Origin of the sequence: Fusibacillus kribbianus (assembly GCF_030053595.1) — a bacterium.
Classification (GTDB): domain Bacteria; phylum Bacillota; class Clostridia; order Lachnospirales; family Lachnospiraceae; genus Lientehia; species Lientehia kribbiana.
In genome coordinates this window covers 1-53,895 of sequence record NZ_JASGBQ010000021.1, presented here as the reverse complement: position 1 = coordinate 53,895, position 53,895 = coordinate 1, and the positions used below count along the sequence as shown (strand labels likewise).

44 protein-coding genes are annotated in these 53,895 nt (G+C 47.3%); 43 read left to right on the top strand and 1 reads right to left on the bottom strand.

Annotated elements, in window-relative coordinates; genetic code table 11:
- Positions 1–139 precede the first annotated feature (139 nt).
- From QJ036_RS10710 to QJ036_RS10660, 11 genes are all read left to right on the top strand, one after another.
- A complete protein-coding gene (locus tag QJ036_RS10710) occupies positions 140–322 on the top strand; it encodes a hypothetical protein (protein WP_283231378.1) in 183 nt (60 codons plus the stop codon).
- Positions 323–418: 96 nt separating this feature from the next.
- A complete protein-coding gene (locus tag QJ036_RS10705; RefSeq protein WP_283231377.1) occupies positions 419–667 on the top strand; it encodes a hypothetical protein in 249 nt (82 codons plus the stop codon).
- 274 nt (positions 668–941) lie between these two features.
- Positions 942–1,742 carry an ATP-binding protein gene (locus tag QJ036_RS10700; protein WP_283231376.1) on the top strand — a complete coding sequence of 267 codons (801 nt, stop codon included), beginning with the start codon at positions 942–944 and terminating at the stop codon, positions 1,740–1,742.
- A 93-nt stretch (positions 1,743–1,835) separates the two neighbouring features.
- Positions 1,836–2,204 (top strand): hypothetical protein, encoded by a 369-nt coding sequence (locus QJ036_RS10695; protein WP_283231375.1) that lies wholly within the window; start codon positions 1,836–1,838, stop codon positions 2,202–2,204.
- 288 nt (positions 2,205–2,492) lie between these two features.
- Positions 2,493–2,708: a hypothetical protein gene (locus QJ036_RS10690; protein WP_283231374.1), complete on the top strand. Its 216-nt coding sequence runs from the start codon at positions 2,493–2,495 to the stop codon at positions 2,706–2,708.
- A gap of 115 nt (positions 2,709–2,823) precedes the next feature.
- Entirely contained in the window at positions 2,824–3,279 is a 456-nt protein-coding gene (gene bcp, locus QJ036_RS10685; RefSeq protein ID WP_283231373.1) for a thioredoxin-dependent thiol peroxidase, read from the top strand.
- Complete coding sequence (gene yaaA, locus QJ036_RS10680) at positions 3,276–4,025, top strand: peroxide stress protein YaaA (protein ID WP_283231372.1); 750 nt, start codon at positions 3,276–3,278, stop codon at positions 4,023–4,025. The genes bcp and yaaA overlap by 4 nt, the downstream gene beginning before the upstream one ends.
- A 172-nt stretch (positions 4,026–4,197) precedes the next feature.
- On the top strand, positions 4,198–5,322 hold the full coding sequence (locus QJ036_RS10675; RefSeq protein ID WP_283231371.1) for a helix-turn-helix domain-containing protein: 1,125 nt from the start codon (positions 4,198–4,200) through the stop codon (positions 5,320–5,322).
- Entirely contained in the window at positions 5,315–5,518 is a 204-nt protein-coding gene (locus QJ036_RS10670; protein WP_283231370.1) for a PLDc N-terminal domain-containing protein, read from the top strand. The genes QJ036_RS10675 and QJ036_RS10670 overlap by 8 nt, the downstream gene beginning before the upstream one ends.
- Before the next feature lies 1 nt (position 5,519).
- Positions 5,520–6,416, top strand: a complete 897-nt coding sequence (locus QJ036_RS10665; RefSeq protein WP_283231369.1) for an ABC transporter ATP-binding protein — start codon at positions 5,520–5,522, stop codon at positions 6,414–6,416.
- Positions 6,413–7,174 carry an ABC transporter permease gene (locus QJ036_RS10660; RefSeq protein ID WP_283231368.1) on the top strand — a complete coding sequence of 254 codons (762 nt, stop codon included), beginning with the start codon at positions 6,413–6,415 and terminating at the stop codon, positions 7,172–7,174. Before QJ036_RS10665 ends, QJ036_RS10660 begins: the two co-directional genes overlap by 4 nt.
- Here QJ036_RS10660 and QJ036_RS10655 read toward each other — a convergent pair.
- Positions 7,169–7,606, bottom strand: coding sequence for an RrF2 family transcriptional regulator (locus tag QJ036_RS10655; RefSeq protein WP_283231367.1), 438 nt, complete (start codon positions 7,604–7,606; stop codon positions 7,169–7,171). The two genes, QJ036_RS10660 and QJ036_RS10655, sit on opposite strands and share 6 nt — an antisense overlap.
- Positions 7,607–8,079: 473 nt before the next feature.
- On the opposite strand from QJ036_RS10655, the gene QJ036_RS10650 reads away from it, so the two are divergent.
- The 32 genes from QJ036_RS10650 (at position 8,080) to QJ036_RS10495 (ending at position 53,609) form a co-directional block, all read left to right on the top strand.
- Positions 8,080–9,546: an anthranilate synthase component I family protein gene (locus tag QJ036_RS10650; RefSeq protein ID WP_283231366.1), complete on the top strand. Its 1,467-nt coding sequence runs from the start codon at positions 8,080–8,082 to the stop codon at positions 9,544–9,546.
- Positions 9,543–10,112, top strand: a complete 570-nt coding sequence (locus QJ036_RS10645; protein WP_283231365.1) for an anthranilate synthase component II — start codon at positions 9,543–9,545, stop codon at positions 10,110–10,112. Before QJ036_RS10650 ends, QJ036_RS10645 begins: the two co-directional genes overlap by 4 nt.
- Before the next feature lie 12 nt (positions 10,113–10,124).
- Complete coding sequence (trpD, locus tag QJ036_RS10640) at positions 10,125–11,156, top strand: anthranilate phosphoribosyltransferase (protein WP_283231364.1); 1,032 nt, start codon at positions 10,125–10,127, stop codon at positions 11,154–11,156.
- Entirely contained in the window at positions 11,153–11,935 is a 783-nt protein-coding gene (gene trpC / locus QJ036_RS10635; protein WP_283231363.1) for an indole-3-glycerol phosphate synthase TrpC, read from the top strand. Before trpD ends, trpC begins: the two co-directional genes overlap by 4 nt.
- Complete coding sequence (locus tag QJ036_RS10630) at positions 11,932–12,549, top strand: phosphoribosylanthranilate isomerase (RefSeq protein WP_283231362.1); 618 nt, start codon at positions 11,932–11,934, stop codon at positions 12,547–12,549. Before trpC ends, QJ036_RS10630 begins: the two co-directional genes overlap by 4 nt.
- On the top strand, positions 12,546–13,736 hold the full coding sequence (gene trpB, locus QJ036_RS10625; RefSeq protein ID WP_283231361.1) for a tryptophan synthase subunit beta: 1,191 nt from the start codon (positions 12,546–12,548) through the stop codon (positions 13,734–13,736). The genes QJ036_RS10630 and trpB overlap by 4 nt, the downstream gene beginning before the upstream one ends.
- On the top strand, positions 13,729–14,499 hold the full coding sequence (gene trpA, locus QJ036_RS10620) for a tryptophan synthase subunit alpha (RefSeq protein ID WP_283231360.1): 771 nt from the start codon (positions 13,729–13,731) through the stop codon (positions 14,497–14,499). Before trpB ends, trpA begins: the two co-directional genes overlap by 8 nt.
- A 197-nt stretch (positions 14,500–14,696) precedes the next feature.
- Positions 14,697–15,839, top strand: a complete 1,143-nt coding sequence (locus tag QJ036_RS10615) for a YibE/F family protein (protein WP_283231359.1) — start codon at positions 14,697–14,699, stop codon at positions 15,837–15,839.
- Between the two features lie 18 nt (positions 15,840–15,857).
- Positions 15,858–20,051, top strand: a complete 4,194-nt coding sequence (locus QJ036_RS10610) for a choice-of-anchor I family protein (RefSeq protein ID WP_283231358.1) — start codon at positions 15,858–15,860, stop codon at positions 20,049–20,051.
- Between the two features lie 433 nt (positions 20,052–20,484).
- Positions 20,485–20,934, top strand: a complete 450-nt coding sequence (locus tag QJ036_RS10605) for a hypothetical protein (RefSeq protein WP_283231357.1) — start codon at positions 20,485–20,487, stop codon at positions 20,932–20,934.
- A complete protein-coding gene (locus QJ036_RS10600) occupies positions 20,903–22,123 on the top strand; it encodes an ABC transporter permease (protein WP_283231356.1) in 1,221 nt (406 codons plus the stop codon). Before QJ036_RS10605 ends, QJ036_RS10600 begins: the two co-directional genes overlap by 32 nt.
- Positions 22,098–22,988 (top strand): diadenylate cyclase CdaA, encoded by an 891-nt coding sequence (gene cdaA / locus QJ036_RS10595; RefSeq protein ID WP_283231355.1) that lies wholly within the window; start codon positions 22,098–22,100, stop codon positions 22,986–22,988. Before QJ036_RS10600 ends, cdaA begins: the two co-directional genes overlap by 26 nt.
- A complete protein-coding gene (locus tag QJ036_RS10590) occupies positions 22,966–24,300 on the top strand; it encodes a CdaR family protein (protein WP_283231354.1) in 1,335 nt (444 codons plus the stop codon). Before cdaA ends, QJ036_RS10590 begins: the two co-directional genes overlap by 23 nt.
- 24 nt (positions 24,301–24,324) lie before the next feature.
- Positions 24,325–24,588 (top strand): HPr family phosphocarrier protein, encoded by a 264-nt coding sequence (locus tag QJ036_RS10585; protein ID WP_283231353.1) that lies wholly within the window; start codon positions 24,325–24,327, stop codon positions 24,586–24,588.
- A 10-nt stretch (positions 24,589–24,598) separates the two neighbouring features.
- Positions 24,599–26,005 (top strand): O-antigen polymerase, encoded by a 1,407-nt coding sequence (locus QJ036_RS10580; protein WP_283231352.1) that lies wholly within the window; start codon positions 24,599–24,601, stop codon positions 26,003–26,005.
- A gap of 304 nt (positions 26,006–26,309) precedes the next feature.
- Positions 26,310–27,965: a 2-isopropylmalate synthase gene (gene leuA / locus QJ036_RS10575; RefSeq protein ID WP_283231351.1), complete on the top strand. Its 1,656-nt coding sequence runs from the start codon at positions 26,310–26,312 to the stop codon at positions 27,963–27,965.
- Between the two features lie 141 nt (positions 27,966–28,106).
- On the top strand, positions 28,107–29,228 hold the full coding sequence (gene glf / locus QJ036_RS10570) for a UDP-galactopyranose mutase (RefSeq protein WP_283231350.1): 1,122 nt from the start codon (positions 28,107–28,109) through the stop codon (positions 29,226–29,228).
- Positions 29,225–30,514 carry a lipopolysaccharide biosynthesis protein gene (locus QJ036_RS10565; protein WP_283231349.1) on the top strand — a complete coding sequence of 430 codons (1,290 nt, stop codon included), beginning with the start codon at positions 29,225–29,227 and terminating at the stop codon, positions 30,512–30,514. The genes glf and QJ036_RS10565 overlap by 4 nt, the downstream gene beginning before the upstream one ends.
- Positions 30,486–31,499, top strand: coding sequence for a glycosyltransferase family 2 protein (locus QJ036_RS10560; RefSeq protein WP_283231348.1), 1,014 nt, complete (start codon positions 30,486–30,488; stop codon positions 31,497–31,499). Before QJ036_RS10565 ends, QJ036_RS10560 begins: the two co-directional genes overlap by 29 nt.
- The gene (locus QJ036_RS10555; protein ID WP_283231347.1) at positions 31,499–32,224 is read left to right on the top strand and encodes a glycosyltransferase family 2 protein; all 726 of its coding nucleotides are present in this window, start codon (positions 31,499–31,501) and stop codon (positions 32,222–32,224) included. Before QJ036_RS10560 ends, QJ036_RS10555 begins: the two co-directional genes overlap by 1 nt.
- Positions 32,221–32,619: a DUF2304 domain-containing protein gene (locus QJ036_RS10550; protein ID WP_283231346.1), complete on the top strand. Its 399-nt coding sequence runs from the start codon at positions 32,221–32,223 to the stop codon at positions 32,617–32,619. Before QJ036_RS10555 ends, QJ036_RS10550 begins: the two co-directional genes overlap by 4 nt.
- Positions 32,620–32,621: 2 nt before the next feature.
- Complete coding sequence (locus QJ036_RS10545) at positions 32,622–33,470, top strand: glycosyltransferase (protein WP_283231345.1); 849 nt, start codon at positions 32,622–32,624, stop codon at positions 33,468–33,470.
- Between the two features lie 11 nt (positions 33,471–33,481).
- Positions 33,482–35,989, top strand: coding sequence for a DUF7657 domain-containing protein (locus QJ036_RS10540; RefSeq protein ID WP_283231344.1), 2,508 nt, complete (start codon positions 33,482–33,484; stop codon positions 35,987–35,989).
- A gap of 185 nt (positions 35,990–36,174) precedes the next feature.
- The gene (locus QJ036_RS10535) at positions 36,175–38,475 is read left to right on the top strand and encodes a glycosyltransferase family 2 protein (RefSeq protein ID WP_283231343.1); all 2,301 of its coding nucleotides are present in this window, start codon (positions 36,175–36,177) and stop codon (positions 38,473–38,475) included.
- Positions 38,476–38,557: 82 nt separating this feature from the next.
- Positions 38,558–39,112 (top strand): dTDP-4-dehydrorhamnose 3,5-epimerase, encoded by a 555-nt coding sequence (gene rfbC, locus QJ036_RS10530; RefSeq protein WP_283231342.1) that lies wholly within the window; start codon positions 38,558–38,560, stop codon positions 39,110–39,112.
- A 30-nt stretch (positions 39,113–39,142) separates the two neighbouring features.
- Positions 39,143–40,585, top strand: a complete 1,443-nt coding sequence (locus QJ036_RS10525; protein ID WP_283231341.1) for an ABC transporter permease — start codon at positions 39,143–39,145, stop codon at positions 40,583–40,585.
- A 19-nt stretch (positions 40,586–40,604) separates the two neighbouring features.
- Positions 40,605–41,342 carry an ABC transporter ATP-binding protein gene (locus tag QJ036_RS10520; protein ID WP_283231379.1) on the top strand — a complete coding sequence of 246 codons (738 nt, stop codon included), beginning with the start codon at positions 40,605–40,607 and terminating at the stop codon, positions 41,340–41,342.
- A 100-nt stretch (positions 41,343–41,442) separates the two neighbouring features.
- The gene (locus tag QJ036_RS10515) at positions 41,443–42,276 is read left to right on the top strand and encodes an NAD-dependent epimerase/dehydratase family protein (RefSeq protein WP_283231340.1); all 834 of its coding nucleotides are present in this window, start codon (positions 41,443–41,445) and stop codon (positions 42,274–42,276) included.
- Between the two features lie 18 nt (positions 42,277–42,294).
- Complete coding sequence (locus QJ036_RS10510) at positions 42,295–44,514, top strand: rhamnan synthesis F family protein (RefSeq protein ID WP_283231339.1); 2,220 nt, start codon at positions 42,295–42,297, stop codon at positions 44,512–44,514.
- 22 nt (positions 44,515–44,536) lie between these two features.
- On the top strand, positions 44,537–46,723 hold the full coding sequence (locus tag QJ036_RS10505; RefSeq protein WP_283231338.1) for a rhamnan synthesis F family protein: 2,187 nt from the start codon (positions 44,537–44,539) through the stop codon (positions 46,721–46,723).
- Between the two features lie 48 nt (positions 46,724–46,771).
- Complete coding sequence (locus QJ036_RS10500) at positions 46,772–50,845, top strand: GH25 family lysozyme (protein ID WP_283231337.1); 4,074 nt, start codon at positions 46,772–46,774, stop codon at positions 50,843–50,845.
- Positions 50,846–50,864: 19 nt separating this feature from the next.
- Positions 50,865–53,609 (top strand): GBS Bsp-like repeat-containing protein, encoded by a 2,745-nt coding sequence (locus QJ036_RS10495; RefSeq protein WP_283231336.1) that lies wholly within the window; start codon positions 50,865–50,867, stop codon positions 53,607–53,609.
- The last annotated feature ends 286 nt before the right edge of the window (positions 53,610–53,895 follow it).

Here is a 53,895-nt window from a genome sequence, read left to right as displayed (position 1 = left end):
TTCCTTTCTGGCAGACAGATAACCAGCATCATCATGAATCAAATAAAGAGTTTGTGCAAGACTTACTTCCAGTCCAAGAGAAAAAATAATGGTTTGACTGGAAATAAGGAATTCATTCTACAAAATGAACAAATGACAAATGACAAATGACAGAAAAATGGTGGTGTTTTTAAGGGACAGCATTTTGGATAAAGTAGAATTAAGAAAAGGTAATAGAAAGATGAACAACAAAAACATGGGAGTAATCAAATGGGCAGATTTATTTTTTGGCTTAAGAGAAAAAAGAGAATGGAGAAGAAAAAATGTGGTCAGTGTTGTTTGATGTGTCCGTATTATCGAGAGTGCAGAAACGATGGAGAGCTATAAAAGTTTTCTCAAGGATAGAAATATATGATTTTCGGAAAAGGAGGAAGACGATATGAGTGAAGACAGAGGACATTGCCCGGATTGTGGCGGAAGTGACGGATGGCATTATAATGATTGTATATATGACGGAACAGACGGACCAGGAGGTTATTCCTCCGGTTCAAGAGGCAGCTCAGGTGGTTCAGGCGGAAAGGTTTGGCTCTTCTATATCTTTGCTCTTATTATCGGCTATGCTGTCAATGAGTTACTCGGAGTAATCTTATTAATTGGAATGGTATTCTGGCTTATCATATGTAAATAAGGATGAGATGAAGTCGACGGAGGAAGCGGTTATGAATAGAAATTCAAATGGCGTGAGTACAGGAATGGTGTTAGCATCGGGTGATATTAACCATTTTTCATCGGGTTAAAATCGCCAATTGTCATCGGATTAAAATAACCAAAAAGTCATTGCTAAGTGCCTTTTTTGTCCTAAACTGATGTTACCCAACGCATCAAAAAAAGGAGGACAATGAATGAGGAGACCATACGGGACTCCGGCTTTTCCAAGTTTGATTTTGGGGAGGGTCTGTGGGATGAATGATGTATTTTCAAGGATCAGCGCAGACATCGACTCTCTTAAGATCAATGCTTATACCAATGGACTTATGGAACTTCTTGATTCAGAAGCAATGAGTCCGGAACAGCTGGAAGCAGTAGCGCTTGTGTTTGCCCACCTGCGCAATCAAAAGGAAGAGACAATCAGAAATACGCTTCTTAAGATGAGTAGGCTTCCGTTAAAAGAACCGAAGACGTTTGACAGCTTCGATTTTAGTCTTGTCCAGGGAAAGCAGATAGAAGCATTAAGAAACCTGCCCTCTCTGACAGCAGTAAATGCGGGACGAAACCTAGCATTTATCGGACCACAGGGTGTTGGAAAAACTCATCTGGCTATGGCATATGGAAGAGAGTGCTGCATACATGGATTAAAGACTTATTTTTTGAAAGCAACCGAACTGAACCAGCGTCTGACAGATGCAGTAAAATATGGCCGCGAAAGTTCTACGATCAGTGCTTTGGTAAAGCCGTCCTGTCTGATCATCGATGAGATTGGCCGGTGTGTCTTCAACAAAGAATCTACGCGGATGTTTTTCGATATGGTGGACCGACGCTATAACAAAGAAGGTCCTAATACCATGATCTTCACAAGCAACATGAGTCCGAACAAATGGGGCGAATTCTTCGGTGAAGACTCCTCACTTCTGTGTGCCCTTGATCGAATCTTTGACGATGCAACTGTCTTCATGATGAAAGGGAACAGCTACAGAGGAAAACGTCTGGAAACAATAGCAATAGAAACCGGCAGACCCAAGCCGGGCGTAACACGAAAGGATTAAACTAATTGAATCTGATGCGTTGGTTATTTTAATCTGATGAGAATTGGTTAAATTAACCCGATGAAATATGGTTGATTTAGCCCGATGCTAACAATGGCAATTCTTTGCACACTTGGTATTTTACTTTTTATTGGCTGGATGATCGATCTGGGTACACCAAAATGTATTAAGAGCGGGTGCAACAACGATGTAAGGGAAGGAGGCGGTTACTGTTTCTTACATGATAACAGCATTTACAGGTATAAGAGCCGCACCTCGTACAGCGGAAGCTCTAAAAGCTCCGGCAGTAGTACTAAAAGCTCCGGCAGTAGTACTTCAAAGAAGAATTACAGTTCTGTTGATTCTTATGATGATGGTTACAATGCGATTTATGAGGACGATGATTACGACTGGGATCGCTACTGGAGCGATGATGACTATGCGGCAGGTGTGGATGATGCCATGGAAGATGAGGAGTGGTAAAATCCTTTTGGATGGGGTTGTACTCAACAGTCATTAACGAAAAGCTGTGGTCTGAGACACCTCCGGACAGTCAAAGCTGTAGAAACATTGATACAGATCCACAGTGCCTTTTCAAACTTTATGCCAACGGCAGAAATATTATTTGGGTTTCTGCTGACGATTATATCAAAGAGGCAGCGACATAACAGGGCCTGAAAAATGAACACATTAACCTATAAAATTCATCTATCGGCACACACCCGGGCGGCATTATAATTGTCCTATCAAAAACGAACGGGAGTGACGAATATGAAGAAATGGTTTGCTGTCATGGGGATGATTCTGGTGGCTTTTGTTATCGGATGGATGATTTTGGACAGGAACGGAAGCGGAATGCTGCAGGAGCTTTGCCGCGGAATTTCCGGATTTTTCTCATCAGTCGCCAACAGAACAGGAAAAAATTCTCTCTCCTGGCTGTCGGCGGCACTGGAATGTAATGTGGTGAGACTGTGGCAGGCTTTCTGATGGGACAAAACCCGGCTTCATTTTTCGCTTTTTTGTTGTTATACTGGTCATTTTGCATTACAATATTAAAAACAGAAGTTCTGTTTAAAACAAGGCGGACGGGAGGAACAAATTTATGCTGGAAATTGGTACACAGGCACCGGAATTTACTCTTCCGGATCAGGATGGGAAGAATCACAGCTTAAAGGATTACAGGGGGAAAAAGGTAATCTTATACTTTTACCCCAAGGACAATACCCCGGGCTGTACAAAGCAGGCCTGCGGATATTCGGTGCTGCTTCCGCAGATCGAGGAAAAAGGAGCTGTGGTGCTGGGGATCAGCCGGGATTCCGTTGCAAGCCATAAGCGGTTTGAGGAAAAGCAGAACCTGTCCATCACAATACTGTCTGATCCGGAACGCCAGGTGATCGAGGCGTACGATGTCTGGAAGGAAAAGAAAAATTACGGCAAGGTTTCCATGGGCGTCGTGCGCACTACCTATCTGATCGACGAGAACGGCGTGATCGTGATGGCCAATGACAAAGTGAAGGCTGCCGTCGATGCGGAGAATATGCTGGGGGCTCTGGAATGAAGATCATTTTATCTCCGGCGAAGAAAATGAATCGAGAGACAGACCTTCTTCCCACAGAGGGCCTGCCGGAATTTCTGGCTGAAACAGAGATCATTCTGCAGTGGCTGAAGTCTCGGTCCCACGAAGAACTGCAGACGCTGTGGGGATGCAACGACAAAATTGCGGCAGAAAACTTCGCCCGCCTGGAGGACATGGACCTCAGAACGAATCTGACACCGGCCATCCTTACTTATGAAGGGATCGTTTATCAGTATATGGCGCCTTCGGTCTTTGAAGAAAGCCAGCTTTCCTATATTCAGGACCATTTGCGGATTTTGTCAGCATTTTACGGCTGTTTAAAGCCCATGGACGGGGTCACGCCATATCGCCTGGAAATGCAGGCAAAGGCACAGATCGACGGCCATAAAAATCTCTATGAATTCTGGGGAGACCGCCTTTATCAGTCAGTCAGGGATGATGACGGCGTCATTGTCAACCTGGCTTCCAAGGAATACTCGAAATGTATCGAGAAGTATCTGCAACCGGAGGATGTATTCCTCACGGTCAGCTTTTGTGAGAAATTCGGAGGAAAGCTGGTGACGAAGGGCACCTATGCCAAGATGGCCCGGGGAGAAATGGTCCGTTTTATGGCGGAAAAGTCTGTCCGGAATGTGGAGGAACTGAAGAACTTTGACCGTCTGGGATATGTATTCCGGGAAGCACTTTCCACCGATCGGGAATATGTGTTTGAAAAGGCCGGAAAATAGTTGAAATAGAGGAGGGAGAAGTACAGGGACATTCGTTCTTTGTACTTCTCTTTTTTCCTGTTCATCGTTCAGAAAGTTTCCTGACAGTTGATTTTATTTCCTGAAGTATCGAGCCTGTCCATTGCTTTTCAGCCGGTTCTCCTGTTACAATGAAGGCAGAAGGAGGGAGAATATGAACAATCTGAATTTGTCAGAGAATCTGCTGCGCCTGCGGCGGGAACGGAAGATCACCCAGGAGGAGCTGGCCGATTTTATCGGAGTGACGAAGGCTGCCGTATCCAAGTGGGAGAACAGGCAGAGCGTGCCGGACCTGCTTTTACTGCCTCAGCTGGCCTCCTTTTTCGGCGTCACCGTGGATGAGCTTATCGGCTATGAGGCACAGATGTCAAAGGAACAGATCCGGCGCTGTTACGCAGAATTATGCAGAGATTTTGCAGAGTGTCCCTTTCAAGAGGTTCTGGAGAAAACGAGAACCCTTGTCCGCCGCTATTATTCCTGTTATCCCTTTTTGCTCCAGGTCTGCGTGCTGTATCTCAACCATTTTATGCTGGCAGGGTCGGAGGAGGCCTGCAGAGCTCTCCTTAAAGAGACGGAAGATCTGTGTGAGCGGATCATCAGGCGGTGCAGCGATGTGAGTATCTGCAGCGACGCCATTGCATTTCAGGCAATCCTTAAGATCCAGCAGGGGGAGGCGGCAAAGGCCGTGGAGATCCTGGAACCCATCACCGATCCGGGCCGGCTTTCCGATCAGAATGACGACCTTCTCATCCAGGCATATCAGCTGGCGGGAGAAACGGAAAAAGCCAGAAGTCTTGCCCAGATCCGTCTGTATATTCATTTGGTGAGTCTGGTCAGCATTGCGATCCAGTATCTGGAGCTTTTCAAAAACGAGCCGGAGCGGTGTGAGGAGACCATCCGGAGGACGGAGGGGCTCCTGGAGCTGTATCAGGGAGAAGCACTTCATCCGAATCTGGCGAGTCAGTTCCACTATCAGGCGGCTGTTGTGTATGGAGAAAACGGAAAGCAGGAGCTGGCCCTCAGGGAGCTTTCAGCATTTGCGGAAGGGGTAGAGAGGATCCTTCATGGGGATCTGATCCTCCATGGAGACCGGTATTTTGACCGGCTGGAGGAATGGATCGAAAAGCTGCCGCTGGGAGATCAGATGCCGCGGGATAAGTCCTTTATCGGACAGAATGTCCGGGCGGCTCTGGCCCATCCGGCTTTTTCAACTATAAAAGAAACCGAAGAGTATCGGAAAATTTATGAAAGAATCGTGGGAGGAGATTATCATGGCTGAACTGAAAGAAATGTTACCGTTTGTGATTCCGTTGATTGTTCTGGAGCTGGCACTGCTGGCTTACACCATCCATCATATTCTGACGCACAGCACCTATAAAAGAGGAAGCCGGGCGCTCTGGCTGGTAATCGCCATCGTCGGAATGGAATTCATCGGGCCTGTGTTATATTTTCTTCTGGGAAAAGAGGACAGCTGATATGGAGATGCTTGCACTGAACCATGTAAAGAAACGATTTGGGGAAAAACAGGTGCTTCTGGATGTGAGCTTCTGTGTGCCGGAGCATACGGTGTTTGGCTTTGTGGGACAAAACGGCGCCGGAAAGACCACCTCCATGAAGCTGATACTGGGACTTCTGGCCTGTGACGGCGGGGAGATCACCGTCGGCGGCGAGCCGGTCCGCTATGGAAATACAAGGACAAACCGGCTGATCGGTTATCTGCCGGATGTGCCGGAATTTTATCCCTATATGACGCCTGCCGAATATCTGACCTTCTGCGGGGAGATAAACGGGATGGCTTCCGGGGAAATCAAACACAGGACCAGCGAGCTTTTGAGCCTGGTAGGTCTGGAAGGAGAAAGACGGCGGATCAGGGGCTTTTCACGCGGTATGAAGCAGCGGCTCGGTATCGCGCAGGCCCTTTTCAACAGGCCGAAGCTGCTGATCTGTGACGAACCCACTTCCGCGCTGGATCCGGCGGGAAGAAAGGAGCTTCTCGATATTCTGACGGCGGCCAGGGAACAGACCACGGTACTGTTTTCTACACACATTCTTTCGGACGTGGAGCATATCTGCGATGAAATGGCATTCCTTCATGAGGGGAAAATTGCACTGCAGGGTTCTTTGGAGGAGATCCGAAGGATCCGGGAGGAGGCGGCCATGGAGTTGGAACTGGAGCGGCCGGAGGACTGCAAAGAGCTGAAAGCAGCCTTTCCGTTTCTGAAGCCCCTCGGGAGTAACGGACTTTTGCTGGAAAAATCGGAAGCGCTTCCGGAGGTGCTTCGGTTTCTGGCGGACCGGAGGCTTTCTCTGCGCCGGATGGAGCGGAGAGAAATGAGTCTGGAGGAGCTTTTTATGGAGGTGATCGGCAAATGAAGGCATTTCTCAAGAAAGAATGGATGGAGACGATACGGACCGGTCGGGGGTTTCTGCTGCTTCTTATCTTTGGCCTGTTTGGAATCATGAATCCTGCCATCGCCAGGCTGACGCCCTGGATGATGAAGGTGATGTCGGAATCTCTCAGAGACGCAGGTTTTGTCATGACGGCGGTAGAGGTGAACGCCATGACCTCCTGGAGTCAGTTTTATAAGAATATCCCTCTGGCGCTCATTATTTTTGTACTGCTCGTAAGCGGCAGCTTCACCGGAGAATATCAGAAGGGAACCTTGATCCCGGTGGTCACCAGAGGGCTTTCCCGGAGAAAGATCGTGGCCGCAAAGGCCCTGATGATCATGGGCCTGTGGACAGCCGGATATTTTCTGAGTTTTGGAATCACTTTCGCTTACAATGAGTATTTCTGGGGGAATGGAATTGCGTCCCACCTTCTTTTCGGAGCAGTCTGCTTCTGGCTGTTTGGCCTGTGGGTCCTTGGAATTCTTCTGTTCCTTTCCACAGCGGCAAGGACCGGCACCCAGGTCCTTTTCGGGACAGGAGCCGCAGCCCTGGGCATTTATGTACTGGGAATGCTTCCGGCGCCTGGCAGATGGCTTCCGGCCAGGCTTATGGACGGCATGTCCCTGCTGCAGGGACACACCGTGCCGGCGGATTATTTTAAAAACGTGATTATCGCCTGTGCCATGACTGCTCTGTTTCTTCTGTTCTCCGTACTCTGCTTCGACAGAAAACGGCTATAAACCGCAGGCGCCCGGGTCCTGCCCGGCCTGCTGGTCAAGAAGATCCTGCAGAGTGATCCCGTCCAGGTATTCGTTGATCACCCGGGAAAGGCCCTGCCAGACGGGCAGGGTGGAGCATTCGCTGCAGCGTACACATTTGTTGGGCATCTGCTCCAGGCAGGTTACCGGAGAAAGACCGCCCTCCGTCAGCCGGAGGATCTCGCCCACCGTATAGCTGTCAGGGCTTTTGGCCAGCCGGTAGCCGCCCTGAAAGCCGCGGCTTGCCTGCAGGATATCCGCTTTGTTCAGGGTAGGAATGATCTGTTCCAGATATTTTTTAGAAATGTCCTGGCGCCGTGCAATATCCTTGAGGGCGATATAACCGCCGTCCTGATGGGCTGCCAGATCGAGGAGCATACGCAGGGCATAACGTCCTTTTGTTGAAATTTTCATGGAAATCACCTCGCCGATAGATAACTCTATCATACCATGTTTCGGGTGGGGGTTCAATGGAGCAGATTTAACGGAGCGGATTTAACAGAACAGATTTTCTGGAGCTGCGTCTTGACAGGGTAAAAAAATTGTGCTATACTTCGCAGTGGTAAACCGTTGAAGCGGTGGTAACGGCGATGATGCCTTCACAGAGAGTCCGCGATGCTGAGAGTCGGGCAGGAAACAAGTCGTCAAATGGGCCGCTGAGGGTGCAGTCAAAGGCATAAACAGATGTGCCGAGTATTCTGCAACGTGTTGGCATACGTCAGTTGCCGGGGATATGCTGGTATCCTGACAAGGGCATGGCTGTCATGGCCATGAATCAAGGTGGCACCGCGGATAATGAGTTTTTATTCGTCCTTGACAGAAGAGATCATTCTGTCAGGGGCGTTTTTGTTTTTGGCAGAAGCACAATTTCGCAGGAGGAAAAGGTTATGAAGATTTTGCCGGACATAGAAGAGGTCAGAAGGATCGCCGCCTCGGGGCAGTATCGGGTCCTGCCGGTGAGCTGCGAGATCCTGGCCGATATCTGTACTCCTATGGAAGCACTGAAAATACTGAAAAATGTGTCGACCCACTGTTATATGCTGGAGTCGGCCGAACAGAAGGAAAAATGGGGGCGCTACACCTTCCTGGGCTTTGATCCGAAGCTGGAGATCACCTGTATGAATGGGGAGCTGAAGGCAGGAAGCGTCAGAATCAAAACGGAAGATCCGTCGGAGGTCCTCCGTCAGATCCTTGCCGATTACAAGAGCCCCCGTTTTCCGTATCTTCCTCCCTTTACCGGAGGGCTTGTGGGATATTTTTCCTACGATTATCTCACCTACAGCGAGCCGTCGGTCCGGAGAGAGGTACAGGATACGGAGGGATTCCGGGACGTGGATCTGATGCTTTTTGACAAGGTCATCGCCTTTGACAGCCTCAGACAGAAGATCGTCCTCATTGTCAATATGCCTCTGGATGATCCGGAGACGGCATACAACAAGGCGGTGATGGAGCTTACACAGCTTTGCAGCCTTCTGCGGAACGGGGAACAGAAGCATGAGCCTGGCGGCCATCTCACTGGTGAGGTGACACCGTTATTTGACCGGGAAACCTACTGCGCCATGGTGGAAAAGGCGAAGCACTATATCCGGGAAGGAGACATTTTCCAGATCGTCCTTTCCAATCGGCTGGAAGCTCCATTCGAGGGAAGTCTTTTAAACACCTACCGGATTTTGCGGACTGTGAACCCGTCCCCCTATATGTTTTATTTTTTCGGGACCGATGTGGAGGTGGCGGGAGCGTCGCCGGAAACGCTGGTCCGGCTGGAAAACGGAGTGCTCCACACCTTCCCGCTGGCGGGTACAAGGCCGAGGGGCAGCTCCGAGGAGGAGGATCAGGAGCTGGAGCGGGGACTCCTCGCGGACGAAAAAGAGCTAGCCGAGCACAACATGCTGGTGGACCTGGGAAGAAATGATCTGGGAAAGATCAGCCGGTTCGGCACGGTCCAGGTGGAAAAGCTGCATACGGTAGTCCGCTTTTCCCACGTGATGCACATTGGTTCCACCGTAAGAGGCGAGATCCGGGAGGATGCAGATGCCCTGGATGCAGTGGAGGCAGTCCTTCCGGCGGGAACACTTTCCGGAGCGCCGAAGCTCCGGGCCTGCCAGCTCATCGGGGAGCTGGAAAACAACAAGCGGGGAATCTACGGAGGAGCTATCGGATACATTGATTTCACCGGAAATATGGATACCTGCATTGCGATCCGCATTGCCTACAAAAAGGACGGAAAAGTATTTGTCAGGAGCGGGGCGGGCATCGTTGCCGACTCTGTTCCGGAAAAGGAATATGAGGAGTGCATCAACAAGGCGAAGGCTGTTGTCAGCGCGCTGAAGCTTGCAGAGGAGGCGGATTTATGATTTTGCTCATAGATAATTATGACAGCTTTTCCTATAATCTGTATCAGCTCATCGGCGAGCTGGAGCCGGATATCCGGGTCATACGGAACGATGAACTGACGGTGGAGGAGATAAGAAAGCTTGCGCCGGACCGGATCATTCTTTCCCCCGGCCCCGGGCGGCCCGAGGATGCGGGCGTTATCGTGGAGGCAGCAAAAAGCCTGGGAAAGGAAATTCCCATCCTGGGAGTATGCCTGGGCCATCAGGCCATCTGCGCGGCCTTTGGGGCAACGGTTACCTATGCGAAGAGGCTGATGCACGGCAAGCAGTCGCAGGTGCACTTTGACAGGGAATGCCCGCTCTTTCGCGGATGCCCGGAGACAGCCCCGGTGGCCCGGTATCATTCCCTGGCGGCGGATGCGGCTACCATTCCCGACTGTCTGAAGGTAACGGCTTCTACAGAGGACGGCGAGGTGATGGCAGTGCAGCACAGAGAATATCCCATTTACGGCGTCCAGTTCCATCCGGAATCCATCATGACACCGGACGGAAAGCAGATGCTTGCAAATTTTATCAATCTGAAGTGAGGAGATACAGCCATGATTAAGGAAGCAATTGTAAAAATCGTGAATAAACAGGATCTCACCTACGATGAGGCCTACTGTGTGATGAATGAGATCATGAACGGGGAAACCACGCCGACCCAGAACGCAGCCTTTCTTGCGGCTCTTTCCACCAAAAGTGCAAGGGCGGAGACGACAGACGAGATCGCCGGCTGTGCTGCCGCCATGAGAGCCCATGACACAAGGGTGGAGACCGATATGGATCTGTTTGAGATCGTGGGAACGGGCGGCGACAATGCCCGAAGCTTTAACATTTCCACCACCTCAGCCCTTGTCTGTGCCGCAGGCGGCATGAAGGTGGCAAAGCACGGAAACCGGGCGGCTTCCTCCCAGTGCGGTACGGCCGACTGTCTGGAGGCCCTGGGGGTCAACATCCGGCAGAGTCCGGAGAAATGCATCGAGCTTCTGAAGGAGGTGGGCATGTGCTTCTTCTTTGCTCAGGAGTATCACACCTCCATGAAATATGTGGGACCGATCCGGAAGGAGCTGGGCTTCCGCACCGTGTTCAATATCCTCGGGCCGCTCACCAACCCGGGAAGCCCCAGCATGCAGCTCCTCGGCGTCTATGATGATTACCTGGTGGAGCCTCTTGCCCAGGTCCTCATCAATCTGGGGGTGAAGCGGGGCATGGTGGTCTACGGACAGGATAAGCTGGATGAGATCTCTGTGAGCGCGCCCACTACCGTCTGCGAGTTCAAGGACGGCTGGTTTAAATCCTACGTGATCACCCCGGAGGATTTTGGCCTTGAACGGTGCGAAAAGTCAGAGCTTGTCGGCGGAACACCGGAGGAGAATGCGAAGATCACGCTGGCGATCCTGGGCGGAGAACGGGGCCATAAGCGGGACGCAGTGCTTATGAACGCCGGCGCAGCCCTTTACATCGCCGGAAAGGCGGAAACCATGAAGGACGGCGTCGCCCTTGCCGGGGAGCTGATCGATTCGGGAAAAGCCCTTGAAACCCTGAAAAAGCTCATAGAGGTCAGCAACCGCGCGGAGGTACAGGCATGACCATATTGGATCAGCTTGCCGGATACGCAAAGGAGCGGGTCCTGGAGGCAAAAAAGAAGATGTCTTTCGAGGAAATGAGAAGACAGGCCCTGGGTCTTCCGAAGGGAAGCTTTTCCTTTGAGCAGGCGTTAAAAAAGCCGGGCATGTCCTTCATCTGTGAATGCAAGAAGGCATCGCCGTCCAAAGGCCTGATCGCACCGGATTTTCCTTATCTTATCATTGCAGAGGAATACGAGGCGGCGGGGGCGGATGCCATTTCCGTACTGACGGAGCCCAAATGGTTTCTCGGAAAGGATGAATACCTGAAGGAGATCGCAGCCACTGTTTCTATTCCCTGCCTTCGAAAGGATTTTACGGTGGATGAGTATATGATCTACGAGGCAAAATGCCTTGGGGCTTCGGCAGTGCTTCTCATCTGTGCGATTCTGAGCGAAGAGCAGCTTCGGGAATACGGCAATATCTGCGATGAGCTTGGCCTGTCGGCTCTGGTGGAGGCCCACGACGAGGCAGAGGCTTTAAAGGCTCTCCGTGCGGGGGCGCGCATCATCGGCGTCAATAACCGGAACCTGAAGGATTTTACGGTGGATACGGAAAACAGCAGAAGACTCCGGGAGCTGATTCCGCCGGAGGTGCTGTTTGTGTCGGAGAGCGGTGTGAAAACCGGCGAGGATGTGAAACGCCTTCGGGAAATGGGAGCCAATGCAGTCCTCATCGGGGAAACCCTGATGAGAGCCGAAGATAAAAAGAAAAAGCTTGCAGAGCTTAAGGGGAGCCTATGACGGGGATCAAGCTCTGCGGCCTCACGAGGCTCTGTGACATGGAGGCTGCCAATGAGCTGAAACCGGAATACATCGGCTTCGTCTTTGCGGCGAAGAGCCGCCGGTATGTGACACCGGAGCAGGCGGCCGGGCTCAGGCAGGCGCTGGATCCTGCGATCCTGGCAGTCGGCGTATTTGTGAACGAAGACCCGGAGCGGGTTGCAGAGCTTTTAAACGAAGGGATCATTGATCTGGCCCAGCTCCACGGAAACGAAACGGAAACCTATATAAAACGCCTGCGGCAGCTGACCAAAAAGCCGCTTATCCAGGCTTTTTCGGTGGATTCCGCCCAGGCAGTCATGCAGGCTCAGGAAAGCACGGCGGATTATATCCTGTTGGATTCCGGCCGGGGAGGCACCGGGACAGTTTTTGACTGGGATTTTTTAAAACAGATAAAAAGGCCTTATTTCTTTGCAGGCGGACTTGATATCGGAAACGTGGCGGAAGCGGTGGAGCGGTTTCATCCCTACGCGGTGGACGTGAGCTCCGGAATCGAGACCGATGGCGTGAAGGACAGGGAGAAAATGAGGCAGTTTGTAACGATAGTACGAAGCGGGAGGAGAGAGACAAGATGACGAATCCAAAAGGACGTTTTGGCATTCACGGCGGCCAGTACATTCCGGAAACGCTGATGAATGCAGTGATCGAGCTGGAGGAAGCCTACAATCATTTTAAGGAGGACGAGGAGTTCAACCGGGAGCTTACGCAGCTCTTCAACGACTATGCCGGCAGACCCTCCAGACTTTATTATGCGGAGAAGATGACGAAGGATCTGGGCGGAGCAAAAATCTACCTCAAGAGAGAGGATTTAAACCACACCGGCGCCCACAAGATCAACAATGTGCTGGGCCAGGCCCTGCTGGCAAAGAAAATGGGAAAAACCAGGCTCATCGCGGAAACAGGAGCCGGTCAGCACGGGGTGGCCACGGCAACGGCAGCAGCCCTGATGGGCATGGAGTGCGTGGTGTTCATGGGAGAGGAGGATACCATCCGCCAGGCTCTCAATGTTTACCGTATGCGGCTTTTGGGCGCCGAGGTCATTCCGGTGAAAACGGGAACGGCTACGCTTAAGGATGCAGTTTCCGAGGCTATGCGCGAATGGACCTCCCGCATCGACGATACTCATTACTGCCTTGGCTCAGTCATGGGACCCCATCCCTTCCCGACCATTGTGCGGGATTTCCAGTCGGTCATTTCCAAGGAGATCAAGGAGCAGCTTATGGAAAAGGAGGGACGACTGCCTGACGCAGTGATCGCCTGCGTGGGCGGCGGCTCCAACGCCATCGGAAGCTTTTACCATTTTATTGAGGACGAAGGGGTAAGGCTCATCGGCTGCGAGGCTGCAGGACGGGGCATCGACACCTTTGAGACTGCCGCGACCGTCAATACAGGAAGAGTCGGCATTTTCCACGGCATGAAATCCTATTTCTGTCAGGATGAATACGGCCAGATCGCGCCGGTTTATTCTATTTCGGCTGGCCTTGATTACCCCGGCATCGGTCCGGAGCACGCCCATCTCCATGACACGGGAAGGGCGGAATACGTACCGGTCACAGACGAGGAGGCCGTGTGTGCCTTTGAATATCTGGCAAAGACAGAGGGAATCATTCCGGCCATCGAATCAGCCCATGCAGTTGCCCATGCCATGAAGATCGCGCCGAAGATGGACAAGGACCAGATTATTGTGATCACCATTTCTGGCAGAGGCGATAAGGATTGTGCAGCCATTGCCAGATACAGAGGAGGGGATATCCATGAGTAAAATAGGAAAGGCATTTGAGAACGGAAAGGCATTCATCGCCTTTATCACATGCGGAGATCCGGATCTTGAGACCACGGCTTCGGCTGTACGCGCAGCGGTGGAAAACGGTGCGGACCTCATTGAGCTGGGCATTCCCTTTTCCGATCCCACGGCGGAGGGGCCTGTGATCCAGGGGGCCAATCTCCGGGCTTTGCAGGGCGGCGTCACCACGGACAGGATTTTCGCCTTTGTTAAGGAGCTTCGCCGTGACGTGACGGTACCTATGGTCTTTATGACTTACGCCAATGTGGTGTTTTCCTACGGCGCGGAGCGGTTTATAAAAACCTGTCAGGAAATCGGGATCGATGGGCTGATCCTGCCGGATCTGCCCTTTGAGGAAAAGGAAGAATTTCTTCCGCTGTGCCGCAAATACGACGTGGATCTGATCTCCCTCATCGCACCCACCTCCGAAAACAGGATCGCCATGATCGCAAAGGAGGCGGAGGGTTTTCTGTATGTGGTCTCCAGCCTGGGAGTGACGGGAACAAGAAGCGAGATCAAAACGGATCTGGCCTCCATCATGGAGGTGGTCCGCCGGAATACGGATATTCCCTGTGCTATCGGCTTTGGAATCTCCACGCCGGAGCAGGCAAAGAACATGGCAGCCCTTTCCGACGGAGCTATTGTGGGATCGGCCATTGTCAAGCTTCTGGAGAAATACGGAAAGGAAGCTCCGCCATACGTGGGAGCCTATGTGAAATCCATGAAGGACGCCATACGGTGATTTTTTAATGAAAGAGAACGGGAGTGCTGCACAATTGTGCAGCGCTCCTTCTTTTTTTGTCCCAATTTTACAAAAAACTGATTGCAGAAGCCTTTTTCTATATTTTTCTATCTTTAATATTACCCGGATTTTCAAATGCTCTGATAGAAGGGAGGTTTTTCCCATGGTTTAATAGATACGAAAAGGATGGATAACAGATGAAGAAGATTATGGAGGCAGTCTGCACGGCAATGATTCTGTTTGTAACAGGGCTTTTGCTGTGGAGCTTCGGAAGACAGGATTTTCGGTACCAAAGGTATGAGACGGATCCCATACATTATGTGAAAGCCAGAACGGTGGAGGTTTTGGAGCAGGAGCTCACGGCAGGCAGCGCCGGCGGAGAATATGTGACCGGTTATCAGAAGCTGCGTATACAGCTTCTCGAGGGAGACAAAAAAGGGCAGGAGCTGGAGCTGGAGAATTATGTGACGGTGCAGCATCCCGTAATTGCCCGGGAGGGAAGCCGGCTGATCATCTGTGCCGATGAACCGAAAAACGCAGAGCCTTATTATACCGTATATAATTATGACCGAAGTATGGGAATCTGGCTCCTTGTCGGGGGATTTTTGCTGCTGGCAGTGCTTGTGGGAAGGAAACAGGGCCTGTTAAGCTGTGTGGGCCTTCTGTTTACCGCAGCGATGATCGTCTGCTTTCTGCTCCCCGGACTGTATCGGGGCAGCGGGATGGGAGCGGCGGCAGTCACCGTCACAGCCTCCTGTGCCGTCACCTGCTTCTGTATCGGCGGCTTTACAAAAAAGACGGGCTTCAATGTGATCAGCGCCATTCTCGGCAGCCTGTCGGCGGGAGCCGTCTACCGGCTCTGTACTTTTGTTTTAAGGCTCAATGGCTGCAGCATGGATGAGGGAGATGCACTGGTGCTCATTGCCCAGGCAGAAGGCCTCAGGCTCAACAGCGTTCTCTATTCCGGCGTGATCGTTTCGGCCATGGGGGCAGTCATGGACGTGGCTGTATCCATGGGAGCCTCTCTGGGAGAAATCGCCTCATTAAATCCGGGACTTTCCGGACGGGAGCTTTTTCGTTCCGGCATGAGGATCGGAAGGGATATGACGGGAACCATGACAAATACCCTGATTCTTGCTTTTGCAGGCAGCTCCCTTGCCACACTTTTGATCTTTATCTCTTACGGAGTACAGTATCATCAGCTTCTGTCCTCCAATTTTTTGGCACTGGAGCTTTCTCAGGGGCTTTCCGGGAGTGCGGCGGTTATTCTGACTGTACCGATCAGCGCAGCGGTAAACGCGGTCGGCTATGGTTTTTTTATAAAAAAAAGAAACTACTGAAAGAGGAGGAAAAATGACATGAAAAAATTGAAAAAATGCCTGGCGGCATTTTTGGCAATGACCCTGGTCCTCAGCGGTTTTCTGGGAGCACCCGCTTCCCGTCTGGAGGCGAACGCGCAGGGAGAGGGCGAAGAACTGATCAATCTGAATACTGTCTGGAAATATCTGGACAACAATTCGGATCCGGCGGGCACCGGAGAGCGTACCAGCTGGACTCTGGAGGGCTATGATGACAGCACCTGGAAAACCAATGGAAGCACAGTGGCCAGGTTTGGAGCCAAAAATGGAGCCATTGCAGATCTGGGCAATAACAATATACCGACGGTGCTGTTAAACCAGTATATTTCCGGAACCTCAGATATTCCGGCTTTCTTTTTCCGTACCAGCTTCACTCTGGACAGCATTCCGGAGAATATGGAGCTGGCGGGTACCCTGAAATATGATGATGCCGTGATCGTTTATCTGAATGGTACAAGGATCGCAGCCTTTGATGAGCCGGCAGGCGGTTTTGGAAGCAATCTGTCCTACGGAGGCTCCAATGCGGGAACTCCTATTGAAGTGAACTTTACCGCAGAAACGGATGCTTTGAAGGCGGGAGAAAACGTACTGGCAGTGGAGCTTCATCAGGGCAGAGAGTCAAGCTCCGATATTTATTTTGAGATGTCTTCCCTGAAGCTTCAGGAAAAGGTTGGGGCACAGCCGGATGCTCTGATACAGAAGGCAGTTTCTCTGACAGTGGGGGCAGATGCTTCATCCAGAAATCTGACCTGGTATGTCAACAGCGAGGCAGCGGGAAAGGTACAGTATGCACCCAAGTCGGGGGATACCTTCCCGGAGACCTGTTCGGAAGCGGAAGCCACAGCTGCAGCAGCCAATGACAGCGGCTTCTACAGCAATCAGGCTGTCCTTACCGGACTGGCAGCCAATACCGAGTATGTGTACCGTCTGGTAAACGGAGAGACAGTCTCTGATGTATACAGCTTCAAAACAGGCGGCACTGATTCCTTCAGCTTCCTTCTGGCCGGCGATCCCCAGATCGGCGCCAGCGGCAATGTGTCTTCAGATACAAACGGCTGGGAGGATACACTCAATAAGGCTGCGGCAGCATTTCCGGATGCCAGCTTTCTTATCAGTGCCGGCGATCAGGTCAATACAGCTAATAATGAGGCGCAGTATGCCGGATACCTGGAGCATTCGGTACTCACCGGTCTTCCTGTGGGAACTGTCGTAGGAAACCATGATTCCGGAAGCAACTCTTACAGCCAGCATTTTAACAATCCAAATGTAACGGCTTACGGAGCTTCCGCGGCAGGAAGCGATTACTGGTACGTTTACAACAATGTACTGTTTATGAATCTCAATTCCAATAATCTGAGCACTGCGGAACACAAGGCCTTTATGAAGGAAGCCATCGATGCCAATAAGAATGTGGACTGGAAGGTGGTTGTATTCCATCACTCGATTTTCAGTGTTGCAAACCATGCTTCTGAAAGTGATATCCTTCAGCGACGGAATGATCTTGTTCCCGTGTTCAAGGAGCTGGATGTGGATGTGGTGCTCATGGGCCACGATCATGTCTATGTGAGAAGTTATATGATGGACGGTCTGACAGCGGAGGTGACAGATACCGTAGAATCCACCGTGACGGATCCTGACGGAATTCTCTATGTGACAGTCAATTCCGCCAGCGGAAGCAAGTTCTACAATATTAAAAGCGAGACCTTTGACTATGCGGCGGTACAGAGCCAGGAAAAGATTCCCAATATTTCCAATGTGGAGGTAACTGAGAATTCCTTTAAGATCACGACTTACCGCACCAGTGATATGAGTGAGGTGGATTCCTTTACCATCCTTCGGAGTGCAGAGGAAAAAAATGACAGCCTCCTGATCGATCAGGTCTATGGTGGAGGCGGAAAAGGAGAGACTCCTGTTTCCAACAGCTTTATTGAACTGTACAATCCCGGCAGTGCCGACGTAGATCTGACCGGCTACAGTCTTGTAAACGGAGACAAAACGCTGGAACTCAGCGGCACGATCCCTGCAAAGGGCTCTTATCTGATCGTCGGGGCAGCGGAGAGCACCTCGGACGAATACCTGACCTATGATCTGCCGGAGGCAGATATGGACTGTGACTGGACAATTGACAACAAGAGTTATACGATTCGGCTCATGAACGGTGAGACGGAAATTGACTCCGTCACAGCCGGAACCAGTGCGGAGACTAAGATCTCCAAGCAAAAGTCCCTGAAACGAAACGACCATGGAGAGTTCGGCCTGGTTGTCTGGGAAAAGGAATCAGTTACGGTGGATGATGCCTATGTGGCTGCAAATGCACCGAGAAACAGCAAGGGCCAGTACGGCAGTGTTCACACAATTGCATCTGAACCTTCCTATACCCCGGTTGTGACAGACAATGTCCGTGTAAAGGGATATTATAATGAGAGCGGTTCTCTTAATCTGGAGCTGGGAGGCCGATACAATTCCGACGCCATGAACGGCGACGGCGGAAGCCTGGAGATCGTCACCTACAATTCTGCCAACGGCTATGCCTACGCAGTCAGCGGCATCAAGGGAAAGCTGATCGCGGTTGATCTGAACGGCGGGCTTTCCGGGGAAACGGCAGTTGCTCTGTCCGGAACAGAATATGATGTGAAATCGATGATGAAGGAGTTCCCTTACGGCGACATGACTTCTGTGGCAGTATCGCCTGATGGAAGCAGACTTGCGGTGGCCGTTCAGGCTGAAAATTACGCGGATGCAGGAGCTGTGGCACTGTTCTCCTGCAGGGAAGACGGATCGTTAGAGCTGCTTTCCTGTGTCAGAGTAGGCGTACAGCCGGATATGCTGACCTTTGCGGATGCCAATACGATCCTCACTGCGGATGAGGGAGAGCCGAGAGAGGGCGTAAACGGCAGCGATCCGAAGGGCTCTGTAACCGTCGTGACCATCGGCAGCGAAGACACGCTCACTGCAAATTTTGTGTATTTTGACAGCTTCGACGCAAAACGGGAGTCGCTTGTGGGGGCAGGCGTGCTTGTACAGAAAAATACCTTACCTTCCACAGACTTTGAACCGGAATATATTGCAGTCTCCGGCGGCACCGCATATGTGTCTTTACAGGAGGCAAATGCCATCGCCGTTCTGGACATCGCATCCGGAAGCTTTACCGGGGTTTATCCTCTCGGCTTCCAGGATTACGGCACGACAAAGGTCGATCTTCAGAAAAACGGCATTACCGAATTGAAAACCTATGAAAATGTCCTCGGCATTAAAATGCCTGACGGAATCTCTGTGACCTCCATCGGCGGAAAAATCTATCTGCTCACCGCCAATGAGGGCGACAGCCGCGCTGACTGGGCAGGACTGGACAATGAGTATGAAGGAAAGATCTCTCCTACAGGCAATGTTGCCCTGGATGAAAAGGTCGTCTGGTTCAATGCGGATATGTGGGATGGACTGGACAGCGAAAAGGATTATGTGTTCGGCGGACGTTCCTTCTCCATCTATGAAGTGACCGGAAACGGCCTGGAGCTTGTCTATGACAGCGGAAGCGGATTTGAGGAGATCACCGCAGAGGTGCTTCCGGAGTATTTCAATACCTCCAACGACAAGATCACCCTTGACAACCGCTCCGGAAAGAAGGGACCTGAGCCGGAGAGCGTTGTCACCGGAAATGTGAACGGCAGGATCTTTGCCTTCATCGCCCTGGAGCGGATCGGCGGCGTGATGGTCTACGATATTACCGACCCCGGCAATACGGTGTTTGTCAACTACATCAATTCCCGGGAATTTGCTGCAGAGATCCAGGGTGACGTTTCTCCGGAGGGACTGTGCTTTATCCCCGCCCAGAGCAATGTGAACGAAAAGCCGCTTCTGCTGGCAGCCTGCGAGGTATCCGGAACACTGGCTGTGTATGAATGTGACTTCAGACAGAGCGATGTGACACCGGAAGAAACAGACCCGTCAGAGGAAACAGATCCTACAGAGGATACGAAGCCCACGACGGCTGCAGAACCCACGCAGGCTTCGGGGAATTCTGCTTCAGGAAACAAACCGGCTGCGAACAATCCGGGAACCGTTTCCGGCGGAAAAGGACCGAATACCGGGGACAACAGTCAGACCGCTCTGTGGCTGGGTCTGCTGGCAGCAGCAGGAGCAGCGGCGGCAGGGGCAGTCTTTGTGGGAATGAAAAAGAAGGCACGGAAGAGATAAGGCTTTCAAATAATGTTATTTTACTGAACGAAGAGTTTTATGATTATTAAAACTATCCACACTAGAACGGTGTGTTGAACCTTGAAAACTCAATAATGCAGGCAATGAAAATGGCATAGAAGCCAATCCCTTGGTATAATTGAATTGATTAGAAAAAAATACAAAGGAGCAGATCTATGCCGGCTTCAATTGCATCACGGATGCGGGTCCTTTGGGCCCGCTTTCTGTTTTCGGGCAAAAGGGGAGCTGCTGCTCTGTAGATTATTAATCTGCCCTGGATTGTACGGCTGCAGCGGGGCAAACTGGATCTGCAGCCGTAGTCCTGTTTCCGGTTGTTTTACTCTTTCGAGAAAAATAATAATATTTTCTCGAAATTTTCTGCTTCGTATGCTATACTATTATAAAGCAGTGTGTCCGGACAGGGGTGAGAAGAATGGTAAACGCAGAACGTACAAAGCTGATGACAAAAGCAGAGATCTTTCGGGTGAAGGAAGAGAGAAAAGCACTGAAGCTGAACCGGTTTTACAGAAACGACTATATCAGTTATGAAATGATCCGGGCAGCGATCTGTTTTATTTTCGGCTATGGGCTGCTGGTCCTCATGTGGGTCCTTTACAATGCGGAACCCCTTATGACCACGAAGCAGGTCAGCGAGCTGGCGCAGATGGCTGTCCGGGCCGGGATCACTCTTGCATGCCTGCTGGCGTGTTTTCTGGTGGCGGCATATTTCATTTTCCGGAGAAAATATCAGAAAGCACGGGAACAGGTAAAGAGTTACCAGGCGATCCTGAAGAAAATCAATCATCTGTACGAGCAGGAAACTGTGAAGGTATGGAGAGAATCGGAGGAATATGAGGATGACGACCCTTCTGGTTCTGCGTGAGCGGATAAAAAAGTTATATGCCCGTTACGGCGGGATCGTGATGAGAGTATTTAAGTTCCTTTTGGCCTTCGCTGCCTTTTTTGCTGTGAACAGGACTATCGGCTATATGGAGAAGCTCAACAAAAGCTGGCTTGCCGTGCTGCTTGCCGCGGCCTGTGCGTTTTTACCCAATGGGGTGACCGTGGTTGTGGTGAGCGTTTATGTACTGGCCCAGATGTACGCCGTGTCCCTGGAGGTCTTTTTCGTGGTGGCGGCAGTATTTCTGCTGTTTTTCTGCCTTTATTATGTATTTCAGCCGGGAAACAGCATTCTGCTGGTGCTGATTCCGCTGCTGTTTGTATGCCGGCTGCCATTGGTGGTTCCGATGATACTGGGACTTGTGGGTACGGCTTTCGGTGTGATACCGGTCAGCTTTGGCGTGATCATTTATTATATGCTGAAGTTTGTCCGGGATAATGTAGGGCTTTTGGCCAGCAACGGATCCCTTTCCATGCCGGGACGGTATACGCAGATGATCGACGGGATTCTGGGAAACCGGCAGATGTGGGTGATGGTTGCGGCCTGCTGTGCGGCTCTCCTGGTGGCCTATGTGATCCGGCGGCTGTCCGTCAGTCATTCCTGGGAAATCGCCATCGTGGCGGGAACCGTGACCAATATTGTGCTGATTTTTGTAGGTGTTTTTGTGCTGGACGTGACCTTCCCGGTGGTTACGGTCATTGTGAGTGCCGTCTGCGCTGCCGGCTGCAGTCTGGTGCTGGAGTTTTTTGTGTTTCACCTGGATTATTCGCGGACAGAATATGTGCAGTTTGAGGACGACGATTATTATTACTATGTGAAGGCGGTGCCGAAGGTGGCTGTGACCCAGCCGGAGGTGACCGTGACTAAAATCAATTCCAACACTCCTGACGACAAGGCCGTTGAGGAGGAGCTTTTTACCCTGAGAAGGGAGCTTGGAAATACGGCGGAGATTCTGACCGCGGGCAAGGATCTGGAGGAGACCAGGGAACTGTTCCGGGAAAGACAGCCGGATTCACAGTCGGATCCACAGCCGGAGAATCAGCCGGATTCCGGGCAGGAGGAAGCCGTGGCTGCGGAGGAGGAGACCCTTCGTCTGCAGCATGGAGATGAAACAGAGAAACTGATGGAGGACGGAGAAGTACAGGATGCAGATCATAACGAAGATGTTTGATATCGTAAAATCTTATCTTTCCAACAGCATTCCTGACATCAGAATCACCGATATCATTGAGATGATTATTATAGCGGTGATCCTGTATAATATCATGCTCTGGATCAAAAACACAAGGGCCTGGGTGCTTTTGAGGGGAATACTTGTCCTGCTTGCATTTATCCTGCTGGCGTATATATTCCGTATGAATACGATCCTGTGGCTGGCGGAGCGGACCATCAATGTGGGCATCATAGCGGTTGTGATCATTTTTCAGCCGGAGCTTCGGAAGGCGCTGGAGCAGCTGGGCAGGAACCGGGTGCTGGGATTTCTGATCTCTGACAATGGGAAGGTCATGGAGGACAGGTTCTCCAACAAAACCATGAATGAGATCGTTAAGGCAACCTTTGAGATGAGTAAGGCAAAGACAGGAGCACTGATCGTCATCGAGCGGAAAACCCCTCTGGCCGAGTATGAGCGGACGGGGATCGTGGTGGACGGCGTGGTGACCAGCCAGCTTCTTTTGAATATTTTTGAGCACAACACGCCGCTTCATGACGGCGCTGTGATCGTGCGCGGAAATCGTGTGACGGCAGCTACCTGCTATCTGCCTCTTTCCGACAATATGGAGATCAGCAAGGATCTGGGAACGAGGCATCGGGCAGCAGTGGGAGTCAGTGAGGCCAGCGACAGCATTACCGTGATCGTTTCGGAGGAGACCGGAAGCGTATCGGTGGCATTCGAGGGAAGTCTGCAGCGCGGTCTTACTCCGGATACGCTCAAGGAGGAACTTAAGAAGCTCATCTCAGAAAATGAGGGTTCCGGCAGCCGTAAGCTGAAGCTTTTGAAAGGATGGCAGAGAAATGAAAAAAAGGCTGACAAATAATCTGCTTCTGAAAATTGTTTCCGTCATCGCTGCCGTGATTCTCTGGGTGGTGATCATTAATATTGACAATCCGACAGATACCTTTACCATAAGCGGGATTCCTGTTCGGGTTCTCAACGAAAAAGCGGCAATTACGGATAACAACCTGACCTATGATTTTCCGGATGGCCAGACCGTCAGCGTCGAGGTCACAGCGAAAAGAACGGACAGAAGGAAAATTTCAGCGGAGGATTTTCAGGCAACGATTGATATGAATGAGATTTACGGAGCTACCGGTTCCGTGGCTGTCAATATAGAAGTGGTGAACAATAAGAATCTGATCCGTTCCTGGACCCAGATCACCAGGAGTATCCGGGTCGACGTGGAAGCCATGCAGACGAAGGAGTTTGAGATCCAGGTGATTCACGGCGGTGAGCTGGAAGAAAGCTATACCTTCAGCGAGACCTCCGTATCGCCTCATTCTGTCTGGGTAACTGCTCCGGAATCGGTGATGGCGATCATTGACCACGCAGGAATCAAGGTTGATGTGACAGGGGTCACCGACAGCCGCCGGCAGACCGGCACGGTGAAGCTGTATACCGATGAAAACAGCAAAAACGAACTGGATATGTCCGATTCGCGCATTTCCATGAATGTAACTGAGGCAGAGGTAACTCTTGGCGTTGTGAAAACAAACCAGATCAGTGTGGATGTCCGGGTGACAGGGCAGGATGAGGTGGCAGAGGGGTATAAATATATCACCTATACCTGTGAGCCTCAGACGATTTATGTCACAGGAGCCAAGGCACTGATCGCCGATTTTGATAAACTGTCCATTGAGGAGGATCTGACCGGAGCCGCCGGAAATGTAGTAAAAACTTATGAAATCGGGGAATATCTGCCGAAGGGACTGGAGGTTGCGGAAGGACAGCCCACGACCATTGAGGTGACGTACCAGGTGGATAAGCTGGCACAGAAGAGCTTCTACATCGGCAGGGATCAGGTGGAGCTTCTTGGAGCATCGGATGAGTTTGTTTATCAGCTCGGTGAGGATGATATGGTGACCGTTACTCTGGAGGGGCTGGAGGAGGATCTGGACAGAGTGAAAAACCGGGATATTTCCGTATTTCTGGAAGTGGCCGGTTACACGGAGCCGGGTACCTACAGCTGTAAACCGGTGGTGGAGCTTCCGGAGGAATACAGCAGCTTCTATAAGTCATCAGCAGCCAATGTGCATCTGATCGTCACATCGGTGAAGAGCGAGACGGATCCGACCGGGGAGAGGAGCTCTTCCGGATCGGAAGGCAGCACATCCGCAGCGGCGGAGGAATAGGGAAGAGAAAAGGGAGGAATGGATATGGTTAGCGAGAAGGTGGTTATCAAAAATCCCACCGGTCTGCATCTGCGTCCGGCAGGGATGTTGTGCAAGGAAGCAATGAATTACACTTCCTCTATCACATTTCGCTTTGAAAATATTACAGCAAATGCAAAGAGCGTGCTCAGCGTACTGGGAGCCTGCATCAAATCCGGGGATGAACTGGAGTTTATCTGCGACGGACCCGACGAGGAAGAGGCTCTGAGAGCCATGGTCACCATTGTGAAGAATGGGCTGGGGGAATAAAGGAGCGTTTATGAGGAGAAAAGAAAACACAGCTTGGTGGTCCTTTCAGGCTGTGGCCGCCTCTCTGGCGGTCTATATGGCCGGAGTTGTTCTGGCCTGTGCTCTTGCCAAAACCGGAGAATATCTATTTTCCGGTTTTGTTTTAATGGTTTTGGCGGTGGGAGGATATCTGTTTTATTATAGCCGGGAACACGATCTGCTTCAGATGGAGGCAGTATTTTCCCTGTTCTGGACCGGTGGAACGGCGCTTTCTGCCATGAAGCTTTCCAGACTGGCTCAGGATTGGGAAAACGTCACCTGGATCTGCTTTGCGCTGGTTTATGTGGCTTTTATCCTTGGCTATGAAGGGATGAAGGCATGGGAGCGAAGAAAATCGGATGCCGGGAATCCAGTCCCTGAAAAGGGACAGAAGCCGACGGAGACTGCTGGCGGGAACCGGACGGCCAGGCGGCTTCTTTGCTGCATTTATGCAGTTCTGGCAGTGTCAGCAGCCTGCTTTCTCCTGGAGGCCGTTGTGATAAAGGAGATCCCGTTGTTTTCTGACAAGCCTCACGCCTATTCTTATTTTCATTTGTCGGGCGTCCATTATTTTACGGTCAGCAGCATTTTTGTACTGCCCCTGTCGGTGCTGTATAAAAAAGTGAAAGGGACCCTCACAGGGCGGGAGTGGACGGTGCTCTGCCTGTGCTGCGGGGCAACACTGGCGATCCCCATTCTCTGTGTGTCCCGTTTTCAGCTGCTGCTGGCAGTGCTTCTTTCTGTCTGCGTCGCGGCGGCGGCCTGGCCGGAGTTTAAGCTGCGTTATGTTCTTCTGGTGATCGCAGCACTGATTCCTCTTTATGTGGGGCTTACAGTTGCCAGAAATCATGATGTGGAATATCTGAACGGGATCTTTGAAATGAAAAATGCCGCCACACCGATTTTTATTACCCAGCCCTACATGTATGTGGCCAACAATTATGACAACTTTAACTGTCTGGTCAGGGAGCTGCCGGCTCACACTCTGGGCCTTCGCCAGCTTTTTCCGGTATTTGCCCTGACGGGCCTCAAATTTCTGAAGCCCGAGCTGGTAAGCTTTCCGATCTATATTACAAAGACGGAGCTGACCACGGTGACGCTGATTTATGATGCCTATTACGATTTCGGCGTTGCGGGAGTGGTCCTGTTCGGCCTGATTCTGGGAATGGCCTGCCGGAAGACGGCGTCTCTGAAAGAACGCAGGAAAAATCCCATTGCCCTGCTGTTTTATGCACAGCTTGCCATGTATCTGGTGTTTTCCTTTTTTACCACCTGGTTCAGCAATCCGACCACCTGGTTCTGGTTTGTACTGACCGGTGTGATGTATCTGTACGTGGGGTATGACCGTGGAGGGAAAGAAAGCAGGGAGTGCCGCCGAAGGAGTATAAGGGGAAAATAAGGGACTGATATCGCAGGAAAATCTGATTGTAATCCTGAAATGAGTGTGTTATACTGGAAGAACCCAAACGGCGGTCGATTCCGGTAGCCGGAGCAATATGAAAAAGATAGGACTGATGACACATGGGGCTGGAACTGAAAGGAACGGCACAAAAAGCAAAATGTACATTATAAGAAAATACAGCGTGATTTATCGACTATGTCAGGAGCTTCGGTTGTAAATACGGCCGCAGGAAAAACCGGATGACTTTGCAGCATGTCTGCAGCATAAACTGATAACTGGAATAAAGAAAGGACGATAAATCATGTTAAATTATACGAGATATAAACGGGTACCTGTAGTGGATTTTCCGGAGCGCACCTGGCCGGGCAAGGAGATCGAGAAAGCTCCCATCTGGTGCAGCGTGGATCTGCGCGACGGCAACCAGGCTCTCATCGAGCCCATGGTTGTGGAAGAGAAGATCGAGATGTTCAATATGCTGGTGAAGCTTGGCTTTAAGGAAATTGAGATCGGTTTTCCTGCAGCTTCCCAGATCGAATACGACTTTTTGAGACAGCTTGTTGACAGAAAGCTGATTCCCGACGATGTGCTTGTCCAGGTGCTGGTTCAGTGCCGGGAGCACCTGATCGACAGGACCTTCGAGTCCCTTCAGGGAATCAAGAAGGCTGTTGTACATATTTACAATTCCACCTCAACCCTTCAGAGGGATGTGGTGTTCGGCATGGACAAGGAGCAGATCAAACAGATCGCCATCGAGGGAACCAGGATGGTGAAGGAGCGGGCGAAGAATTTTGACGGAGAGATCGTCCTGGAGTATTCGCCGGAGAGCTTTACCGGAACGGAGCTTGATTATGCTCTGGAGGTCTGCACGGCTGTTCAGGAGACATGGGGGCCGACGAAGGAGCATCCCATGATCGTGAACCTTCCGGCTACCGTTGAGATGACAACTCCCAACGTTTATGCGGACCAGATCGAATGGATGCACACCCATTTCAAGAACCGGGAGTCCATTATCCTGAGCGTTCATCCTCATAATGACAGAGGAACCGGAGTGGCAGCGACAGAGCTGGCCCTTCTGGCAGGCGCAGACCGGGTGGAGGGTACCCTGTTCGGCAACGGAGAGCGGACCGGAAATGTGGATGTGCTGACTGTTGCCTACAACATGTTTTCTCAGGGCATCAATCCTGAGCTGAATATTGAAAATATCCGCGAGATCGCAGAAGTATATGAAAGATGCACCAAGATGAGTATTGATCCCAGACACCCCTATGCGGGCAAGCTGGTGTTCACGGCCTTCTCCGGCTCCCACCAGGATGCCATCAACAAGGGGGTCAAGGCGCTCAAGGCGCGGAACAATCCTTACTGGGAGGTTCCTTATCTTCCGGTGGATCCCTCCGATCTGGGACGGGATTACGAGCCCATTGTCCGCATCAACAGCCAGTCCGGCAAAGGCGGCGTAGCGTTCGTTATGGACACCTTCTACGGCTTCAAGCTTCCTAAAGGAATGCACAAGGAATTTGCCGACGTGGTTCAGGGTGTTGCCGAGGCCCACGGCGAGGTGGCACCGGAGCAGATCATGGAGCTCTTCAAGAGCGAATACCTGGCTGCCAAGGAGCCCTTCAACTTTATCCGCTGTGAGACAAGCGACGTGGGTGAGATCGACACCCAGGCGAAGCTTACCTTCAAGTACCGCGGAACGATCCTGGCCGCCAAGGGTATCGGAAACGGTCCCATTGATGCAGTGCGGGCAGCCATTGAGCAGACGGTTGACGTCCATGTGCGGGTGCTGGATTATTCCGAGCATGCCCTCGGCGAAGGCTCCCATGCACAGGCCGCCGCGTACATCAAGGTGATGGATGTGGCCACTGGTAAAGTGACTTACGGCGTAGGCGTCAGCCCCAACATCACGAGAGCGTCTCACAGGGCGCTGTTCAGCGGACTGAATCGGTTATTTAAATAAACAAAACGAAAGAAATTCTTAGAACTCCGGCCTGATCTGCCGGAGTTCTTGCATTTACCGGGGAAGTATAGTAAAATTACAATAACTATGCACAACAGGTGAAGTGCGCCCTGAGGATAAAGCGGGCCGGAAAGGGTTCTTATGAAAAAATATGATTATGTCATTGTCGGAGGCGGATTATTCGGTGGAGTTATGGCATGGTATGCCAGACAAAACGGAAAAACATGCCTGGTGATCGAAAAGAGGAAGCAGCTTGGCGGCAATATTTACTGTGAAAATATGGAGGGAATTCCTGTCCATCGCTATGGAGCTCATATTTTCCATACTTCCAACAAAAAAGTCTGGCAGTTTGTGAACAATCTGGCCGAATTCAACCGCTTCACCAATTGTCCTGTGGCCAATTACCGGGGCGAGATGTATAATATGCCTTTCAACATGAATACCTTCAGCAAAATGTGGGGCGTCTCTACGCCGGAGGAGGCCAGAGCAAAGATCGATGCTCAGCGGGCCGGCATCACCGGCGAGCCGGCTAACCTGGAGGAACAGGCCATTTCACTGGTTGGAACAGATATTTATGAGAAGCTGATCAAAGGCTATACCGAGAAGCAGTGGGGCCGGGACTGCCGGGATCTGCCCAGCTTTATTATCAAGAGGCTTCCGGTCCGCTACACCTATGATAATAATTATTTCAATGACCCTTATCAGGGTATCCCCATCGGCGGCTATAATGTGATCACAGAAAAGCTGTTTGAGGGGTGTGATGTGATGCTGGAGACGGATTATCTGGCCGACCGGGATCGTTTTAATGCCATGGGAGGCAGGGTTATTTATACCGGCACTATTGATGCCTACTTCGGCTATTGTTATGGGAAGCTGGAGTACAGGAGCCTTCGGTTTGAGGATGATATTTACGATACGGATAATTTCCAGGGGGTTGCAGTAGTCAACCACACAGCCAGAGAGGTGCCGTATACGAGAACCATTGAGCATAAGCATTTTGACTGTACCGTGGATTATCGGACCAATCCCAAAACCGTGGTGACGAGGGAATACCCAGTGGCCTGGGAAGCGGGCATGGAGCCCTATTATCCGGTCAACGATGAGAAGAATCAAAGCCTCTATCAAAGATATGCGGAGCTTGGGAAAAAGGAAGACAAGGTGCTTTTCGGAGGCCGTCTGGCCGAGTATCGGTATTACGACATGGATAAGGTGATCGAATCTGCCATGGAGAAGGCGGAAGAGGAGTTTGGAAATCTGGAATGAATAAATGGAAAGCTCTGATTCTCGGAAACGGAGAAAACCAGGGAAGAAAAAATGTAGTATGGAATATCATCGGCAGTCTGATCTTTGCGCTGGCCAGTATTGTTCTGTTTGCAGTGGCGGCCAGGGCAACGGGAGAATATTACGGAGGGATCTTTTCCATTGCCTTTACAACGGGGCAGCTTCTTCTGACCATCGGTTATTATGAGGTGCGTCCCTTCCAGGTGACGGATATGGCTCATCAGTATTCCTTCCAGGATTATTTTTCAGCCAGAGTGATCACCAGTGTGGCCATGGCGGTGGCAGGAGCAGTCTATGTGCTTGCCTCGAGGCCGGGAGCAGTTAAGGGAACCGTGATCTTCCTCATGTGCCTTTACAAGCTGATGGATGGCGTGGCAGATGTTTTCGAAGGAGAATTTCAGCGGCAGGGACGTCTGGATATTGCCGGAAAATCATTGGCCTTTCGTACCCTTTTTTCCGGGGGCATGTTTATTATTGTGGTATATGCTGTCCGGGATATTGTCATTGCCAGTGCAGCGGCGGTGGCAGCAGCGGTATTTGCCTTCGCGGTATTTGACCTTGTGATCATAGGAGAATTTGAGCCCATTGCATTTTCGAGAGCATGGAAAAAGGTATTTGGACTTCTGCGGGACTGCACTTCGCTTTTTGTGGGCGGTTTTCTTTATCTTTATATCTGCAATGCGGCGAAGTATGCCATAGACGCTTATATGACAGAGGAGGCAGTGACTTACTATACGGATATTTATCTTCCGACTTCGACAATCAATCTGTTAAGCGGATTTATTTTCAAGCCGCTTTTAACCACTATGGGATTAAGCTATGAGCTGGGAGAATGGAAGCGGTTTCGGTCCATTGTGGTAAAGCTGCTTTTGGGAATCGTTGGACTGACGGTGGTCTGCTGTCTGGGGGCGTATGTCCTGGGGATTCCGGTGCTGTCCTTGGTGTTTGGACATGATCTGGGAGGATATCGAACTGCACTGGTCATTCTGATTCTGGGCGGTGGGTTTAATGCGGCAGCCATGCTTCTCTATTATGCGCTGACGACCATGAGGAAGCAGATCCTGATACTTTTCTGTTATGGGTTCTCGTTTCTGCTGGCGGTGGCGGCGGCTCCTTATCTGGTAAAGCATTACGGCATCATGGGCGGAGCGGTTTCCTACACCGGAGTCATGGCAGTTGTTGTAATGACATTTTTGATATGCGCCTGGTATCAATACAAGAAAGCTGTGAGGAAGGATCATGACAGAAAAGAACAGCAGAACGCTTGATGTTCTGATACCGGTATACAGGCCGGACGAAAAACTGGGACATTTGCTGTATATGCTGAACCGGCAGAAGATAAAGCCGGAGAAGATCGTTTTGATGGTGACAGAAGCTGTCGGCCAGGCAGAAAACGGCGGCCTGGAACGCTGGATTTCGGAAAGTACGATCCCGGTGGAATGCCATGTTCTGTCTCCGGAGGAGTTTGACCACGGCGGAACGAGAAACCGGGGCATAAGTTACTGTGACAGTGAGATCGTCCTTTGTATGACGCAGGATGCCGTGCCGGAAAATGAGGAGCTGACAGAGGCGCTGATGAACCCGTTTTACGGAGTGTTCTGCGGAGCAGAGAACGGCTGCATTTCAGTTTCGGAAACAGATAAGGGTATCCGGAAGACGGAGATTTTAATTTCCTATGCAAGACAGCTTCCGGCCCCGGAGTGCAAAACCGTGGAGCGCTATACAAGAAGCTTTAATTATCCGGAGAAGAGCCGGTTAAAGACTGCAGAGGATATTCCGGAGCTTGGAATCAAAGCCTTTTTTGCCTCCAATGTATGCGCGGCATATCGAAGAGAATTGTTTTGGAAACAGGGAGGTTTTCCTGATAGGACGATTTTCAATGAGGATATGATTTTTGCGGGACGGGCCGTGAAGGCGGGATATGGGATCGCTTATGCGGCAGAAGCCAGAGTGATCCATTCGCACAATCTGTCAGGCCGGGAGCAGTTCCATCGGAATTTTGATCTGGCGGTCTCCCAGACGGAGCATCCGGAAGTGTTTGCAGGGATCCGCTCCGAGGGGGAAGGGCTGCGCCTGGTGAAAAGCACAGTGAAATACTTGCTAAAATGTGGAAAATTCTATCTAATACCCGGCATGGTGTGGACAACGGGATGTAAATATCTTGGTTATCTGTTGGGAAAGCGATATAAAAGGCTGCCGAAACGATTTGTGCGGGCCTGCAGTCTGAATAAACGATATTGGGGGGACAAGTGATGTCCGATGTACTGGTAGTGATACCTGCTTATAATGAGGAACAGAATATTGAGCGGGTCGTGGATAATCTTGTGACAAATTATCCGCAGTTCGATTATGTGGTCGTCAATGATGGCTCCAGGGACAGTACCGCAGAGATCTGCCGGAAGAATGGGTATAATCTGTTGGATCTTCCGGTGAATCTGGGACTTGCCGGCGGCTTTCAGGCGGGGCTTAAATATGCCTGGAGAAACCATTATGCCTACGCCATCCAGTTTGACGGAGACGGTCAGCATCGGCCGGAATATATCGAGGGCATGCGCCGGAAAATGGAGGAGGGCTACGATATTGTGATCGGTTCCCGTTTTGTGACGGAGAAAAAACCGAAAAGCATGCGCATGCTGGGCAGCAATCTGATTTCCGCAGCCATTCGCCTGACGACCGGCGTAAAGCTGAAGGATCCGACTTCAGGCATGAGGATGTTCAGCCGGAAAATGGTGGAGGAATTTGCTCTGGGGCTAAATTACGGGCCGGAGCCGGACACGGTTTCTTATCTGATCAAGCAGGGAGCGAAAGTTGCCGAGGTTCAGGTGACAATGGATGAGCGCATTGCCGGTGTCAGCTATCTGAATCCGGTCAATGCGGTGAAATATATGAGCAAAATGCTGTTTTCCATTTTGCTGATCCAGAATTTCCGGAAGCGGGACAGCCGCTATCGAAAGAAGAATGGAGGGGATGACAGATGACAACGGTGCTGCGCGGTGTATTAATTCTGATGTCTCTTCTTGTGCTGGTGATTATGGTCCGCAAGATCCGCCAGTCGAGGGCAAAGATTGAAGATTCCATGTTCTGGGTGTTTTTTGCCCTGCTTCTGGTAGTGTTCAGTGTTTTCCCACAGGCGGCCAATTGGCTTTCTGACCTTGTGGGGACCATGTCCACCGCCAATTTTATCTTCCTGCTGATGATTTTCCTGCTGCTGATAAAATGCTTTTCCATGTCTATGAGAATTTCTCAGCTGGAAACGAAGCTTAAGGAACTGGTTCAGAAAATTGCTCTGGATGATAACGAACTGGAGCAGGTTCTCAAAAAGGAAGCAAAGAAGGACGAAAAGCAGCAGGAAGGGCAGAAAACAGAGGAATGAGTATGGAAACGGAAAAGAAGAAGAGACCGCTGGTGAGCGTTTGTATTCCGGCCTACAACAGTGCGGTATACATCAAACGGACGATGGAGTCCGTGCTAAATCAGAAATATAAAAACATTGAGCTTGTTGTGGTTGATGACTGTTCCAAAGACGACACGGTTAAGATTGTGGAGTCCATGGACGACCCCAGGATCCGCCTTGTGAAGAATGAAAAAAATCTCGGAATGACGGGCAACTGGAACAAGTGTCTGGCAGAGGCCAAAGGGGAGTATATCAAGCTGATCTGTGCCGATGATATCCTTTATGAAGAAAGCATTGAAAAGGAATTAAAGGCGCTTCTTGCCCACCCGGAGGTGACTCTGGTGATGAGTGACACGTCGCTCATCGACGAAAACGGCAAGCGGACCGGCTGTTTCAAACGGTATCCCAGATCCGGAATCCTGGATGGAAGAAAGGTAGCAAAGCGGGCCCTGATTTTCAAAAGCTTTTTTGGCGCTCCCTGCAACACCATGTTTCCCAGGAGCTCCTACGAGCAGGTGGGAGGATTTGATCCGGAGTTTCCGTATATCCTCGATTTTGACATGTGGCTCCGTATGGCCTGCCTGGGCAAGATTTATGTCATTCATGAGGAACTCAACGGCTTCCGTGTCCGCAATGATTCCAATACCGGAAATCTGATCAACGATGACCGGAAGACTTACAATCTGGAGCACAAGAATCTTTTAAAGAAGCACAATGCCCTGGGAGCGGTTCATCTGAACCGGTTTGAACTCTGGGTCAGCATGATGATCCGCCATTGGAGAAACGAGCTGATACAGATATATTTGTGGGTGAATGCGAAGAAGAGGTAGAGGGAGAAAATATGGAGATGACCAGCAGTCTTCCGGTTAAGAAAAAAAGATGGTTAAAAAACAGCCTGATTATTCTAATCGTATTACTGGCAGCGTTTGGTGTGGCTTTATATCAGGATTCTCGATTTTCGATGCTAAAAGCCAAGCCGGTCAGTGCGGTGATTCAGGATGTGGAATATGTTAATTATACATTTGATGGCGAACGGTATGTATCGGCTTCTGAGGATCCACAGATCATTATAAATAATATAAATGGTTCGATCTCAGGGATTACGGTCCTGCTGACAGCGCCTCTGGAAGAGGATTGCAGAGTTCAGGTATTTTATACCACTGCAGGAAGTACTTTCAGTGAAAAAAAGTCCGGGTTCTATACGGTACAAAAAGGCAGTACAATACTTGAACTTCCGCGTGAGGGAGTGACAAGTTCCATACGGATAGATATTGGAAATTCCACGGGGATAAAAGTTAAAGTCGATACTGTCACGGTGAATCCTTCGAAACCGCGCAGGATGGTCCTTACGGATATTTTGTCATCTGCAAGATTTTGGGTCCAGTTTGAACTCCTGCTGGTTGCGTTTGCATTTCTGGGACTTCATGGGATTGTAGGGGCAAAAAAGCTGTATGGATTTTTGTTCCGTTATCGCTGGTGTGTGGGAATCTGCCTTATCATATTTTTGACATTGAACAAAATTCACGGCGACTCCATGTATATGTATGATACTTATGTTCAGCCGGGGTTGGGTTCGGAATTTTCGGAGCCATTATTCGGACAGGCCAGATCAATCCGTTCTGATGAATGGGTATCAAATAATCCGAGAGTATTTTCTTCTCGTTTTCTGGAAGACCCGTTTGGCAAATATAATGATATTGCCAGAGCAGCAGATACGGTTAATCCGGTGCATGTAGGAATTGATAATCTGGGAAATCTTGGATATAGTGCTTTTACAATTTTTTATCGACTGTTTGGAATTGAATATGGATTCTGTTTTGAGTGGACGGCGACCTTTATTCTCACGTTCCTGTTTTCCTTTGAGTTCTTTTTGATCCTTACCAAAAAGAAAAAGCTTTTATCACTGCTGGGGGCGTCTCTTATAGCGTTTTCGTCGTTTCATTTGTGGTGGGCAAGACCTTCGTTTTTGCTCTTTATTCATGCAGCTATTGTATTTTTCTATTATTTTTTTACAACAGAAAACAAAAAGATCAAGTATTTGTGTGCCATAGGAGAGCCTGTTGCGGCAGCAAACTTTATTACAATATTTTATCCGGCCTGGCAGGTACCTGTGGCGTATGTGCTTTTGGTTTTTCTGGTTTGGATTTTTCATGAAAACTGGGATGCAATAAAGGGACAGAAAAAGGCTGACTGGCTATTGTTTGGAACCGCGCTGGCAGCATGCATTGCTCTGGTGGTTACTTATGTATATTCAATTGCAGGGCGTTTAGAAGGGCTGATGACCACTGTATATCCGGGGGCAAGAGTTTCTCTGGGGGGAGGAGGCAGTGGTAAGCTGTTTTATTATGTTCAGACTTTTTTATATCCGTTTAAGGATGTGGGGAACCCTTCAGAAGGAGGAACCTTCTGTTCGCTGTTTCCGCTTCCTTTTCTCATAGGTATTGTTTATACGGTGAAAACCAGAGGAAAAAACTGGCTTGCCAATGGTCTGATAGCAGTGGGGCTTGTTTTGACTGTATACGTATATGTGGGATTTCCACTGTGGTTGTCAAAGCTGTTATTATTAACTTATTCAACTTCAGAGCGGGCAATGGATGTCATATCCTTAATCAGCGTATATCTGTTAATCATATTGCTCAGCGAAAAAGACAGGCTGCAATGGAGTATAAAATGGCCGATTGCGTTGGGAATATCAGGACTGACTGTTTTTGGAAGTGTATATGTATGTAAAAAGTATTTTCCGGGTTATATGTCAACAATATATGTAGTGGGAATTTTCGTACTTCTTACGTTGTTCGGCATGTGCCTTTTGATAAAATGCAAAAAGCATGCTGTTAATGGAGTCTATGTTGTTTTGATTATAGTCTGTGTTGGGAGCGGATTATGTGTCCGGCCGATTCAAAGAGGTTTTGATGCCATTGACAGCAAACCTGCGGCAAAGGAGATCCGTTCGGTTAATGAGGCTGATCCGGGACAGAAGTGGATCGCTGTAAGCCAGACAGCTCCGCTTTCTGCTTATTCGATAGCCTGTGGTTCTGCCACAATCAATTCGATCAATGATTATCCGAATCTTGAATTGTGGAATAAACTGGATCCGGAGAAACAATACAATGACATATATAACAGATATGCCCATGTAAATGTGGAATTTTGTGATGAAGACACTTCTTTTGAACTCATTCAGCCGGACTGGATGCGGCTCCGTCTGTCTTATAAGGATATGAAGTTAACAGAAGTACAATATGTTTTATCAGACAGTGTTTTAGAAGTGGATAATCAATATGTATATTTCGATGAATTGTACAACGAGGCAGGTATTTATATCTATCAGGTTCATTATAAAGGTTGAGGAGAATTATGGGACAGTTTAAGATTGAAAATGCTTTTTTTGCCAGACGAAAGGCAGTTATACGGTTTTGTATTAAAGGCAGTTGTGTGATGGAAAAAGACCAATCGTACAGCCTGCAGGTTCTGCTTGGACAGGAGAAATTATCCCGGGCCAGGATTTCAATGAATTCTTGCAGGGAAGAAATATTGAAGCATAATCAGAATAAGGAGTTTCGGGTCTGCGGGGAATTTCCTGCTGAAAAGCTGAAAGACGGGTTTCGATTGCTGTTTTGCGAAGGTCAGAAGAAAGAAGAGTATCGATTCCCGTATTACAGAATACAAAGGATGATAAAACGGTATCCGATTAGTTATGCCATAGACAGATACGAGATGGAAAATGATCTGATTGTAATCAGAGGGTGGGTATATTCTCTTTTTGGTGAGCATCCGGAATTTCAGCTGCGAAATAATCGTGGGGCAGAAGTGGATTTTGAGAATAAACCGGTCAGACGACCGGATCTCAATTCCCTGTTTCAGGTGGACGAAGATGCTGAAGATATGGGATTTGAACTGGAGTTTCATGGGTCAGAAGGAGAGACTTACAAGCTGATTATTCAATGCGATGATTACAGTGTTAAGATTCCGGTAAAACCTGAAAGAATAAAAAAAGACTCAAATAAGGAAATCGGTCCTTATATATCCAGAAAAGAAATTCTAAAATCTCTTACTCTGAGACAGGTATTAAAAGATATCGGATTCTTTTTTACACACGGCAAGACCGCTTTACAGAAGAGCTGGAGAGAACGGTATTCTAACGAAGCCGGAATCTATGAGCATTGGCGTCAGACAACGAAGTTATCAGAAAAAGCACTTGAGAAACAGAGAAATACGGAGTTTCCCTATGCACCGGTGATCAGTATTATTGTGCCGGCATACCATACTCCGAAAAAATATCTGTGTGAGATGATTGAGTCTGTGCAAAAGCAAACTTATGGAAACTGGGAGCTTTGCATTGCAGATGGAAGCGGTGCTGATCATAGTGTTGAAAAAACTGTGGAAGTGTATTTGAAGGATAAGAGGATTCGTTATAAAAAGCTGGAGAGAAATGAGGGAATTGCGGGAAATACAAACCAGGCCATGAAGATGGCTTCCGGGGAATTTGTGGGGCTTTTAGATCATGATGATACGTTGGCGGAAAACGCCCTTTTTGAGGCGGTAAGCCTTCTGAATAAAAAGCCCGGGACAGATTTGCTGTATACAGATGAGGATAAGATATCCGCAGATTCCGTACGGTATACGGATCCCTATTTCAAATCGGATTTTAATTTGGATCTGCTGCGAAGCAATAATTATATTTGTCATTTTCTGGTGGTCAGAAAGACACTTGCGGACTCTGTAGGCGGATTTGACAAAAATCTGGATGGTGCGCAGGACCATGACTTTGTTTTCCGATGCATAGAAAAGGCACGGGAGGTTTCTCATATTCCTCAAATATTGTATCATTGGAGGATTCACCGCAATTCCACAGCCGATTCAGCGGGAAACAAAGCGTATTGCGATGCGGCAGGGAAGGGGGCGGTTGAAGCTCATTTGAAGAGACAGGGGATCAATGGAACGGTATCCTCACTTCCCTATGCCGGATTTTATCGGGTGGATTATGAGCTTTCGTCTCAGCCTCTTGTTTCTATTTTAATACCGAACAGGAATGAGAAAGAAAGCCTGGAAAAATGCATCTGCTCTATTATGGAAAAAACAGCCTATCGGAAGTTTGAAATCGTTGTTATAGAGAACAACAGTACAGAAAAAGAGATTTTTGATTATTACAAAGAAATAGAAAACATACCGGAAGTGCGGGTTATTTACTGGAAGGATAAATTTAATTATTCGGCCATAAACAATTATGGCGCCAAAGAGGCCAAGGGTGATTATCTTGTGCTTTTAAATAACGATACAGAGATCATTGAGCCTGAATGGCTTACACGCATGCTGGGAGACTGTATGCGTCCTGAAGTGGGAATTGTGGGTGCAATGCTCTATTACCCGGACGATACGATTCAGCATGCAGGGGTTATCATTGGAATCGGAGGCGTGGCCGGTCATATTTTCAAATACTTTCCGCGAGGTTATGAGGGGCACTTTATGAAGGCTCTCCTTCAACAGGATCTGAGCGCCGTCACGGCGGCCTGCCTGATGGTAAAAAGAACGGTGTTTGAAGAGGTTGGAGGTCTGGAAGAAAAGCTGGAAGTTGCCTTTAATGATGTGGATTTCTGCCTTAAAGTACGTGACAAGGGATACCTGATAGTCTTTGAACCCGGAGCTGAATTGTACCATTATGAGTCAAAAAGCCGCGGTGCGGAAAATACGCCGGAGAAGGTGGAACGATTTAACGGAGAGGCTGCTTTTATGATGAAAAAGTGGAAAAAAATCTTGTCCTCCGGAGATCCGTACTATAATAAGAATCTGACCTTAGAGAGGGAAGACAGCGGAATCGCGGAGAGGTGCAGTTGATAAAAATTGCAATAGATGGTATAATTCTTTTGCTTCAGAAAGCTGGAAAATAATTTAGAAAGAGAAAGCGAGGAAACAGATAATGGGAAAAATAAAAGTAACTACATGTGGAATTAGTGGATTGTATGTAATTGAGCCGACTGTGTTTCCGGATGCAAGAGGTTATTTTATGGAGACCTATAATTATAATGATTTTAAAGAAGCCGGCCTTGATATGGTTTTTGTCCAGGACAATCAGTCGATGTCTGTTCAGGGGGTGCTTCGGGGATTACATTTCCAAAAACAGTATCCTCAGGGAAAGCTGGTTCGGGTTGTAAACGGAACGGTATTTGATGTGGCTGTAGATCTTCGTTCGGATTCAGCTACCTATGGAAAATGGTTTGGAGTAGAATTATCTGCTGAGAATAAGAAGCAGTTTTATATATCCCCGGGCTTTGCTCATGGTTTTTTGGTGCTCAGTGAAAAAGCAGAGTTTGTATATAAATGTACAGATTTTTATCATCCGGGAGATGAGGGCGGCGTAGCCTGGAATGATCCGGAGATTGGAATTGAATGGCCGATTCAGCCGGGCGTAGAGCTGATTATTTCCGATAAGGATAAAAAATGGCTGGGATTGAAAGAGACATTTAAGTTTTAAATGTCTGGACGGCATAAGAAAGGTATATAGATGAACAAGAAAAATATTCTGAAAAAATATGGCATGATGGTGTTGGCAGTTTATGCGCTGGCAGCAGTGTTGTTTTTGGTACTGGCTAATCATCATATTCGTTATACACCGGAGCAGTCCTGTGTGATTGCGGAAAATCCCGAGAAGGATCTGGGGGAACTGGTGGATGGAACCAGTATTGTCCAGACACTTTCTGATACGCAGAAATACTTGAGCGGTGTTGAGGCGTACTTTTTAACATACGGACGGGAGAATCAGGGCAGTGTACGAGTAGAGATTCTGGACTTATCAGATGAGAGTGTTGCTGCGTCCTCGACCTGTGAGGTGAAATCCTTCGGAAATGGAGAATGGCAGTCTTTTGAACTGGATCATCCGGTCGATGTTACACAGTTGAAGGGACAGCCTGGAATTCGGTTTGTTTTTGAGAACGGAACAGAGAGCAATGCGGTGACTATGACAACACAGGCAGTAAGCGAAACAGATCAGGAACTGTGGGTCAATGGTGAGCGCCAGGACGGAAGAGCATTATGCATTAAGGTTATTGAATATGCTGATTCTCAGAATGCGGTATGGTATCCAGTCATTCTGGGCGTTGTATTTTTGCTTCTGGCTGCGTTTTGTGCCTGGAATATCCGGGAAGAAAAAAAGGGAAAAATTACGGTCGCATTGAAACTGGTTTTGATGCTTGAAAAATATCAGTTCTTATTGGAACAGCTGGTATCACGGGATTTTAAGACAAAGTATAAGCGCTCGATATTAGGGGTATTCTGGAGCTTTTTGAACCCACTCCTTACAATGGCGGTTCAGTATATGGTGTTTTCACACCTCTTCAAATTTCAGATACCGGCATATCCGGTTTATTTGTTGACGGGTGTCGTCCTTTTTAATTTCTTTAATGAAGCAACAACTCAGGCCATGGGAGCCATTACAGGCAATGCTTCTTTGATTACAAAGGTCTATGTTCCGAAGTATATTTATCCGATTTCAAAGGTTCTTTCCACCTCGATCAATTTGCTGTTTTCTCTGATTCCTCTGTTTCTGGTGGCATGGATTACAGGACGCGGGATTCATTGGGTTTATTTGATGCTGCCTTTTGGGATTATTACATTTCTGGCCTTTGTAATAGGTGTTGCATTTTTTCTGGCAACAGCAATGGTGTATTTTAGAGATACACAATTTTTGTGGGGAGTATTTACCCTGCTGTGGATGTATGCAACACCCATCATTTATCCGATTTCTATTCTGGAAGGGACATTTTTGTATCATTTCCAGAAAATTAATCCTCTTTATTACTACATTACATTCTTCAGGACAATTATCATAGATGGAGTTTCGCCCGCACCGATGGCCTATTTGATCTGTATAGGATTTGCCGTGCTGGCACTGGCGATAGGCGGTGCTGTCTTTAAAAAGGCACAGGATCAGTTTATTCTTCATATTTAAAGAGGTAAGATCAATGGTGATGATAAAGGTAAAGGATGTTTCGATGCGATTTCTTATGGCAAATGATAATATATCAAGTATCAAAGAATTCGTAACGGCATTTGTTAAAAAGAAATTAAAATTCAAAGAATTTTGGGCGCTGAAGAATATAAGCTTTGAGGTAAATAAAGGTGAAGTAGTCGGAATCATCGGGCGAAACGGTGCCGGAAAAAGTACCATACTGAAAATCATATCGGGAATCATGAAACCGACAACAGGAACTGTAGAACGGTATGGAAATATTGTGCCCATGCTGGAACTGGGATCTGGGTTTGACATGGATTTGAGCGGAAAAGAAAATATTTTCCTGAATGGTGCTATTCTGGGGTATTCAAAAGAATTTCTGGAAAGCAAATATGATGAGATACTGGAATTTTCCGAGCTGGGAGATTTTATTTACAGTCCCATAAGGAATTATTCATCCGGAATGCTGATGAGACTGGCGTTTTCCATTGCAACAGTAGTCGAACCGGAAGTATTGATTGTGGATGAGATACTGGCGGTGGGAGATGAAAACTTTCAGCAAAAAAGCCGTCAAAGAATGATGGAGTTGATGAGCGGAGGAACGACAGTATTGTTTGTCTCACATAATCTCTGGCAGATCAGAGAGATGTGCGATCGGGTTGTCTGGCTGGAAGGCGGAAATGTGAAAATGTTCGGACCTGTCAATGAAGTATGCGACGCATATGATATTTCGGGACCGGACAGCCGCAGATAAAACGGCAGGATTTGGTAATTGAAATAAATTGTGAATATTAGTATAATGAAATGGAATAAATGGTCTACTACTCATAAAACACAAATGGAGAGGTTTAGCAATGAAGAGACGAACGGTATTGGTTACAGGCGCAAACGGATATATCGGACGACATGTAGTAAAAGCACTTCTTGATATGGGTAACCGGGTAATCGCCGATGATCTGGTATTGGATGGAATCGATGAGAGAGCAGAAAAAATTTCTGTCCCTATTTTTTCGGGAGATAAAAATATATATGAACAGCTGGGCTCTCCTGATGTTGTGATTCATATGGCATGGAGAAACGGATTCGTGCATAATGCGGATTCTCATATTGAGGACCTTCCCCTGCACTATAATTTTATTAAGAATCTCTTGGAAGGCGGATTAAAGCATATTGCTGTTATGGGAACCATGCACGAAATTGGATACTGGGAAGGTGCAATTGACGAAAACACACCGGCAAATCCCGGATCATTATATGGTATGTCCAAAAATGTACTGCGTCAGATTACCCTTCAGCTGGCAAAGGAACATGAGGCAATTTGTTATTGGATCAGAGCTTATTATATTCTCGGCGATGATATCAAGAGTCATTCTATTTTTACGAAGATAGCACAGATGGAAAAGGAAGGTAAAGAGACTTTTCCGTTTACCAGTGGAAAAAATAAATATGATTTTATTCATGTTACGCAGCTGGCAGATCAGATCGCTCATGTGGTAAACCAGGATGAAGTGGATGGAATCATAAATTGCTGCAGCGGGAATCCGATATCTCTGGCAGATAAAGTTGAAGAGTATATCAAGGAAAATCATTATCGGATCCGGCCGCAGTACGGAGCATTTCCGGACAGACCCTATGATTCACCTGGCGTATGGGGGGATGCACAAAAAATTAAAAAGATAATGGGATGATCGAGAGAGGCGGTATTGATGAAACTGAAGTCTGGGACTAAAAACAGAGGGCTTATTTATTTCTTTTATGATAAGCAGGGCATGGTAGACCGTTATGTAGCATATATGCTGGAGGCCATGAAAGAATGGGTAAAGGATATTTATGTGGTGATTAACGGAAAACTGACGAATGAGGGAAAAGAACGATTTTGTCAGTTTACAGAGAATGTCTGGGAACGAGAAAATGAAGGATTGGATGCCTGGGCTTATAAATATGCGTTGGACAAAATCGGTTGGGATAAGCTTGAGGCGTATGATGAACTTATTCTCATGAATCATACGATCATGGGACCGGTGTATCCGTTGGAGGAAATGTTTGAGACTATGAACCAGAAAGATATTGATTTCTGGGGAACTAATATTTTTTACAAGGTGGATTTCGATCCATTTGGCCTCATTGATTGCGGTTATATTCCAGACCATCTTCAGTCTCATTTTATTGTTGCGAGAAGGTCATTGGTGAGCAGTGAGGCTTACCACGACTATTGGGAAAAGCTTCCCCAAATTACCAGCTATCAGGAATCTATAGCATATCATGAAACCTATTTTACCAGATATTTTGCCGGAATGGGATACCGGTGGCAGGCTTATGCCCACTGGGACGGATTGGAGAAAATTGTAGATTATCCTATGTTAAAAATGCCGGTTGAACTTTTAAGACGTACGCATTGTCCGTTTTTTAAAAGAAGAAATTTTATGCATAACTATGGTGATGTTTTGCATTATACTGCAGGGGAGCCAACTGTTCGCTTAATGGAGTTTCTGGAGAAAGAAACATCATATGATGTGGATATGATTTGGGAGAATATTCTCCGATGTGAAAACATGGCTGATGTGAAACAGTGCCTAGGGTTAAACTATGTGGCTTCATCCAAGGACTCGGATGATATGAGTAATGTAATTCAGAATCACAGGGTGGCCTTGGTTTATCATTTCTATTATAAGGAATGTTTGGATGACCTTAAGCATTACGCCTCTTCTATGCCAAAAGAGGCAGATATTTATATAACAACAGGGAGTGAGGAAAAAAAGCAATGGCTTGAAGCTGCTTTTCAGGATTTTCCCAATAAGATTGAGGTTATAATTGTGGAAAATAGAGGAAGAGATGTCAGTGCTTTGTTGATTGGAGCACGTGATATAGTTTCTCGGTATGAATATATTTGCTTTGCTCATGATAAAAAGGTTGCTCATGTTAAACCTCAAACCCAGGGGAGTGGCTGGTCTTATAAATGTTTTGAGAGCCTTTTAAAAAACCGTCATCAGGTAAACAATATAATTAAATTATTTGAGGATCATCCGCGTCTGGGGCTTTTGACGCCAGCACCGCCCAATCATGCAATTTACTACCCGACGTTGGGATTGGAATGGGCAGCAAATTATGATGGAGTGATGGATCTGGCAAAAAAAATGGGGCTGCATGTGCCAATTTCAAGAGATAAGGAGCCTATTGCTCCGTTAGGAACGATTTTTTGGTTCAGAACAAAGGCCATGCAGTTTTTGTTTGATATCGATTGGAAATATGAAGATTTTCCAGAAGAGCCGGCAGGAAATGACGGTTTAATTTCTCATGCAATTGAACGCTTATATGGGTTTATTCCTCAGGAGTATGGTTATTATCCGGCTTGGATTTTCAGTGAGGAGACTATGGAACAGGAATTGACGAATCTCACATATATGTTGCGCGGCTTTAACCAAATTCTGTTTTCTTATGGAATTGGAGGAAACTATTTTACAGATAGTTGTGCTAATTTACAAAGAACTTTGATGGCTGTTAATAATCAGTCATATAATTTTTTGACACCATCGTTGTATCTCAATTATGGAAAAGGATATAGTGAAAAGTTGGTTCTTCGTAAAGAGAATGAAGCGTATGGAGAAGAAATACAAGTGTCTTTTTATTGGCCTAGAAAAGAGAAAACACCTGACAGTGTTCGATTTGATCCTTGTGAGAGGGGAGGAATACAGCTTGAAGGCTTGAAGATATACCTTTTAATGCCTCATGGAAAAAGAAAACGAATTTCGTTAAAAAACTGTCAGTGCAACGGGAGTATTTCTGGAAAAATAATCCGATTTACTAAGGGGGACCCATGGATTGATATTTCCCTGCAGGGACAGAATAATGTAGTTGGAATTGCTGTTTCTGGAAAGATCAAGTTGATGGTTACAGAGGAAAACCAGCCGCTGGATTTGCAAAGATGAAGATATAGAATGGGGCGAATACATGAAGTTAGATAAAAAAGCAGCCAACAGAGTGTTAATTTATTTCTTTCACGATGAAGATGGAATTGTGGATGATTATGTATTGTATGCATTGAAAGAACTGAAGTCGTGCGTCAAAGATATATATGTGGTTGCAAACGGGACATTAACAGCAGAGGGACGGGAAAAGCTTACTTTAGTTACAGATTCGATATGGGAGAGGGAAAATAAAGGGTTTGCCATGGAAGCATATCAATATTCCTTTGACCAAATTGGCTGGGAAAAACTATGTTCTTATGATGAATTGGTTTTGATTGATTCTGAACTTATGGGACCGGTTTATCCTGTTGAAGAGATGTTTACATCTATGGAAGATAAGGACCTCGATTTTTGGGGACTTTCAGAGTTCTACAGGAACACGTCTACCATAAATGACCTGGAGGAAGAAGAGAATATTCAAAGATATGTCCAGTGTCATTTTTTGTCTTTTCGGAATACTATTTTGGTTAGCAATGATTTTAAAGATTATTGGAATACAGTGCCTGAAATCCATAATTATGAGGAATCTGTTGCTTATTTTGAGACAACCTTGACAGAGCATTTTGAAAAACAGGGATATCGCTGGGGTGTTTATGCTCATTGGGATGGTTTGGAAGATTGCAGTTACCAGCCGCTATTGAAAATACCGGCAGAACTTCTGGCAAAGAAGAAGTGTCCTTTTTTCATGAGACAGAGCTTTATAAATGATTATTCAGAATTGCTTCATGAAACGTATGGGGAAAATTCTGTTCAGTTAATGGAATATTTGAAGACAAAAACGGATTATAATGTTGATTTGATATGGGATCACATTTTACGAATTGGTAATATAGCGGATATTAAGAATTGTCTGAATTTGAATTATGTTGTAGCTGAACAAAAATCAGAAGATATTTCTGAGATTCTTAGAACAAAGAAGGTCGCATTAATTTATCATTTTTATTATGAGCATCTTCTGGACGAATGTGTCCATTATGTGAAATCAATGCCGGAAGGAACTGATATTTATATTACAACTGATAGCGAAGAAAAGAAGTGCAGATTGCAAAAAGCATTTCAGAATTTACCGTATCAAATGGAAATTCGGTTGGTAGAGAGCATAGGCAGAGATGTTAGCGCGCTTTTGGTTGGAGCAAAGGATATTATATTTGCTTATGACTATGTCTGCTTCGCACACGATGAGCAGTCGCAATTGTTTGATCCTCAGCTGCAGGGCATGAGTTGGACATATAAATGTATTTCAAATATCTTAAAAAATCAGCATCAGGTTCGCAATATCATACGATTGTTTGAGGAAAATTCACGTTTGGGGTTGTTATGTCCATCAACTCCTAATCATGCATGTTTCCATTCGTTGTTAGGAAAAGAATGGATGGATAATTTCGAAAATGTAAAAAAAATGGCTTTACAGCTCGATTTAAAAATAAAATTAAATCCGGAAAAGGAGCCCGTTGCACCAATCGGTAATATGTTTTGGTTTCGTACAAAGGCATTGTATAAGCTTTTTAAATATGAGTGGGAATATAAGGACTTTTCACAAGGGGGGGTGGAAAATGATTCTACAATTTCCCATACAATCGAACGTGTGTATGGCTTGGTGTCTCAGGATGCCGGTTATTATCCGGCCTGGGTATTCAGCGAAGAGGGGGCAGCCGTTGAACTGACGAATCTCACATATATGCTTCGTGAAATGAATAAAGTGATTTTTTATAATAAGATCGAAGGCGGAAACTATACAGCGGTTTGCCACAAAATGACAGAAATATTGGAAAATCGCCAAGAACTATCCGGAATATTTCCGGTTTCATTGTATTTGGATAAAGGAGATGGATACCGGGAGAATCATGTGATTCGAAAAGAACCTATAATCGGAAAATCTGGATATCTGGATGTGTTTTTTGAGTGGGATATCCGTAATATGCCGCTGAAGGTTCGATTTGATCCGGGAGAGACGGGGGGGATTTGTTTAGAAGATGTGTGCCTGGAATTATTACTCCCGTATAAGCGGAAACAAAAGATTGCGTTAGAGCGGTGTATTGATAATGGAATACATGATGGGAATATTCTTGTTTTTAAAAATGCAGATCCTTGGATTGACATTTCTCTTAGTGAATATCCTAAGGCACGGGGGCTGAAAGTTTCATTAAAAGTGTCAAGAGCAATAGAATAATAATGAAGGAAGTAAGTGTTGAGGTTTACTGAACGGAGTGAATATAGAATGCGGAAAGCTGGATTGAAAATACTGTTTCTTATAATGCTTCTGAGTGTGTTTTGGAAGGGCGAGATTGTTAATGCAGAGCGCATGACGGATTTAGGTAATGAGCCTGAAATAGTCATGAACGGAGGAAGAGTAGTCAGCGATTCCAGTGGCGACACTTGGTTTGTGAATGAGTCAGATGGTGGGATATACCGACAAGAAGGGGAGTCTGAGATACTGATCACAAAAGATCTGGGAGAATATCTGAATTATTTCCAGGAAAATCTGTATTATATGGTAAGACAGGAAAATGGAACTGTAATTCGAAAAAGAGATATACATACCGGGGAGAGCAGTGATCTTTTTGTGGCAGAACAGGATGCAGAGCAGCTTTATATTTCAGGAAACCAACTATATTATTTGTCTGCAGGCAGAATCTGTACTGTAAATATACAAGATCGAAAGTTGACAGTATGGAATGGGGATTCGCAGATCACATCATATATTCCTTTAGAGAAAGGATATGTTTATAGCAAAGGACTTTTTCCGAATCGAACGATTTATTATAATGGCAGTTTATTGCTGAATCAGGTGGGGAGCTATTATGTGGTACAGGATCATATTATTCTGAATGGTAAAGAAAAAACTTTTCAGGTAAACCTGTCTGTTTTGGATACGGCAAAAGCGGCTTCTGATGCGGTAGAGATGTATCAGGAAGAAGAATATGCAGGTTCAGCGGTAGTTTATGCATTAAATTCTGATGAATGTGGATATTGTGAGGACAATGCACAGAATTTGCAAATTTCAAATGTGATTTCTTTAACATCCACTTTGAATGAAGGCGTGTCATCGGCATATGACTGGGCATCGGAACGGCAAAAAAATATTGTTAAGCGCTCACGCCAAATGTTAGAGGTACAGTGGACTCCTCAACAGGATATTCTGGGATGGGAAAGTAATTATGTGTTCCAAAAAGGAAAGGATTACCAGGGAATTCCTTATGGACAACCGGTTCGGGCAAAATATGTGCCCTGGGATGCTGGATTTTCAGAATTTGTCAGTGCAATACAGGATGTGAATAGTCTGATGTATACCAGTTATTCGGATTATAATGAGAGGGCACCTTATTATTCCAGTGACTGTAGCGCTTTTGTATCTTGGGCCTGGAATACTAATCGGAGATTGACAACCAGCGGAATACCTGGCCGTGCAGATCAGGTGGCTACCCAGAGCGTGTATAATGTGTTAATTGGAGATGCTTTTGTTTATCCGGGTAACCATTCGGTTTTAGTTTATGACGTGGGATACGATACCGATGGTATAATGGTTTATATTGACATTGCGGAACAGACGCCTCCCCAGACAAAAATTACCCGATATGGAAAGGGAGGGCAGTACACATTAGAAAATTTGCAATATCGTTATTTGCAAAATGGTTACACTTTGTATCGTTTGAAAGAACAGTATGACGTTTCGTATACGCACGATTGTGCAGTGCCGGTTGATGATGAATGTGCTGATTGTCATAAATTGACAGCGCCAACGATTAATCTGGTAGAGCAAAGAGGGGCACAGGAAATTAGAATTGGCTGGGATTATGTGGAAGAGGCTGATGCATATGCAGTCTTCCGGTCGGAGGCAGAAACAGAAGGATACCAGCGGGTTGCATCCGTATGGGCATATGAGTACATTGATTCAGGGCTGCAGGAAGGGAAAACTTACTATTATAGAATTACTCCTATGCGATATACAGGAGAAACCTGGGTCAGCGGAGAAAGTTCTCAGGTCATAAAAGTTCCTCTAATGACTGCTCCGAAGGAGGTAGTGGTCTCTTCTTCAGAAGAAGGAAACACGATAACCTGGTCATCGGTTTCTAATGCAGAGTATTATGGGATTATGCGGGCTGATTCCCCTGAGGGGAGTTACAGTTGGCTGGGGGCTATCAATGGAACCTCTTATATCGATGTTGAAGCGAATCTTGAAGCTGGAAAAGCGTATTATTATAAGGTGTATCCAGCAAGAATGACAGAATTTGGATGGGTCAATGGCCCGGAATGTTTACCACGGTTAACGGTTGCGCAGCTTAAGGCAATTCAGAATGTGAAAACGCAGCCGGGAAGCGGTATCCATGCGGTAAAAATTTCCTGGGATACACAAGAAAATGTGTCTGTCTATGGAATTTTGAGATCAGAAGCTATTGATGGAGAGTATCAGTGGCTGGGGGCTGTGAACGGACAGACATATACGGATGAGAATCTGGAGCCGGGAAAAATTTATTATTATAAGATTTACGGAAGTATATTGCTTAACGGAATGTGGTATAATGGGGCTTCCTCCTCCGCAGTTTCTGGTCAAATGATAGCAGCCCCTGATGCGGTACAGGTGGATAGTCAAGGGGGAAATTCCCTTCGTGTTACTTGGAATTCAGTGGATGGTGCGGCTGGATATGCAGTATACTGTTCAGAGAAAAATGGCGGTGAGCTGTCTCGTATAGCTGTGGTCAGTCAGACTGAATATATACATCAAGGTCTCAAAGCACATGATGTTAGGTATTATGTGATTCAGACGCTTTGTACGGTTGATGGAGCAACCGGAATTGGAGCAAATACTGATTATGAAAGCGGTACGGTACTTATGGCAGCACCGGCTATTCAGTCGATAGGGCCGGGAGGTGCAACAAATGCAATCCGATTGTCGTGGAATTCGGTGGTGGGGGCAAGTGTTTACGGTGTGATGCGCTCAGAGTCACCTGATGGAGAGTATCAGTGGTTGGCAGCTGTTGGTGGACAGAGCTATACAGATGCTAATTTGGAAACGGGAAAGACTTATTATTATAAGCTATATGCTGCAGCATGGAATAATAACACGTGGCTTAATGGAGAAATGTCGGAAACGGTATCCGGTCAGGTTTGTCCAGGGCCTCAATCTATATCGACTGAGATGGCGTCGTCAACCTCATTGCGAATTTCCTGGTCAAAAGTTTCAGGAGCAGCGGCTTATTATGTTTATCGGAGGCAGGGAAATGTTCAGACTTTCCTGGGGGGAAGTTGGGAAACTGAATATTACGATACTGGCCTGCAGGTAGGAGAGGAGTATTCTTATGTGGTCCAGAGTGTGGTATATGCGGACAATCAGTATGGTTTAGCAGGGTATTCTGAATCGCAAATCCAGCAAGTGGGACTTTTGAAACCAGAGGGGGTTCATGCAACTGCAGACGGAAATGTCCGAACAGTCAGTCTTCAATGGACGGAAGTGCCCGGAGCACAGTGTTATGGTATATTCCGTGCCGTGGGGCTGGATGGCGATTACGTTTGGCTTGGTACTTCCTCAAGTAATAGTTATGAGGATAAAGACTGTTTGCCCGAACAGCAGTATGTCTATAAGGTGTATGCAGCGGTCAATATTAATGGAAGCTGGATAAACAGTGAGACCAGTGAAGCTTATATGATTCAGGTGCCGAGAGCAACGAAAGCTCTTGGGATAGATGTATCTTATCATAATGGGTATATCGACTGGAATCAAGTGGCGCAGACTCAGGTGCGTTTTGCCATGATCCGAATCGGTTATCGCAGAAATGCAGATGGAGTTATTATTGAAGATGTAAGAGCTGCAGAAAATCTGCAGGGAGCTCTGGCAGCGGGGCTGGATGTGGGTGTATATTTCTTTTCAACTGCAGTCACACCACAGGAAGCTGAGGAGGAAGCCAGGTGGGTTTTGAATTATATTCAAACTTATAATATTACATATCCAGTCGCCTATGACTGTGAGGGGTATGATAAAACTACGAGCCGGATGTTTGGTCTTTCTATAGAGCAGAGAACCAGTCATGCCATTACATTTTTGGATATGATTGCCGAAAACGGCTATACGCCACTTATGTATGGAAGTAAATCATATCTGATGAATTCATGGGCGATTGATCAATTGGAGCAGCGTTATTCAATTTGGGTGGCCCAGTGGCCGCTTACAGTTCCTGTGTATCCATATGAAGGGACAACTACATATACAAGAAGTTACCTGATGTGGCAGTATACAGACCGCGGAAGTGTATCAGGAATTACAGGAAATGTAGATATGGATGTTATATATTATTAAATATTGGGAGGAAAGAAAAATGAAGAAAAAGCAACAGCGATGGTTGAAAATATTGGCTATTTTTCTGGTTTTCTGCTTGTCTACGCAACCGCTCCTGGTATACGGGCAGGAGCCGGAGGGGAAGAATGTTTTAGAAGCACCAAATGGTGTAGAAGTGACTTGTCAGGAAAATGGGGATCTGATGGTATCCTGGAATCAGGTTCCTGATGCTTCGGCCTATATTGTATATCGCTCGGATGATGGAGGAGGTACATGGACACGTGTGGAAACCACATGTGGAACTTCATACAGAGACACCAATGCAGAGATAAACCAGCCGTATTGTTATCGAATCCAGAGTATGCTTTATGCAAATGAAAGTTGGTATGATGGCGGTTATAGTGTAGTTGTAGACGGTATTTCAAAAGTAGGAGTCTGCTCGACTGTTAACATCATTAATGATAGTTTGGCGGCGGAATTTGGATGGGAACTGGAAGGAAGAGCAGACCTTTTTGGAATCTTACGTTCCGATTCGAAAGACGGAGATTATCAGTGGATCGGGGCAACTGCCAATCGGAGTTATCAGGATGTAACAGTTAATCCGGGGCAGACGTATTATTATAAGGTGTATGCTGCAGTTTATAAGAATGGTTCATATTATAATGGGGATTTTTCTGAAGCGCTTCAAATATGTGTAAAAGATCCGTATGCGCTGACAGGAGCAACGAATCTTTCTATCGAAAATCAGGATGATAAGGCTTCAGTACTTCGCTGGAATGCAGTTCCTTATGCGAATGCCTATTACGTATATCGCATGGAGGAAGGCGGAACATGGAGACAGGTGGGGACAGCATGGGGAAATAGTTATGCGGATTCATCTGTACAGTTTGGAAAAGAATATACATATTATGTTGTTGCATTGAAGTATGAGAATGGATTCTGGATGGCAGGACCTGATAGCGAAAAAGTAAGCTTTAAGTTTTTGCCCCAAATCCCCAAGAATGTGATGGTTTCTGCGGGCTATGGATGGAATAGCATAAAAATCAGTTGGCAAGCAGAGGGAAATGCTTCTTGTTATGGAATTCTCAGATCAGAACAGATTGATGGAGACTATTCATGGATTGCTGCGGCGTGGGGAACTTCATATAACGATGCTGGATTAGATCCAGAAAAAACTTATTATTATAAGATATACGGAGCATGGTATGATGAAGAGAGTGGACAATGGTACAATGGTGAGCAGACAACCGCAGTGTCTGGTTGTGTTCTGAAAGGGCCTTCTCAGATTGCAGCAGAGCCGCTGTCTTATCGTTCTGTAAAAATTAATTGGAGTGCAGTCAATGGTGTTAATGGCTATCTTGTTTGGAGAAAAGCAGACGGAAGTGAATCGTGGGAGGCGCTTGGAAGTACCTGGCAGACAGAGTATTTGGATCAGACTGCATCCATGGGGAAAAGTTATGAGTACCGGGTTCAATCATTGAGTTATGTTGATAATAATTGGGGATATGAAGGGTATTCATCAATTGTTACAGGTGAGCCAGGAATGGTGGCACCCCAGAATTTTACTGCAGAAGTGTCAGCGACAGAGTATTATGGAATCGATCTTAGTTGGACATCTTGCGTAGATGTGGAAACATATGGAATCATGAGAGCGGAACATGGAACCGGTGATTACCAGTGGATTGGTGCTGTAAATGCGACATCCTATACGGATAGAAGCGGGGAGCCGGAGAAATGGTATGATTATCAGGTATATGCGGCAGTATATGATGGAGTAAACTGGTATAACAGTAATTGTTCCGATGCGGTATCAGTGCAGATAAGAGAAAAGGACGGAGCACCGGTTATTTCCAATCTTCGTGTCGCTTATGTGACAGGACAGGGGTATTATGTAGCCTGTGATGTGGCGGCGGCTCATCCAATTACCCAAATGCAGTTCGCGTCTTGGAGTGATTATAATGGACAGGATGATATTGTCTGGAAAACAGAAGGAAATAATGGTGGCTTTACGGGAAGCTGGGTTTTCGCCAATGAGCATAATTATGAGGTGGGAAATTATACAACTCATGTATATGTGACAGATAACACAGGAAAAACATCAGCGGCAGCTTGTTATGCTGCTGTACCGGTATTTTCCTATGGAACATCGACCGGTTGGTATGATACGAATGGTTCGTTGGGAGAACGATATTATCTTATAAATGGTACGGCAGTGACTGGCTGGCGGTATATTGGAGGATTAAAGTATTATTTCTATCCCAATGGTGTACTTTGCCAGAATGTAGATGATCTAATTGGACCACAGTCATCATATGTTCTGAAACTGAATAAACAGATGAACTGTTTGACGGTATATGCAAACGATGGAATCAATGGATATGTGATCCCAGTCAAGTCCATGTTGACGTCCACTGGAGACGATACACCTCTCGGAACCTTCTATACGCCGGAAAAATATAGATGGAGAGCAATGGTGAATGGTACGTATGCTCAATATGCTACCAGACTGACAGCCGGTCAGGGTTTCCTGTTCCACTCCATCACCTATGAGAAAAGAGATAATCATACGTTGTTGACAGTCGGTTATAATATGTTAGGAATTAATAAATCTCTGGGCTGTATCCGGTTAGTATGCGGTGAGGCATACTGGATTTATAGTAGATGTCCCCTTCATACTAAGGTGGTTATTTACAATGACGGTTCAAATCCGGGACCGTTTTATCGGCCGATAGTGAATCCTATTCCGAGTAATCAAAGATGGGACCCGACAGATCCGAATCCGTAAGATAGAATAAGAGTTAAAGTTACGGGGCTGTCGTACTAAAATTTTGGTGCGGCAGCACTTTTTATTAAAAATAAGAGCCGGGACTACGAAAACCCCGGCTCTTGGTGTAAAATTTATTTATACCACTAAATAAAATCTTACAGAAAGATTATCACTTTTTCATGATAACGTATAATTAGTTTCGCAAATTCAATTTCATAAAAATAGACATGGTCTATAGCCGTTTGGTAGAATTAAGTTACCACACAAAAATCTCACAAAGGAGGCTAAAACCATGTCTGATAAC

Coding starts and splice junctions, on each gene's coding strand:
- bcp (WP_283231373.1), top strand. CDS start 2,824: ATGCTGGAAATTGGTACACAGGCACCGGAATTTACTCTTCCGGATCAG.
- QJ036_RS10545 (WP_283231345.1), top strand. CDS start 32,622: ATGGAAACGGAAAAGAAGAAGAGACCGCTGGTGAGCGTTTGTATTCCG.
- QJ036_RS10520 (WP_283231379.1), top strand. CDS start 40,605: ATGATAAAGGTAAAGGATGTTTCGATGCGATTTCTTATGGCAAATGAT.
- QJ036_RS10705 (WP_283231377.1), top strand. CDS start 419: ATGAGTGAAGACAGAGGACATTGCCCGGATTGTGGCGGAAGTGACGGA.
- QJ036_RS10665 (WP_283231369.1), top strand. CDS start 5,520: ATGGAGATGCTTGCACTGAACCATGTAAAGAAACGATTTGGGGAAAAA.
- QJ036_RS10615 (WP_283231359.1), top strand. CDS start 14,697: ATGAAGAAGATTATGGAGGCAGTCTGCACGGCAATGATTCTGTTTGTA.
- QJ036_RS10515 (WP_283231340.1), top strand. CDS start 41,443: ATGAAGAGACGAACGGTATTGGTTACAGGCGCAAACGGATATATCGGA.
- QJ036_RS10585 (WP_283231353.1), top strand. CDS start 24,325: ATGGTTAGCGAGAAGGTGGTTATCAAAAATCCCACCGGTCTGCATCTG.
- QJ036_RS10565 (WP_283231349.1), top strand. CDS start 29,225: ATGAATAAATGGAAAGCTCTGATTCTCGGAAACGGAGAAAACCAGGGA.
- QJ036_RS10660 (WP_283231368.1), top strand. CDS start 6,413: ATGAAGGCATTTCTCAAGAAAGAATGGATGGAGACGATACGGACCGGT.
- glf (WP_283231350.1), top strand. CDS start 28,107: ATGAAAAAATATGATTATGTCATTGTCGGAGGCGGATTATTCGGTGGA.
- QJ036_RS10540 (WP_283231344.1), top strand. CDS start 33,482: ATGGAGATGACCAGCAGTCTTCCGGTTAAGAAAAAAAGATGGTTAAAA.
- QJ036_RS10580 (WP_283231352.1), top strand. CDS start 24,599: ATGAGGAGAAAAGAAAACACAGCTTGGTGGTCCTTTCAGGCTGTGGCC.
- QJ036_RS10630 (WP_283231362.1), top strand. CDS start 11,932: ATGACGGGGATCAAGCTCTGCGGCCTCACGAGGCTCTGTGACATGGAG.
- QJ036_RS10525 (WP_283231341.1), top strand. CDS start 39,143: ATGAACAAGAAAAATATTCTGAAAAAATATGGCATGATGGTGTTGGCA.
- trpC (WP_283231363.1), top strand. CDS start 11,153: ATGACCATATTGGATCAGCTTGCCGGATACGCAAAGGAGCGGGTCCTG.
- QJ036_RS10560 (WP_283231348.1), top strand. CDS start 30,486: ATGACAGAAAAGAACAGCAGAACGCTTGATGTTCTGATACCGGTATAC.
- QJ036_RS10550 (WP_283231346.1), top strand. CDS start 32,221: ATGACAACGGTGCTGCGCGGTGTATTAATTCTGATGTCTCTTCTTGTG.
- QJ036_RS10695 (WP_283231375.1), top strand. CDS start 1,836: ATGGCAATTCTTTGCACACTTGGTATTTTACTTTTTATTGGCTGGATG.
- leuA (WP_283231351.1), top strand. CDS start 26,310: ATGTTAAATTATACGAGATATAAACGGGTACCTGTAGTGGATTTTCCG.
- QJ036_RS10605 (WP_283231357.1), top strand. CDS start 20,485: ATGGTAAACGCAGAACGTACAAAGCTGATGACAAAAGCAGAGATCTTT.
- QJ036_RS10610 (WP_283231358.1), top strand. CDS start 15,858: ATGAAAAAATTGAAAAAATGCCTGGCGGCATTTTTGGCAATGACCCTG.
- rfbC (WP_283231342.1), top strand. CDS start 38,558: ATGGGAAAAATAAAAGTAACTACATGTGGAATTAGTGGATTGTATGTA.
- QJ036_RS10675 (WP_283231371.1), top strand. CDS start 4,198: ATGAACAATCTGAATTTGTCAGAGAATCTGCTGCGCCTGCGGCGGGAA.
- cdaA (WP_283231355.1), top strand. CDS start 22,098: ATGCAGATCATAACGAAGATGTTTGATATCGTAAAATCTTATCTTTCC.
- QJ036_RS10655 (WP_283231367.1), bottom strand. CDS start 7,606: ATGAAAATTTCAACAAAAGGACGTTATGCCCTGCGTATGCTCCTCGAT.
- QJ036_RS10505 (WP_283231338.1), top strand. CDS start 44,537: ATGAAGTTAGATAAAAAAGCAGCCAACAGAGTGTTAATTTATTTCTTT.
- trpD (WP_283231364.1), top strand. CDS start 10,125: ATGATTAAGGAAGCAATTGTAAAAATCGTGAATAAACAGGATCTCACC.
- trpB (WP_283231361.1), top strand. CDS start 12,546: ATGACGAATCCAAAAGGACGTTTTGGCATTCACGGCGGCCAGTACATT.
- QJ036_RS10670 (WP_283231370.1), top strand. CDS start 5,315: ATGGCTGAACTGAAAGAAATGTTACCGTTTGTGATTCCGTTGATTGTT.
- QJ036_RS10495 (WP_283231336.1), top strand. CDS start 50,865: ATGAAGAAAAAGCAACAGCGATGGTTGAAAATATTGGCTATTTTTCTG.
- QJ036_RS10710 (WP_283231378.1), top strand. CDS start 140: ATGACAAATGACAGAAAAATGGTGGTGTTTTTAAGGGACAGCATTTTG.
- QJ036_RS10500 (WP_283231337.1), top strand. CDS start 46,772: ATGCGGAAAGCTGGATTGAAAATACTGTTTCTTATAATGCTTCTGAGT.
- QJ036_RS10645 (WP_283231365.1), top strand. CDS start 9,543: ATGATTTTGCTCATAGATAATTATGACAGCTTTTCCTATAATCTGTAT.
- yaaA (WP_283231372.1), top strand. CDS start 3,276: ATGAAGATCATTTTATCTCCGGCGAAGAAAATGAATCGAGAGACAGAC.
- QJ036_RS10590 (WP_283231354.1), top strand. CDS start 22,966: ATGAAAAAAAGGCTGACAAATAATCTGCTTCTGAAAATTGTTTCCGTC.
- trpA (WP_283231360.1), top strand. CDS start 13,729: ATGAGTAAAATAGGAAAGGCATTTGAGAACGGAAAGGCATTCATCGCC.
- QJ036_RS10600 (WP_283231356.1), top strand. CDS start 20,903: ATGAGGATGACGACCCTTCTGGTTCTGCGTGAGCGGATAAAAAAGTTA.
- QJ036_RS10555 (WP_283231347.1), top strand. CDS start 31,499: ATGTCCGATGTACTGGTAGTGATACCTGCTTATAATGAGGAACAGAAT.
- QJ036_RS10700 (WP_283231376.1), top strand. CDS start 942: ATGAATGATGTATTTTCAAGGATCAGCGCAGACATCGACTCTCTTAAG.
- QJ036_RS10510 (WP_283231339.1), top strand. CDS start 42,295: ATGAAACTGAAGTCTGGGACTAAAAACAGAGGGCTTATTTATTTCTTT.
- QJ036_RS10690 (WP_283231374.1), top strand. CDS start 2,493: ATGAAGAAATGGTTTGCTGTCATGGGGATGATTCTGGTGGCTTTTGTT.
- QJ036_RS10650 (WP_283231366.1), top strand. CDS start 8,080: ATGAAGATTTTGCCGGACATAGAAGAGGTCAGAAGGATCGCCGCCTCG.